Consider the following 56636-nt stretch of genomic DNA (forward strand, 5'->3'; position numbering starts at 1 on the left):
GCGCGAAGAAACAGGAAGCCACGGAATCCCCACCGGAAACCGTGCCGCATAGCGGCACAGCAACCGGTCAGGAAGGCCAGAATCCACGGGCTTCAACCCGAGGTGCAAGTCAAGCGATCCTGTACCGCGTCCGAGACGCCAAGAAGCCGGAGACCCGGGCACGCCGGATCAAGAAGTTCGTGGCGATGCTCGCGAAGGGCGAGAAACTGCATCCGTAGGTGCGCGGCGTCCCGTTGCGCCCTACTCCTCCGGTTCCCAGGCGCGGAGCAGGTCCAGCAAGCCGGCGTCTCCGTCGAGTTGGAGGGAGGCGGCCGGGATTCGGTCGTAGAGGGACAGGATCAGTTCACCGGCGGTCCCCCGGACGGAGACGCCGGGGGCGTCCGGGCCCGAACCGGTGACGTCGGCGGGCAGCCGGGTCGCCCGCGCCCCGTCTCCGTCGAGCGTGAGGCGCCAGGAGGGGCCCTCGGTGGCGTGGAAGTCGATCGCGGTGGGCTTGTGCGGCCAGGCGGCCGGCGTCGCGCAGCAGGTGGACAGGAACTCGTCGACGCCGTCGAGCGCCACCTCGTCCGGCAGCGGCCGCGGGGCCCCAAGGGTGACCTGGACGTCGTAGGTGTGCACCGCGGTCTCCTGGACTCGGTGCCGGGCGACGCCACCTGCGGTCCGCGGCGACTGCGACGCGCCCCACCACGTCCAGCAACCGCGATCCGGACCCGCCTCCCCCAGCGCGCTCAGCAGCAGCTGCGTCGACTCGGCCAGCCACGCCAGCAGCGCCTCACGTTCCCGCGGCGCGGCCACGGCGGCGCGCCGGGTGACGGCCTCGGCCGGCGGCGCGTCGGCGGGTCCCGCGCCGACGACGGCGGCCCAGAAGCGGTCCCCGCCACCGAGGTGCTGCACCAGGTCGAACACCGTCCACTCCGGGCAGGTGGGCACCTGCACGTCGAGACTGGGCGCGGAGGCGACCGCGGCCCGGAAGGCGGTGGACCGTTCGTCGATCAGGCGCCGCAGATCGGAGAACGCGAGTGTCATGGTCACATCGGGTGTCTATCACCGTCCTCCGGCGGACGGACAGCGAATTTCCTCACGGTTGGACGCCGTGCCCCCGGGCACCCGGCGCGACGTGATGTGGCTGAGCCTGCCCGCGGGGCGACAAGACCGGGCATGTCGCCATGCACGAAGCAGGAGCACTGACGAAGGTGTGGTCGGCAGGGTCACCCGGAGGGGCCTGGGCGGCGGGGCAGTGCGATGACGGACCGCGTCTACACGATCGGGCACTCGACCCGTGGCTTCGACGAGGTGGTCGCGATGCTGCGTGGCAACGGCGTGACCTGTCTGGTCGACGTCCGGTCGTTCCCCTCGTCCCGGAAGCACCCGCAGTGGAATCAGGCTGCCGTCGTCGAGTCCCTGCCGCCCGACATCGGCTATCGGTGGATCCGTGAACTGGGCGGCCGCCGGCACACCCCCGTGGGCGTGCCGAGTCCGAACGGCGCGTGGCGGGTCAAGGCCTTCCGCGACTACGCCGACCACATGAGCACGCCCGCGTTCGCCGAAGGGCTCGGCGAGTTGAGGGAGCTGGCGGCGCACGGGCGGCCCGCGATCATGTGCAGCGAGGCGGTGCCGTGGCGGTGCCATCGGCGGCTGATCACGGATGCGCTGATCGTCGCCGGTGTGGAGGTCGTGCACATCATGTCGGCCACGTCGTCCGCAGCGGCCGTGCTGAGTCCGCACGCCCAGGTCGTCGACGGCAGGCTGATCTATCCCCCGCCCCGCTGAGCGGGCCTCCGGCATCGCGAGCCGCGGGCGTGGCCCGTTTGCGGGTGACCGGGTGTGCGCGCCGTACGTCCGGGGAACCGGGGACCTGTTCGGCCGGGCCGTGCGAGAGGACTCCATGTGACAGCGTCGGCGTCAGCGGCGGGCGACCGGGACCCCGGTGGCCAGACGGACGACCATCAGCCGGACCCGCGCCGGTGGCGGGCGCTCTGGGTCACCTTGGTGGCGGGCTTCATGAGCCTGCTGGACGTCACGATCGTGGCGGTGGCCCTGCCCACCGTGCAGCGCGACCTGGGCGCCTCTCCCGCACAGGTGCAGTGGGTGGTGTCGGGCTACACCCTCACCTTCGCCCTCGCCCTCGTCACCGCCGGACGGCTCGGCGACGCCCTGGACCGGCGCCGTATCTTCCTGGCGGCGTTGTGCGGCTTCGTCCTCTTCAGCGCGGCCTGCGGTGCCGCTCCCGACATCACGCTCCTGGTCGTGGCCCGGCTCGCCCAGGGCCTGGCGGCCGGATTCATGGCGCCGCAGAACTCCGCGCTCATCCAGCAGATGTTCCGTGGCGCCGAACGGGGTCGCGCCTTCGGCTACTTCGGGGCGACCGTCGGCATCTCGTCCGCGTCGGGCCCGCTCATCGGCGGGACGATCCTCGCGCTGGCGGACGGCCCGCAGGGGTGGCGTTGGATCTTCTACGTCAACGTCCCCATCGGCATCCTCGCCGTTCTCCTCGGACGGCGTCTGCTGCCCCGCACCCGGCGCTCCGGGCGGGGGCACGTGGACGTGCCCGGTGTGCTGCTCCTCGGGCTCGGCGTCCTGGCCCTCATGTATCCGCTCGTGCAGGCGGAGGCCGGCGGGCTGAGCCGCCTGTGGTGGCTGTTCCTCGTCGGCGCCGCGATCCTGGTCGTCTTCGTAAGCCGGCAGTACCGTCTCGTCGCCCGGGGGACCAGGCCGCTGCTCGATCCACGGCTGTTCACCACGGTGCGCGGGTATGCCGTGGGCGCCGGTGTCGGCACGCTGTACTTCGTGGGGTTCAGCGGCGTCTGGCTCGTCTTCGCCCTCTTCTACCAGGACGGGCGGCACTTCTCTCCGCTGGAGTCCGGGCTCGCCGTGACCCCGTTCGCCCTCGGCTCGGCCGGAGCCGCGGTGATCGCGGGGCGGCTGGTGGACCGCTTCGGCCGGCTGCTGACCGTGTGCGGGCTCGCGGGAGTGATCTGCGGGCTCGGCGGAGCCGCCCTGCTGCTGCGGTTCGCGCCCCCCGACATCGCTCCCTGGCTCGCCGCCCCCGTGCTGTTCCTCGGTGGCATCGCAGGGGGATTCGTGGTCTCGCCGAACATCACGATGACCCTGCGGGACGTGCCCGTGCAGATGGCCGGCGCGGCCGGAGGCGCGTTGCAGACGGGACAGCGGCTCGGCGCCGCGGTGGGCACCGCCGCCCTGCCCGGCCTCTTCTACCTGGTGCTCGGCAGTGGCGGCGACTACCAGAACGCGCTCGTCATCGCCCTGGGCACCGGCATCGTCGGCATGCTGGCCTCGCTCGCCCTGGCCACGTCCGACTGGGTACGCGACCGCCGCACGCGGGCGCCGCACCACAAGTGCCCGGAGGAGGTCGCGAACAGCCCCGTGCACTCCCGGCAGAGCTGACGTCCGGCAGAGCTGACGCCCGGCTGGGCGAGCCGGCGCTCAGATCACCGCGAGGCGGTCCACCAGCAGTTCGATCCTGCGCTCCGCGTCCTCCGGCGGGAGGCGTCGCGCCCGGGTCAGGGTGGCCAGTCCGTGCAGGGACGCCCAGAACGTCTCGGTGAACAGTCCCGGGTGGACGCCGTCACCGGCGACCTCGCCCAGGGTCTCCAGCAGGGCGGCGAAGGCGTCCTTGAGCTCCCCGGGGGTGTCCTCCCGGGCGAACGCCAAGCCGCCGTCGAGGTCGAACAGGGCGTCGTAGACCGCTGGGTTGCGTTCGGCGAAGTCCAGGTAGGCGCGGGCGAGAGCGGCGACCCGCTCCCGCCGGGTGTGCGCGGTGGACACCGCGGCCCGTACCGCCACGGCCATCTCGGCCGCCCCCTCCCGGGCGACGGCGCCGATGATCTCGCGTTTGCCGCGGAAGTGGCTGTACAGGACGGGCTGGCTGTACTCGATGCGCTCGGCGAGCCGGCGGGTGGTGACCGCGTCCCACCCCTGCTCCTCGGCGAGTTCCCGGGCCGTGGCGACGATGAGGCGCTCGCGCTGTGCCCGTTCGCGCTCCTTGCGTTCCTTGACCGACATGACTCGATTCTAGCACCGCTAGACAATCGAGCATAAGAAGAGTTAGCGTTGACCTATCAGCTAGCAATGCTAGATACAGGAGGGGTCGTCATGCTCAGTGCCCTGCAGGTCGTCACCACCGTGGTCGTCGGACTGATGGTCGGGGTGGAGTTCGCCGTCGCCTTCGTCATGAACCCGATCTTCAACGCGCTTCCGGAGGACAGCGACCAGCTCGCCCGGTCCCACGGCGGCCGGATGCTCGGCGCCTTGATGCCGTTCTGGTACGGGGGCTCGCTCGCGCTCACCGCACTCTGGGCCGCGGCCACATGGCACGACGACGGCGCCGGCCTCCTCGTCGCCGCCGCCGCACTGCTCGTCCTCAGCGTCGTCATGTCGGTCCTGCTGCTCGTCCCGATCAACAACCGGGGCAAGACGTGGACGCCCGAGAACCGCCCTGAGGACTGGAAGGAGCAGATGAACCGCTGGAACCGCTATCACCACGCCCGCGTCGGCGTCATCGTGGCCGCCTTCACGCTCCTGGTCGCGGCCCTCGTCTGAGGCCGGGACAGGCAGTCCCCCGGTGCCGTAGGGCACCCGCTTCCCAGGCGGTGTCGCGGGCGGTGTGCGACACCGCCCCCGGGCTTTCCACACCTTCACGCTGGTGCCAGCCCCTCCCCCGCCCGGGGGGCGACCGTCATTCCCGGACCGGTGCACGGTTCAGATACTTGCCGTCATGACGCCTCCCACGGTTCTTCCGGCAGACCCGCCCACGCAACGAGGACAAGACGAACGGCGCGATGGAAGCGACTTCTCCGAATTGTCTCGCCGGATATCCGCGGCCGGACTTCTCCGGCGCCGTCCGCTGTATTACACGGTGCGTTTCGGTGCGGTGGGCCTCGCTCTCACCTGGTCCATCGCCGCCTTTTTCAGGCTGGGGGACAGCTGGGGGCAGCTGCTCGTCGCAGTCGCCCTGGCCGTGATCTTCGGCCAGCTCGGGCTCGCCGCCCATGACCTCGCCCACCGGCAGGTCTTCTCCCGCCGGCGCCCCAGCGAGGCGGGCGGCCTCCTCGTCGCCGACCTGCTGCTCGGCATGAGCTACGGGTGGTGGATGAACAAGCACACCCGGCACCACGCGCATCCCAATCATGAAGGCAAGGACCCCGACGTGGCGCCGGACATTCTCGTCTGGTCGCGCCGCCAGGCCCGCAGGGCGAAGGGTCTCCCGCGTTTCGTCGGAAAGCATCAGGCGGTGCTCTTCTTCCCCCTGCTGACCCTGGAAGGACTGAATCTCAGCTTCAGCAGCTTCCGGGCGCTCGGCAGTCGCCCGGTGAAACGCCCCGTGCTCGAGGGCACGCTGCTCGCGATTCATTTCGGATTGTATTTCGGCGCCTTGTTCTCCGTCCTCTCGCCGGGCAAGGCGCTGGCGTTCATCGCCGTCCACCAGGGGCTGTTCGGCATCTACCTCGGGTCGGTGTTCGCGCCGAACCACAAGGGGATGCCGATGATCGGGGAGGGCACCCGGCTGGACTTCCTGCGCCGCCAGGTCCTCACCTCACGCAACGTCCGCGGCGGCCCCCTGGTCGACGTCTTCATGGGCGGGCTGAACTACCAGATCGAGCACCACTTGTTCCCGAGCATGCCCACCCCGGCTCTCAGCCGTGCTCAGGCCATCACCGAGCAGTACTGCGCGGAACTGGGCATCCCGTACCACCAGACCGGTCTGATCGACTCGCACCGCGAGGCGCTGCGCCACCTCAGGAGCGTCGGCGAACCGCTTCGCGCCGCGCGAGGGTGACGCGAGGAGCGCTCTGGACGCCGGCCCGGTCGCCCGACCGGGCCGGCGTACGGCCGTTCGACGGAGGTCCGGCCGTACGGGCACCCAGGCCGCCCGAGCGTGCCTCGCACCATTGGGTCAACGAATGTTGGCCAACGCTTGTTGACTTGGCTGCCTCGATGGAGCACTCTGCCTACAAGCGATGGCCAACACTCGTTGGCACCCTCGATGGAGCAGGAGACCCTCATGGACCGGAGCCCACTCCCCTCCCGCACCCACGTCGCGATCATCGGCGCCGGACCCACCGGGCTGGCACTGGCGATCACCCTCGCTCAGGCCGGCATCGATTTCGTCCTGGCGGACCGCCAGGCGGAAGGTGCGAACACCTCCCGGGCCGCGGTGGTCCACGCCCGCACCCTCGAGGTTCTCGACGAGCTCGGCGCCTCCGCCGAACTGCTCCGCCGAGGCATCAAGCTCACCCGCTTCTCCGTCCGCGACGGCACTCGCGCCCTGATGACGATTCCGTTCGACCGCCTGCCCACGCCTCATCCGTACGCGCTGATGGTGCCCCAGAACGAGACCGAGGACGTCCTGCTCACTCGGTTGCGGGCGCTGGGCGCCGACGCCTTCCGGCCCCACGAGGCGGCGTCCGTCGTGCAGGACGACACGGGGGCCACGGTCACGATGACCAGCGGGGAGACCGTACGGGCCAACCACGTCGTGGGCGCGGACGGCATGCACAGCACGGTGCGCGAAGCCGCCGGCATCGGCTTCACCGGCAGCGCCTACGCGGAGTCCTTCGTCCTCGCCGACGTGGACATGCGCTGGGCTCCTGGCCCGCGCGAGGTGTCCCTGAACCTCCACAGCGCGGGCATGGTCGTCGTCGCGCCACTGCCCGGCGACCGCTACCGCGTCGTCGCCACCGTCGACGACGCTCCCCAGACCGCCGACCTGGCCTTCCTGCAAAGCATGCTGGACGAACGCGTCCCCGGACAGGCCACCGCCCACGAGGTGCACTGGTCCTCCCGGTTCCGGGTGCACCATCGCGTCGCCGACTCCTACCGGGCGGGGCGGCTCTTCCTGGCCGGCGACGCCGCGCACGTGCACAGCCCGGCCGGCGGGCAGGGGATGAACATCGGCATCCAGGACGGCTACGCGCTCGGCCGGGCCCTGGCCTCGGGATCCCTCGACACGTACGAGACCACGCGCCGGCCGGTCGCCGAACAGGTGCTCGCCCTCGCCGACCGCATGACGCGCCTGGCCACCACGCGTCGCCCCGCCGCCCGCGGAGTCCGCAACATCGCCTTGCGGGTACTCGGCCACACCCCGTTCCGCACCAAGCTCGCCACGGAGCTCGCCGAGCTGAACCACCGCTGACGCCACCTCTTGTTCCGGCCCCCGCACCGACGCGGACAGAACCCACACCGACCCACGAACCACTCCCGTCGCACAGGGTTTTCCCTATGTCCCCTGGCGTGGCGGGGAGTTCGTCAAGTAGCTTCCGGCGCACATCTGTCTCACAGGGGAGTGCGCATGCGCAAGGCGCTCAGATGGCTGCTGGCGCTCACGGTGCTCATAGGCACACTGAGTACGGCCGGGGCGGCCACCGCCGCCGGGCCGGAGGCCACCGGCACCACTGACATCAAGGAGAGACTGCTCTCGATCCCGGGCATGAGCCTGATCGAGGAGAAGCCGTACACCGGGTACCGCTTCTTCGTCCTCAACTACACCCAGCCCGTCGACCACCGCAGGCCCTCCAAGGGGACGTTCCAGCAGCGGATCACCGTGCTGCACAAGGACACCACGCGGCCGACCGTGTTCTACACCGGCGGCTACAGCGTCTCGACGACGCCGCGCCGCGCCGAGCCGACGCAGATCGTGGACGGCAACCAGGTCTCCATGGAGTACCGCTTCTTCACGCCGTCCCGGCCCGAGCCGGCCGACTGGTCGAAGCTGGACATCTGGCAGGCGGCCAGCGACCAGCACCGCATCTTCACGGCGCTGAAGAAGATCTACAGCGAGAACTGGATCTCCACGGGCGGTTCGAAGGGCGGCATGACCGCCACCTACTACGAGCGCTTCTACCCCAAGGACATGGACGGCGTCGTCGCCTACGTCGCCCCCAACGACGTGGTGAACGACGAGGACTCGGCCTACGACCGCTTCTTCCGCACCGTCGGCACCGCGGAGTGCCGCGACCGGCTGAACGGCGTGCAGCGCGAGGCACTGGTGCGCCGCACCCCGCTGGAGAAGAAGTACGCCGCGTACGCCGCCGAGAACGGCTACACCTTCGACACCATCGGCAGCCTGGACCGGGCCTACGAGGCGGTCGTCCTGGACTACGTGTGGGGCTTCTGGCAGTACAGCACCCTCGCCGACTGCAAGGACATCCCGGCGGACGCCAAGAACGCCACCGACGACGAGATCTGGAACTCCGTCGACACGATCTCCGGCTTCTCGTTCTACACGGACCAGGGTCTGAGCCCGTACACGCCGTACTACTACCAGGCGGGCACCCAGCTGGGCGCGCCGACCATCCACTTCCCGCACATCGAGAAGAAGTACGTCCACTACGGCTACCAGCCGCCGCGCAACTTCGTGCCGCGCTCCATCGCCATGAAGTTCGAGCCGTGGGCCATGCGGGACGTCGACACGTGGGTGCGTCACAACGCCCGGCACATGCTGTTCGTCTACGGCGAGAACGACCCGTGGGGCGCCGAGCGGTTCCGGGTCGGCAAGGGGGCACGTGACGCGTACGTGTTCACCGCGCCCGGCATGAACCACGGCGCGAACGTCGCCGGTCTGGTCGAGAAGGAGAAGGCGCTGGCCACGGCCCGCATCCTCGACTGGGCGGACGTCACACCGAACGCGGTGCGGGCGAACCCGGCGGCGGCGAAGCCGCTGGCGAAGTTCGACGCGAGGCTGGACAAGCGCGACGTCGAGCAGCAGCGGACCCTGCGTCCGTAGGTACGGCAGCGGTCGTTCCCGCGAGGGCCGTGGACCGGGGTGCGAAAGCCCTGGACCACGGCCCTCGTCATGTCCGGGCGGGCTGAGCCCGGGCGTCCGGCCCGAGTGCCCGGGCGCTATCCGGCGTGCGGCCGGGGGACGATGCTCACCGCCCGGTAGGCGTAGCCGTCCTGGGCGAAGCCGAGGGCCTCCCAGACGAGGCCGACCTGTTGCCCCGGTACGAGGGTGCGGAAGCCGGGTGCCTGGATGTCGAAGTAGTGGCCGAAGCATCCTCCGGGGGTCTCGGGCGAGTCGAGGACGCCCCAGCCCTCCTCGTCCCGCCACTCGCGCACCGTCGCGGTCACGACGCGAGCCGTCTTACGGCCCTCCTTGCGGCGACTCATGTACGTCTCCTCACCCCCGCCCGGCCAGGACGATCAGCGTACGTGCCGGACGGCGCCGTGCGGACCCGTGGTCGGAGCCGTTCGGCCCATGCGGCCCGGGCCGGACGCGGCGGACAGTGGAAGCGAGGAGGGGGCGACACGAGGAGGCGGGAGTCATGTGGCACCGGACCGTGAGCGACCTCATGACCACGTCGGTCGTCAAAGTGCACCGGGACACCGGGTTCAAGGACATCGCCAAGCTGCTGGCCGAGTACGACGTCACCGCCGTACCGGTCGTGGACGACGAGGACCACGTCGTCGGCGTCGTGTCCGAGGCCGACCTGCTACGCAAGGAGGCCGCCCTGCTGGAGCCCGCGGGCCTGCTGCGTCCCGGGCCCGCCCACCGCGCGAAAGCCGAAGCGACCACGGCGCAGGCGCTGATGAGCGGCCCGCCGGTGACCGCCCGCCCTCAGTGGACGGCCGTGGAGGCCGCCCAGGTGTTGGAGCGCCACCACGTCAAGCGGCTGCCCGTGGTGGACGGGACCGGCCGACTCCTCGGCCTGATCAGCAGGGCCGATCTGCTCCGGGTCTTCCTGCGCGGCGACGCCGCCATCCGGGAGGAGATCTCCGGTGAGGTGCTGCTGCGCACGCTGGGGATCGCTCCGGGCGCGGTGGCCGTACGGGTCGTCGACGGGCGGGTGTCCCTGAAGGGCGTCGTGGAGCGCGCCTCGCTCGTCCCGCTCGTCGTCCGCCTGTGCCAGGGCGTGGACGGGGTGGTCGACGTCTCCGCCGAGCTGCGTCACCGGGTGGACGACACCGCCTCCCTGCCGGGACGGGACGGGCCGCGTCGTGCCGGGCTGGCGCTGTGAACTCCGTGACGCACACGAGACGAGGTGATCGGAGATGGCCGGGAACGGGACCGCGTACACCGTGAGCGATGTGATGACGCAGACGGTCGTGGCCGTCGGGCGCGGCGCGCCGTTCAAGGAGATCGTGCGGACCATGGAGCAGTGGAAGGTCAGCGCCATGCCGGTGCTGGAGGGCGAAGGGCGGGTCATCGGCGTCGTCTCCGAGGCCGACCTGCTGCCCAAGGAGGAGTTCCGGGAGGGCGAGCAGAGCCTCGCCGAGTCGCGCAGGCGCCTCGACGACCTCGTGAAGGCCGGTGCGACCACGGCCGGGGACCTCATGAGCACGCCCGCCGTCACCGTCCATCCGGACGCCACGCTCGCCCAGGCCGCCCGGATCATGGCGGTCCGGCACGTCAAACGGCTGCCCGTGGTCGACCGCGTCGGCACGCTGCAGGGGATCGTCAGCCGGGCCGACCTGCTGAAGGTCTTCCTGCGGCCCGACGACCAGATCGCGGACGAGGTGCGCCGCACGGTGGTCTCCCGTCTGCGTCCGGTCGCCGGCCGCTCGATCGACGTCAGCGTGCGCGAAGGGGTCGTCACCCTGCGCGGGCCGGTCCGCGACACCGCGCTGGTCCCGATCGCCGTACGCCTGGCGCGAGCCGTCGAGGGCGTCGTGGACGTCGAGCCGCGGCTCACCGGCGGTGCCGTGGACGCTCAGGAGGCCGCCCGCCCACCTGCCTGACGGTTCGTCCGGCGGGCGCGGGCGCCGCCGCTCGCGTGCCCGGGGATGCGGCGAACTGGTCGGTCGCGTGGGCGAGGGCCCTGGCCTTGTCGGGTGCGGCGACCACCGTGCCCGGACACGACCGCTCGTCGAGGCCCGGCCCGGCCGTCGCTCCGGGGGTCAGCCGCGTACGTGCAGCCCGAACCCGGAGCGGCCCGCGGACTCCAGCCCGTCCCGCAGATGCAGTGACGGCATCTCGTAGTCGCCGGAGTTCTGCGGCCGGAACGGGATCGGCTCGGTCGACTCCAGGGTGAGCAGGCGCTGCCGCCACGCCTTGGCGACGTCCGGGTAGTCCGCGTCGGTCAGCCGGTCGGCGCCGTACAGCACGAACGGGGGCAGCACCTCGATGCCCGGGTAGTACAGGATGCCGTGGTGGATCGGGAACAGCAGGTCGTCGATGGGGCCGTTGATCCCGCGCGCGGCGTAGTGCGACTCGTGGCCGCCCACGGTCACCGACAGCAGCGCCCTGCGGCCCGCGAGGGTGCCCTCGCCGAACCGCTCCCCGTAGCGGGTGTCGCTGTGCTCGCCGACGCCGTAGGCGAAGTTCCGGGTGAACACCCGGTCCACCCAGCCCTTGAGGATCGCGGGCATCGAGTACCACCACAGCGGGAACTGGAAGACGATCGTGTCGGCCCACAGCAGCTTCTCCTGCTCGGCCCGGACGTCCGGGGTGAGCGTCCCGGTGTCGAAGGCCCGCCCCGAGTCCCGCACGACCTCCAGCCGGGCCGAGCCGTCGGCTCCGTAGTCCGCGGCGTCCACGACCGCCTTCCAGTTCATCCCGTACAGGTCGCTCACCCGTACCTCGTGCCCGGCGCCTTCCAGCGTGGACACCGCGAGGTCCTTCAGTGAGCCGTTGAGCGACTTCGGCTCCGGGTGGGCGTGGACGATCAGTGTCTTCACGGCAACTCCTCTTCGGATCGGTCGTGTTCGATCCTGGGCGCCACAACGCCTTCTGTTCAGGGACGCCTTGACCACCGGACGCGACTTCCTGGTAATGGCAGGACCACCTTCACCACCGCCCAGACGCCGGGGCCCGAGCCATACTGAGGACATGGAGGATCTTGCGAGCTTCCTGCGCATACGGCGTTCCCGGGTCGACCCGGCGACCGTCGGCATCCCCGTCGACAGCCGCCGCCGGGTGGCGGGGCTGCGCCGTGAAGAGGTCGCGCACCTGTCCGGCGTGAGCGTCGACTACTACGTCCGGCTGGAGCAGGGCCGCGCCACCCAGCCGTCCGAGCAGGTACGCGACGCGCTCGCCCGTGTCCTCGGACTCGACGAGATCGAACGGGGACACCTCGACCGGCTCGCCTGCCAGCGCCGCCGGCACACGAAGGCGCCGGGCGGCCGGCTGCGCCCGGAACTGCTGCGCGTCCTCGACCTGGTGGACGGCGCACCGGCGCTGATCATGAACCACCGTATGGACGTGCTCGCCGGGAACCGCCTCGCCGGACTCCTGTTCGGCCGTCCGATGCCGGGGTTGAACACCGCCCGGCACATCTTCCTCGAGGAGGCCGGACACGGCCTGTACGCGGACTGGGAGAAGTGCACGGTCGACGTGGTCGGGCATCTGCGGCTGGCCGCCGGTGAATATCCCGGCGACCCCCGGCTCGCCTCGCTCATCGGCGAACTGGCCATGGGCAGCGAGCGGTTCCGCCGGCTGTGGGCCCGCGCGGACGTACGGGCCCGCACACACGGACGCAAGGCGTACCGGCATCCGCTGGTCGGGCTGCTGGAACTGCACCAGGAGAACTTCGCCCTGCCGTCGGAGGCGGGCTCGGAGCTGGTGGTGCTGTCGGCGGCTCCCGGCAGCGCCGCCGAGGACGGACTGCGGCTGCTGGCAGGGCTCGGCGCGGACACGCCGCCCGCGGAGTCCTGCGAGCGGCGCGACCGCGGCGGCGCTGCGGAGCGGACCGCGCGCCGCCGGAGCTGACCACCCACTGCGGCCCCCAGGAGGACACACTGGGACGCCCCGTGCGGGTCTGTCAGGCCGCGTCCGCCGCCGCGGCCAGAATCCGGGCCAGCTCGGCCGGTTCGGTGATCATGGGCCAGTGGCCGGAGTCGATGTCGGTGAACTCGACCTCCTTGGCCCGGGCGAGCTCCGGCACGTCTCCCGCGTCGATCCACTCCCGGGCCTGCGCGGGCGCGAACTCCGGGCACACCACCACGACGGGGACGTCCCACCGCCGTTCGTCCGCCAGTCGCACCACACCCCTGGCCACTCCTTCGGGCACCGGGATCGCGGCGGCCGCGAACGCGCTCCTGGCCTCCTCGTCGAGGTCGGCGGCGTCCGCTCCTTCGAAGGGCTTCCAGCCGGGGAAGGGCATGACGCCGTCCGTCACCTCGAAGAAGTCGGCGTACGCCCGGCCGTCCGAGGCCGGGAAGCCACCGACCAGGACGGCCTTGGCCAGCTTGCCCGGCCGCCGGTCGGCCGTCAGCCAGGCCAGCGAGCAGGCGGCGGAGTGGCCCACCACCACGACCTCGCCGGGTGCCGCGTCCACGGCCGCGAGCACGGTCTCCAACTGGTCGTCGAGCGTGGCGGACACGGCGCCGTCCCCCTGCCCCGGCAGTGTGAGCGGCACGGGGCGATGGCCGAGCTTCTCCAGGGCGGAGGCGACACCGCCCCAGACGGATCCGCGCAGCCACAGGCCGCCGATGAGCAGGATGTCCATGATGCTCTCCTCTTCTGCCGGTTGACGGATGTCACGGTAGGAGGAGATCCGGACGATCGGCTGCCGGATCGTGCCGCGATCCTCGGGGTGGACGGACTAGCCTGCCTGGGTGCCGAACGACCTCAGCCCCACCGCCCGGGCCCTGCGCGTCCTGGAGATCCTCCAGGTCCGCCCCGGTACGACGGCGACCGGACTCGCCGAGCGGCTGGGTGTGACGGAGCGCGCCGCCCGCCGTTACGTGGAGATCCTCCGCGAGGCCGGCATCCCGGTGACGTCCACCCGGGGGCCGCACGGCGGTTACCGGCTCGGGCGCGGGACGCGCCTGCCTCCCGTGCACTTCACGCAGGCGGAGGCGCTCGGCCTGGTGATGGCCGTGCTCAGCGGCCAGCCGACCGCCGCCGACCCCGAGGACCTGGTCAGCGCCGCCCTCGGCAAGGTCGTCAAGGCACTGCCGGAGAGCGTCGGCCGGGAGGCGACGCTGCTGCACACGTACGCGTCGGCCGCGCCCGACCCGTACGCCACCCGTCCGGACCCGGCCATCACCGGCGAACTCGTCGGCGCCGTCGCGGCACGCCACCGGGTGCGGATCACCTACCGCAGCGAAGCCGGTGCCCAGTGGGAGGCGGAGGTCGACCCCTGGTCCCTCGTCGTCCGCTACGGCCGCTGGTACCTGCTGTGCCACAGCCATCGCGCGGACGCAGTCCGCACCTACCGGGTGGACCGCGTCCGTACGGTCCAGGCGACCACGCAGCGGTTCGAACCGCCCCCGGGGCTCGACCCGGTGGCGGTGCTGGAGGAGAACCTGGGCGTCGGCTGGGCGTACCCCACGCGCGTGGTGTTCGACCTGCCGCCGGCCGAGGTGGCCCGCTGGATCCGGCCGCCGATGGGACGCCTCGAACCGCTGGGGGACGGCTGTGTGCTGGTGGGCAGCACCCGCAACCCGGCCATGTACGCGCAGGAGTGGCTGGCGGTGCTGCCCGTCGCCTTCCGCGTCGAGGGCGGGGAGGAACTGCGTGCGGCCGTCGCCGCCCTCGCCGCGCGCTTCACGGACGCGGTGGCGGACCCACCCGGCGGCCGGGCCTCCTGAGCGCACTGACCGTGGTGGCGGGCAGGACGGCGGCATGGGAATCTTCGAGGACCGTTCAGCCGCACGGGGACCGTTGCAGGCGCGCGACTGGGCACTGCGGCTCGCCCCGGGCTCCCCCTCCGCCGTACAGGCCGCCCTCGCCGGCGATGACACCAGCACGGCGCCGAGCGCCGGGCGAACCCCCGTGTCCCTCCCTGACATCTGTCAGGGACCGTGCGCCGGTTCCCTCGCCTAGGGTCTGTCGTGGACGCTTCGCGCAGGTCGGCGTCCGCGCTTCTCAGACCATGGCCTCAACAGGGGGAACCTATGAGCCGCTTCATGGATCGAAGGACGTTGCTGAGATCGGCCGGGTCCGCCGCGGTGGCGGGGTCGCTCGGGGCGCTGGGTGTCACGGCGCTCGCCACGCCCGCGCACGCGGCACCACCCGGAACGATCAACACCGACCAGGTGTTCGAGACGACGAACCGTCTGACCCACGCCCCGAACCAGCGGGGAACCATCACCATCGAGATCCGCTCGGGCTACTACGGCGGCTACCAGTACGGCTGGGGGCGCATCCAGGGGTCCGGCTGGGACCCGCGCGGCTGGGTCTGGCTGGACATCAGCACGGACGGCGGGCGGTCCTGGTCGTTCGCCGACGCCACCTACCTCTCGGACGGCACCGGTTACACGCACACGTCCGGCTGGCTCACCCAGGCCGACCCGAACTACGTGTTCAGGGCCAGCTACGACAGCAACCTCAGGGCGGTCAACCCGTACGTCCGCAGCGGGGTCTGGTGACGGTCCCCGACCGGTCGTGAGCACACCCTGGCCCGGGAGCCTCCGCCCCCGGGCCAGGGTCACGTCCGGTTCCGGCCGCGACCTCAGGGCATCATCTCGTACGCCCCCGACAGCGCCTCGACGCGCCGCCAGACGCGCTCCGAGCGGTCACCGTCGACGACCGGCCGGCGGACGGCGCCGAGGGCCCACCGCTGCTGGTCCTCGGTCGCGGAGTCCTTGCCGTGCAGTTCGACGGCGTGCGCGGAGAAGTCCCGCACGAGGACGGCGAACAGCTCGTCGAGCACGTCCTCGTCGAGGCCCGACAGGGCGGCCTGCTCCAGGACCAGCTGCCCGTGGACGACGAGCGCGAAGAGCTGCCCGACGGCGAGGAGCAGGTCGAGGTCCCGGCTCTGCTCCTCGTCGGGAGCCGCCGTGCGCACGAACTCGCAGAGCGCGTCGGCCTGTTCGCGGAAGCGGGCGACGTTGGGCAGGTGGGCGTACCCGTCGAAGGCCGGCCGCCAGTCGTGGAAGCGCACCGAGCCGAGGCCGCGGGCCGGGCCCTGGCGGAAGAGGAAGTCGTCGTCGGCCGCGTCGAGGCGGGTCGGGACGGGCTCGTACGCGACCGGGTCGAGCAGGTGGTTGCGCATGAACTTCAGGATGAGGGCCAGGTTGACGTGGACGGTGCCCTCCAGCTTGGGCAGGCCGCGGATCTCGACGGCCGCCTGGGCGAAGTAGTTGTCCTTCTCGAAGCCCTTGGCCGCGATGACGTCCCACATCAGGTCGATGACCTTCTCGCCCTCGGTGGTCACCTTCATCTTCGTCATCGGGTTGAAGAGGAGGTAGCGGCGGTCGTCGGGGCCCGCGGTGCGGAAGTAGTCGACGGCCCGGTCGCTGAACAGCTTCATACCGACGAGCCGGACGTACGCGTCGGTCAGCTCGCGGCGCACGTGCGGGAAGGCGGTGACGGGACGGCCGTACAGGATGCGGTTCTGCGCGTGCGTGACGGCCTCGTACATGGCGTGCTCGCAGATGCCGATCGAGGCGGTGCACAGGTTGAACTTGCCGACGTTGACCGTGTTCAGGGCGGCGTCGAAGGCGGCCCGGCCGGTGTGCAGGACGTCCTGCGCCGCGACGGGGTAGTCCTCGAGGCGGAACTCGCTGACGTACTTGGAGGAGTCGACGACGTTCTTCACGAGGTGGTACGCCGGGTGACGGCTGTCGGCGGCGAAGAAGACGTACCCGTCGGGACCCTCGACGTCGGTGCGGCGGCCGAAGACGGAGACGAGTCCGGCGGCGTTGCCGTTTCCTATGTAGTACTTGGAGCCGCGTGCCCGGAAGCCGCCCCGGCCGTCGGGCTCCAGGAGCATGTCGGTCGAGTAGATGTCGGCGCCGTGGCTCTTCTCGGACAGCCCGAAGGCGAACACCTCGCCCTGGGAGAGCAGTTCGGCGGCCCGGGCGCGGGCGGCGGCGTTGCCGCTCTGCCAGACGGGGCCGAGGCCGAGGATGGTGACCTGCCAGGCGTACCAGTAGTCGAGGCCGTAGAAGCCGAGGATCTCGTTGAGCGCGGCGATGCGGGCGGTGTCCCAGCGCTTGTCGCCCTCACCCTCGCCCGCCGCCGACGCGGGGGTGAGGAAGGTGGCGAACAGGCCCTCCTTGGCGGCGAAGGCGAGGAAGTCGCCGAGCCAGGCGCGGGTGCGGTAGTCCTCGATGATCCGGCGCTTGCCGCGCTCCTCGAACCAGTCGACGGTGGCGCGCAGCAGCCTGCGGGTCTCCGGGTCGAAGTGCGCGGGGTCGTAGGTCCGCGGGTTGAAGAGCAGCGCGTCGGCCATGGAAGCCGCCTTTCGGCTGGGAGGAGTGAGGGTGGGTCCGGGCCGGGGCCCGGAGGGGCGTGCCGCGCCGGTCAGTGGCCGGTGCGGAAGCGGGCGAGTGTGGTGAGGACGTCGTCGAGCCAGGCGATCATCATCTGCTCGTAGGCGATGCCGCCGCGCAGCACGACGTGCTGGAGTTCCCGTTCGGCGTCGAGCTCGTCCCCCGCCGGGGGCGTGCCGAAGTCGCGGGTCTCCCCCGCGCGGTAGTGGGCCAGGCGGGCCGCGTGGGCCTGGCGGTGCCGCTCGACCTCGTCGATGAGGGCCGCGGGGTCGGAGAAGGCGGCGCCGCGCACCTTGACGGCGAGGTCGTGGCGGACGCTCTCGGGCTCCGTCGGTTCGCCGAGCCATGCGGAGAGCGCCTGACGGCCTGCCGCGGCGACCGAGTACTCCTTCTTGTCCGGACGCCCGTACTGCGGGACATCCCGGACGTCCACCCAGCCGTCGCTCTCCATGCGCTTGAGCACGCGGTAGATCTGCTGGTGGGTGGCGGTCCAGAAGTAGCCGATGGACCGTTCGAACCGCCGGGCCAGTTCGTAGCCGGAGCCCGGCTTCTCCAGCAGGGAGACGAGGATCGCGTGCTCGAGCGCCATGCCCCGATCCTCCTATGCACCTCGTTGCATAGCAACGCGAGCGCGGTGAGACACCGGTCACGCGATGTGTGCCGTCCAGCTCATGCCCGACGCCATGGTTCTGCGGGGGCAGGATGGTCCCCGATCGGCCGCTTCCGGCGTCCCGGCGAGGTGGTTACGGTGCGGCCATGGACGAGCTGACGCAGATCCTCCGCCACGCCGCCGAGCAGGCCGCCGGCTACCGCCGCTCACTTGCCGAGCAGCCGGTGGCGCGGCCCGTGGACCACGCGGCGCTGCGGGCCGCCTTCTCCGCGCCCCTCGACCGCGCGGGCACCGACCCGCGCACGGTGATCGACGAGCTGGTGGCCGCCGCCGGTCCGGGGCTCGTCGCCTCGGCGGGACCGCGCTTCTTCGGGTTCGTCGTCGGCGGGGCACTGCCCGCCGCCACCGCCGCGGACATCCTCACCGCGGGCTGGGACCAGAACGCCTTCAACGCCGTGCTCTCCCCCGCCGCGATCGCCGCGGAGGAAGCGGCGGGCGGGCGGCTGAAGGAGCTGCTCGGCCTTCCCGCGACGGCCTCCGCCGGGTTCGTCACGGGTGGACAGGCGGCCAACACCGCCGGTCTCGCGGCGGCCCGGCAGCACCTGCTCGCCGAGGCCGGCTGGGACGTCGGACGCCAGGGGCTGGCCGGTGCCCCGCGCCTGCGGGTGGTCGCGGGTACGGAGCGGCACGCCACCGTCGACCGCTCCCTGCGGCTGCTCGGCCTCGGCACCGACTGCGTCCAGCCGGTGCGCACCGACGACCGCGGGGCGCTCGACATCGACGACCTGCGCCGCGTGCTGGCCTCCGACCCCGATGCGCTCACGATCGTGTGCGCGCAGGCCGGCAACGTGAACACCGGCGCCTGTGACGACCTCCGGGCGACCTGCGACCTCACCCACGCGGCCGGCGGCTGGGTGCACGTGGACGGGGCCTTCGGCCTGTGGGCGGCCGCGAGCCCGGCGACCCGCCACCTCGTCGACGGTGTCGAGCTGGCCGACAGCTGGGCGTGCGACGGGCACAAGTGGCTCAACGTGCCCTACGACTGCGGTTACGCCCTCTGCTCCCGCCCCGCCGTCCACGCCGGCGCCCTGTCGTACACCGCGTCCTATCTCACCCGGGCCGAGGCGACACCGGCCGGTGGCGCCGACTACACCGCCGAGTCGTCCCGCCGGGCACGGGGTTTCGCCACCTGGGCGGCGCTCCGCGAGCTCGGCCGTGACGGCGTCGCCGCACTCGTGGACCGCTGCTGCGCGCTCGCCCGGCGCTTCGCCGACGGCCTGTCGGCGGCGGGCTTCGACGTCGTCAACGAGGTGACGCTCAATCAAGTCCTCGTCGGGTTCGGGTCGGACGCCCGCACGGACGCCGTCGTCCGGGCGGTTCAGGAGGACGGCACCTGCTGGGTCGGGGCCACGACTTGGCGCGGGCGCCGGCTGATGCGTATCTCGGTGTCCGGCCACGCCACGACCGAGGCGGACGTGGACCGCTCGGTCGCGGCGATGGTGCGGCAAGCGAGAAGCCGCTCACATCAGGGGTAGTTGCCTGAAGTTCGTCTTGGCCAGTTCCACGATCTCGTCCCCCCGCCCCGTGAGGATCGTGCGGGTGGCGAAGAGGGTGAAGCCCTTCATCTGCTCGAACGTGATGCTCGGCGGCAGGGAGAGCTCCTGGCGGGCGGTCCGCGCGTCCACGACCGCGGGACCTTGGTGCGCGAACGCCTTCCGCAGTGTCTCCTCGAGCTGGTCGGCGCGGTCGACGCGCGCCCCGAAGAGGCCGATTGCGCGGGCGACCGCGCCGAAGTCCAGGTCCGGCAGGTCGGTGCCGTAGTTGACGATGCCTCCGGCCTTCATCTCGAGTTCCACGAACGACAGGGCCTGGTTGTTGAAGACGATGACCTTCACGGGCAGGTCGAGGTGCCGCAGGGTGATCAGCTCGCCCAGGAGCATGCTGAGCCCGCCGTCCCCGCACAGGGCCACGGCCTGGCGTCCCGGCCCCGAGGCGCACAGGGCGCCGATGGCCTGGGGCAGGGCGTTCGCCATGCTGCCGTGGTTGAAGGAGCCGATGAGCCGGCGCTGGCCGTTCATCGTGAGGTAGCGGGCCGCCCACACGGTGGGTGTGCCGACGTCCGCGGTGAAGACGGCGTCGGCGGAGGCGTGCCGGTCGACGGCGGCCGCGACCTGCTGCGGGTGCATCACCGACGCGGACGGCTTGCCCTCGGTGAGGTCGTCGAGGCGGGAGCGCACCGTGCGGTAGTGCCCGGTGAGCTTGTCCAGGAACTTCGTGTCGCCCTTGGGCCGGATCAGCGGCAGCAGGGCGGCGGCGGTGTCCTTGACCGTGCCGACCAGGGGCACCTTGACGCCGACCCGGCGTCCGATGTGCTCCCCGCGGATGTCGACCTGGACCACCGGGACGCCGGGGGCGGGGTAGAACGGCCGGTAGGGGAAGTCCGTGCCGAGCATGAGCAGGGCGTCGCAGTGCTCCATCGCCCGGTACCCGGAGCTGTATCCGATCAGACCGGTCAGCCCCACGTCGTACGGGTTGTCGTACTCCAGGAAGTCCTTGCCGCGCAGCGCGTGCACGATCGGGGCCTTCAGCGCTCCGGCCAGCGCCATGACCTCGTCGTGGGCGCCCTGGCATCCGGCCCCGCCCAGGATGGTCACCCGCTCGGCACGGTTGAGGACGTCCGCGGCCGCCGCCAGGGCGGCGCTGTCGGGGGTGACGTGCGAGGTCGTGGCCCGGACGGGATGGGAGAACGCCGCGGCGTCACCACGGGCGAGGAGCATGTTGCCGGGGACGACGAGGACGGACACACCCCTGCGCTCCAGGGCCGTGCGCATCGCGATCCGCAGCAGTCGCGGCACCTGCTCGGCCGTCGCGGCCAGTTCGGCGTAGACGCTGCACTCGCGGAACAGCTCCTGCGGATGCGTCTCCTGGAAGTACTCGCCGCCGATCTCCTCGGCCGGGATGTGAGCGGCGAGCGCCAGGACCGGGACCCGACTGCGCTGGGCGTCGTACAGGCCGTTGATGAAGTGCAGATTGCCCGGACCGCAACTGCCCGCCACCACCGCGAGTTCACCCGTGAGCGCGGCCTCCCCGGCGGCGGCGAAGGCGGCGCTCTCCTCATGGCGCACGTGCGCCCACCGTATGGTGCCGTTGCGGCGCAGAGCATCCGTGAACCCGTTGAGGGAGTCGCCGGGGAGACCGTAGACGCGGCGAACTCCGGAGGCCGCGAGGGCCTCCACCATGCAGTCGGCAACTGTCGTGCTCATCTGTGGGCACCTTACTGTTCTGGATGAAGTCGAGGCCGGCTCGCGGCCGGAACAACGGCTGTATGCCGTCGGGAATTCAGCGGGGACAACGGACACCCGCGTCAGGTCAGCGGAAACACCTGCGTTACGTTGTACGACATCGATCCCCGGAATCCCATGCCCGCCCGCACCGGGCGGAGATCGGCGAGTTCCTCGCGCGGCGCCTGGAAGAGCTCGATCTCGCCGCTGCCGATCCACACGTCGGCCAGTTGCTGGTCGCCGTAGTCCATGCGCACCAGTTCGTGCACCGCCGGCTTCTCGTACTTGCCCACTTCGAGCGTCGGGAAGTGCCGCAGATTGATGGTGTCCCGGCTCAGCAGAGGCGACGGGTCCTCCAGGGGCTTCTCCAGGGTGACCCTGGCCTGGGCGAGCGTCCGTTCGTCGCAGGAGACGCCGGCGCCGAAACACGCGCCGGGCGACAGCGTGGGCGACGCCTTCCCCGGTGAGGCGAAGACCCGGGTCTGGTGGACCCGCCCGATCTTCTTCGGGAATCCCTGGACGAGCCCGCGTGCCAAGGCGTGGTGATTGTCGACGTAGATGTACGGGCACCAGGAGACAGGCCGGCCGTCGTAGTGGGCGTCGACGAGGACGAAGAACTCGCGGTACTGGCTGTAGACCGGGTCGAGGTATTCGTCGTTCTCCCGTTGAACTGCCAGTCGAAGAAATAGGCGACAACTCGGCCGGACGATTCCGGATCGGCGGTCAGCCCCTCGGGGAGCGTGGCTTCCGCGGCCGCGGGATCGGTCCAGAATTCGACCCCGAGGACGTCTCCGGCGTAATGCCAGGGGGGTTCCGGGGCCTCGTTCGCCTCACCTTTCGGGGAAAGTGGGACAGTGTATCCCTTGAGCATGATTACCTCCAGCTGGGAACGGAGGGAAACAGGCATATCGCGGCAGCCGCCCTTTTCCCCATGAGAGGCGTACCGATACAAAGTAACGTGGATACTCGGCCGTTGCCTGGGGAGCGGCGGGGTGCGGAGACCGCCATTGCCGCCGGGCGACGATGACGGCCGACTTGTCGTCGCTCTCCTCAAATGGGCCCGCCCCTCCGTTTGTTGCCGTCGCGCCGGTGGGGGTCCGGCCGGGCTCGTCAGCCGGTGCGCGGGGTCAGTGCGGCGCGGTCGAACGGACCGGCGTGCGTGACGGCGTCGTCGACGGCGTCGCGGGGGAACGACCGCCCGCGTTCGGGGGCGAGGTCCGGCGCGCCGGAGGTGAGAAGCCGGACGATTCCGGCGTTGGCGGTGCGCGAGGCCCTCCACTGCCCCCGCACGGTGATCGAGTTGCGCGGGATCCAGGGGCAGGCCAGCGCGAGGACGTCGCCCCCACCGCGAGCGGGGCCCAGGGGGCCGGTGCACCCCCCGCCTCCGAGGGCAGCGGGAAGGCGTTCTCGGTCGGCACACGCAGGGGGTCGGGGGACCATCGGTCGGACGCGCACGGGACCCACCGTCCGCGCTGCGCCGCGTCCACGTCGGCATGTCACCGCGACGCCCCCGCGAGCACCGTTGGCGATTCCTGCGATCGGCTGTGCGGAGACGGCTGGGTAGGAGATCCTTGATCTCCGTGACCCATACGACGACCGACATCCCGTGGCCCGGAAAGATCAGCGCCCTCACCCTCCCCCCGCGCGTCGCCGGCCCGGACGCCGGCTCCCGCCTTCAGCTCACCCTTCCCGTGGACGACGTGGACGCGATGTGCGGGGAACTGACCGCCCGCGGCGTGACGCCGCCGAACGGCCCCGTGGACCGGCCCTGGGGCATCCGCACCGCCGGCTTCGGGGATCCGGGCGGCCGCATCCGGGAGATCGCACAGTGACCGCGCCCGCGAAGACCGAACTCCAGGCCCTGCTGTCCTTCCTGGACGCCCAGCGCCGCCATGTCCTGGGCATCCTCGACGGATTGGACCCGGAGGCACTGCGGCGGCCGGTGCTGCCGTCGGGGTGGAACTGCCTCGGGCTCGTCCAGCACCTCGCGCTGGACGTCGAGCGGTTCTGGTTCCGGGCCGTAGTCACCGGCGACCCGGGCGTCATCGAGGCCCTGGACGCCGTGGAGGACGCCTGGCAGGTGGCCCCCGACGTACCGCACACCGAGGTGCTCGACCGCTACCGCACGGAGGCGGGCCTCGCCGACGCCGCCGTCGCCGCCATGGACGCGGACGCCCCTCTGGCCTGGTGGCCCCACCACCTCTTCGGCGCACCACACCTGCACACCGTCCGGGACGTCCTGCTGCACGTCATCACCGAGACGGCGTGCCACGCCGGGCATCTGGACGCCGCATGCGAACTGCTCGACGGACGGCGATGGCTGGTGCTGCCCTGAGCGGCTGCGGCTCGGACGCGCCGTTCAGCCGCCGGTTCAGCCGATTTCGTAGTCGAACCAGATGCGGTGCGTGCCGTCGCCGTCGACGGCCATCCCTCCGGCACCGGTGATCCCCGCGAGCTCGCCGGTGCCGCTCGACGGCACGATGGTGAAGAACTCTGCCGTGCGGTCGCCGCCGGACGTGGTCGCGGAGTGCGCGAAGTTGAAGGCCCCCTCCCGTCCGTGCAGTGAGCCTTCGAACGACTCCATGGCCACATAGGTGCCGACGCCGGTCACCTGGTCGAACGCGGCGGTGAACAAGGTCGCCGAGCGCCCGGCGGCCTCTCCCTCGAAGGTCTTCTCCATCCTCGCGACCCCCACGGGCAGCGCGGTGGACACCTCCAGCTCGGGCTTCAGCTCGGTCGGGACGAACGCCTTGACGGTGAAAGTTGCCGTGGCTCTCATGCCCCGACCGTACTGAGGAGGTCTGACAATCGCGGCTGGATCACACGTCCCCCGCACCCGGAGACGAGTCGCCGCTGCTCAGGTCGCCGTGGGCCAGCCGCGGAGCAGGGTCGCGATCCGCCCGGCCGTGCACGTCGGGTCGAGGAGCAGGTCCTTGAGGGCCATGGCGTGCTCGCGGGCCGGCTTGACGGTGATCCCGGCCGCCTCCAGGTACATGACGCCGGTCGCGGCGGCCACCGCCATGTTCGAGCGCTCCAGCCAGCGGCACCGGCCGAGCGTGTGCACCAGGGCCGCCGCCTTGGCGTACGGGCTGTCGTAGACGGACTGCTCGAACAGCTCGGCGCGGTGGCGCGCGACCGCCGAGACGGGGACGCCGTAGTCGTCGGGCGCCGGGTCGTTCGCCCCGGCGATCTCGGTGACCTGCAGGATCCAGGGGACGTCGATGTGCAGGTCCATCAGGCGGCGCGCGCTCCCCCGGCTGCCCGCGCCTGCTCGGTGTCCTCGGCCTCGTCGAAGATCGCCTGGTGTTCCGCGAGGAACCGTCCGGCGGCCTCCACCGCGCGGGCGCGCAGCCCGCTGGCGTCGTCGTGCACCAGCCGGGCGAGGTAGTCCCCGACGCTCAGCCCCAGGTCGGCGGCGCGTTTCTTCGCGAGGTCCGCGATGTCCTCGTCCACGCGCGCGCCCAGCTGTGTCTTCGCCATGCCGGAATGGTAACAGCTGTTACCTGTTCCGTGGAAGCCACGGACCCCTCTCCCCGCGGCGGGCCGCGCCCGTCCGCTTCCCGCGTGATCGCCGCGAGGCGCGCAACCACTCCGGCCGCCCAGGGGGCCCGCGGCTTCATGGCCCCCGGACGCAGAGTCCCTCCACATCAACACCCCCACCAGACCCCCCTCTTCACACGAGACCGTCAACCTGCGAAGACAAAAGGGATTTCAACTCCCGGCTGCGTTCAACGCATTGACACGCTCATTACGCAGGATTTACGTTCCGGCCATCTGAGAGCGCTCTCAAACTCTCGGACTCCCCTCCTGTGAAGACTTGAGGTGCCCCCATGCCATCCCCACGCACCAGACCGGCGGCAGTCCTGCTGCTGGCCTCAGCCCTCGCCGCCTTCGGGCTCGGCCCGGCCGCCACTCCGGCGGCCGCGGCCACCGTGCCCGTAGGCTCCGGCAGTTACTCCGACACCCGGCCCCCCGGCGCATCGGGCCCCACCACCAACACAGGAACACCCGTCACCCCCAAGGTGACGGCCGCCGCCCGGAACCGGCCCGTCCCCACCAACGACTGGTGGTCCTCCCTGGCCTTCCAGCGGTACGGCGACAACCCCTGGTCGACCCCCATGTACGGCCACCCGCTCACCTACCAGGCGACGGCCGGCGGCCTCGACGTCGGCTACCCGACCTCCCCGGCGATCGTCGGCGACGGGCGCCAGTACGAGTTCGCGCACAAGCGTGACCTCACCATCGGACTGACCGGCCTCAACTCCCCCGACACCAAGGCCGACGACTGGTCCGACTGGACGGTCACCCCGCTGTGGTCCGACGGCACCCGCACCCTGCGGACCACCATCGGCCACGGCTCCCCGTTCGTATACGCCAAGGGCACCGGCGGCAACGCCCAGATCACCACGGCCGGCGCGCCCACCGTCTTCGCCGACCAGGGCAACGTCCTCGGCATCACCGTCGCCGGCCACCACTACGCCCTGTTCGCACCCAGCGGCAGCGACTGGAACATCTCCGGCTCCACCGTCACCGCGGGTCTCGGCGGCAAGGACTACTTCTCCGTCGCCGTGCTGCCGTCCACCGGCGCCCTGTCGACCTTCACGAAGTACGCCTTCAGCTTCGTCACCGACTCCAAGGCGACCTGGAGCTACAGCGGCGGCACCGTGCGGGCCACGTACACCCTCACCACGGAGGCGAAGGAGGGCAGCGAGCGCGGCACGCTCCAGGCCCTCTACCGCCACCAGTGGCTCAACACCTCGGACGCGCTGACCTCGTACACCTACGTCTCGCCTCGCGGCACCATGAAGGTCCGCGAGGGGGCCTCGTTCACCACGAGCCAGAAGGCGTCGGCGGTGCTTCCCGCCCTGCCCAAGTCGGACGGGGTGGACGCCGCACGGCTGCGCGGCTACCTCAACGACGTCGTGAACGCCTCCGACCCGTTCTCCGGCGCGTCCGACACGTACTGGACCGGCAAGGCGCTCGGCCGCCTCGCGCAACTGGTGCCCGTCGCCGAGCAGATCGGTGAGACCGGTATCCGCGACCGGATGCTGAACCTGATGAAGGGCAAGCTGCAGGACTGGTTCACGGCGGGCGGCGCCAACGAGTTCAGCTACGACAAGGACTGGAAGACGCTCACCGGTTACCCCGCCTCCTACGGCAGCGACACCGAGTTGAACGACCACCACTTCCACTACGGCTACTACGTGTACGCCGCGGCGATCGTCGCGCAGTACGACCCGGGCTGGGCCGCCGACTCCGCGTGGGGCGGCATGGTCAAGACGCTCGTCCGGGACACCGCCAACCCGAGCCGAACCGACTCCGCGTTCCCGTTCCTGCGCGGATTCGACGTCTACGCCGGGCACAGTTGGGCCTCCGGCCACCAGGGCTTCGCCGCCGGCAACAACCAGGAGTCCTCCTCCGAGTCCACCAACCTCAGCGCGGCCCTCGTCCTGTGGGGCTCGGCCACCGGTGACACCTCGCTGCGCGACCTCGGCACCTTCCTGCTGACCACCGAGTCGGAGGCGATCGCGCAGTACTGGTTCGACGCCGACGAGCAGGTCTTCCCGTCGTCCTTCGGCCACGACACCGCCGGCATGGTGTGGGGCAGCGGCGCCGCCTACGCCACCTGGTGGACGGCCAACCCCGAGGAGATCCACGGCATCAACGTCCTGCCCGTCACCGGTGGTTCCCTCCACCTCGGCGGGGAGAAGGCCGCGATCCGGCGCAACATCACGGAGATGGAACGGGAGAACGGCGGCCCGGCCGTCGAATGGCGCGACATCCTCTGGGAGTTCCAGTCCTTCGCCGACCCGGCCTCGGCCAAGTCCAAGTGGGACGCGGGGAACGCCGGTTACACCCCGGAGGAGGGCGAGTCGAAGGCGCACACGTACCACTGGATCAGCACCCTCGACAGGCTCGGCGCCCCGGACGCCTCCGTCACCGGTGACATCCCCACCTCCGCCGTCTTCACCAAGGGCTCGACCCGCACCTACGTGGCCCACAACCACGGCTCCTCGGCCCGGACCGTCACCTTCTCGGACGGCAAGACCCTGTCGGTGCCGGCCCGTTCCACGGCCAGCGGCACGGGGTCCGGATCGTCGGACCCCGACCCCGATCCCGACCCGGACCCGCCGACGGGCAACACCTTCCAGCTGCGCGGCGGTGGCGTCCTCACGACCGCGACCGGCGGCACGGCGGGCAGCGACACGATCGCGTCGGCGGGCGGCACCAACCACGACGGCACGCCGTACCAGCCCCTCGTCTACGAGGCGCGGGGAGTGAACGGCACGCTCACCTCGGGCGCCGCCACCACCTTCCGGCTCCAGGTCGACGCCGGCACCGCGGTCGGCCTCGGCCAGCAGGCCCGGATCAGCTACGACCTGACCGGTGACGGCACCTTCGACCGGACCGAGACGTACCAGTACTTCGCCACCGACCCGGTCACCGGGTGGGAGGAGTACACCCAGGCCCGCGGTCTGAAGTCCGCCACCGGCACCCTGGGCAACCTCAAGGGCGGCACCGTGCGCCTGGAGGTGTGGAGCGCCATCGGCAACGCCTCCTCGAAGCTGCAGACCGGCACCGACAAGTCGGTGGTGGTGATCCCCTTCAGCTGACCCGAGGACGCCGCGCGGCGGACGAGGGCCCCCATCCCTCGTCCGCCGCGCGGACGTGTGCCACCCGCAAGGACGAGGGTGACTGCTGTGCGGCCCACTCCGGGCGGCGCCCCGCGGGAATTGACCTGACCATGGGAAAACCAGGCGCGCGTCGCCTCTAGTCTGGCGGCCAGCCGATCTTCAGTCACCCCCCTCAGGAGTTTCCGTGACGTCACCGAGCAGACAGCCCGCCCGGCGCATACCCGCCCTGCTCCGCCGCAAGGCGCTCCTCGCCGCCGTTCCCGTGACCGTGACGGCGCTCCTCGCCGGCGCGGGGCCGGCGGTGGCCCACGGCACCGGTTCGGCGGGCGTCGGTGACCCGTACTTCCCGCTGGCCGGCAACGGCGGCTACCACGTGGGCCACTACGACCTGACGCTGCGCTACGACACCGGCAGCCGGCGTCTGGAGGGCCGGGCAGTCCTCACCGCCCGCGCCACCCAGCGCCTCACCCGCTTCGACCTCGACCTGAAGGGCCTGAAGGTCACCTCGGTCACCGTCGACCGGGCGCCGGCCGACTTCCGCCGCTCCGGGCAGGAGCTCGTCGTCACCCCGCGCCACGCGCTGCCCGCGGGCCGGGCGTTCCGCGTCACCGTCGACTACCACGGCACCCCGAAGCCGGTCACCGACCCGGACGGCTCCCCCGACGGCTGGATCCCCACCGACGACGGCGCCTTCGTGGCGGGCGAGCCGCAGGGCGCGATGACATGGTTCCCGGCGAACAACCACCCCACCGACAAATCGACATACGACTTCACGGTCACCGTGCCCGAGGGACGTACGGCGGTGGCGAACGGCGTGCTGCTCGGACAGCGCACCGCGCACGGCCGCACCACGTTCCGCTGGCACGCGGCCCAGCCCATGGCGGCCTACCTGACCACCGTCACCGTCGGCACGTTCAAGGTCGAGCAGTACACCACCCGCGACGGCGTCAAGGTCTACAACGCCGTCGACCCGCGGGAGGCCCAGGCGGCCGCTCCGGTGCTGAAGAAGCTGCCCGAGGTGCTCTCCTGGGAGAGCAAGCTGTTCGGGCCGTACCCGTTCCACGCGGCCGGCTCGATCATCGACCACGCCCCGGACGTCGGCTACGCGCTGGAGACCCAGACCCGGCCGGTGTACGACTCCGCGCCCGACCTCGCCACGCTGGTGCACGAGAACGCCCACCAGTGGTTCGGCGACTCGGTGTCCCTGACCACGTGGAAGGACATCTGGCTCAACGAGGGCTTCGCCACCTACGCCGAGTGGCTGTACGCCGAGCAGCATGGCGGCGACAGCGCCCAGAAGACCTTCGACGCCCTGTACGCCCGTCCCGCGGGCGACGAACTCTGGGCGTACCCGCCCGCCGACCCGGGCAGCGGCGAGAACATCTTCGGGACCCCCGTGTACGCGCGCGGCGCGATGGCCCTGCACGAACTGCGGCGCGCCGTCGGCGACAAGACGTTCCTGCGCATCCTGCGGGCCTGGGCGACCGGGCACCGCGGCGGGCACGGCACCACCGCCCAGTTCGTGAAGCTCGCCGAGGCCACGTCGGGGAAGCGGCTGGACGGCCTGTTCCAGACCTGGCTGTTCACGCAGGGCAAGCCGCGGCGCGCGTGAGCGGGCAGGCGGGGTCTATCGCGGCCGCATGAGATCCAGGTCCTCGCCCCAGGCGTCCAGGACCGCGCCGTGTCCGGCCCGCCGCGCGGCCGCCTCGACACGGACGAACAGGTGGCGCTGCGCCGTCACGTCACCTGTCGCCGTGACGCGGTCGACGGCGTGGAGCAGGGCGCCGGTGTCCCAGCCCGGAAGCGGGTGCCGGTCCAGCTCCCACACCAGGTACTTGTTGTAGGGGCGAGGACGCCGGTCGAGAGCGAAGAGCAGTTCGAGCAGGTGGCGGACGCTGTCGGCCGCGTCGAGGCGCGCGGCGAGGGCCTGGCCGTCCCGGTGGTTCTTGAGCGACCGGTAGAGCGAGTTGGCGTAGGCGTCGAGCCGGGTCGCGGCGTCCCGTGCCGCCTCCTCGGCGGTGAGGCGCGCCTTGTCGGCGAGGATCCTGGCGATCTCCCCGCCGAGCCGGTCGAGGACCACCCGGGCGCGGGCGAGGGCGTAGCGTTCGAAGCCGGGCATCCCCGCCGCCCGGAACTGCGGCAGGGTGACGACGACGAGGTCCAGCTCGGCGGAGCGGTGCCCCGCGAACCGGGTGAGGCCGCTGGCGGCGCCGTCGGCGAGGACCACGTAGAGGTCGTGGTCGGAGTGCCGGGTGGCCATGCCCTCGTGGGCCCGGGACCCCTTGAGGACGAGGCCGGCCACGGCGGGGTCGGCGGCTGCGAGGGCGACGAACGCGTCGTAGGTGAGCGGCCGTTGAGCGGTCATGGTGGGATCTCCACGAGGTGACGACGGGGGGCCTGCCGGGGCGGCCTCCCGATCGAGGGCGCCCCGTACCGTCCGCGGCTGCACGGGGCCGCCGCCCGGAAGATCAACGCACGCCGGGAGCCTACCGCGGACCCGTCGCCCGAATTAAGGAGTGGAGGCGGTCGCCGCGCCGCTGCTACGTTCGCGGTGGACCGTCGAGCCGTCGTAGGAGGTGAGCCCCGTGAACACAGTCACCCATGGGTGCTCCCTCATTCCGTCACGGTCCGGCGGCTGACCTTCGGTGTCGCCAGGAGCGCCTGAGATCGAGGCTCTCCTGAAAGGGGACTCCGATGGATTCAAGGACTTGCGCGACAGGTCCGGCCGAACACGCCACGCTGGTCACGCGCGTCGCGTACGGGCAGTGGCACGCGCTGGAGGACGACCTCGTGGTCGGCCGGGGGCACCTGCGGCACCGACCGGACGGGCGCCTGTTCGTCAGTGTCGACGCCTGGCACGACACCGCCTTCGCGCGGCTCGCCGAGGCGATGACCGAGGCGCTTCCGGCGCCGCTGCACACCGTGGTCGACGAGGCCGACACCGAGCTGACCGCCTGCTGGCGGCGAGCCGGTTTCACGGTCGTGCGCCGGGAGGTGGAGTACGCCGTGCCCACCGATCCGGAGGTCACGGGGCTGGGTGCGGTCGTACCGCCGCCGGGCGTGGCCATCGTGCCCGCCGTACAGGCGGACGAGGGGCTGCTGCGGGAAGTGGACCGCGTCATCCGAACCGAGGTCGGGACGACCGTGGGCCGGCAGTCGGCGCCCGCGGAGGTGGTGGCCCGTGCCGAGCGGGACGCCATCGTCGACCCGTCGCTGTACGCGGTGGCCGCGACGTCCGACCGCTGCCTGGGGCTGATCCGGGTGGTGCGGGTGAAGCGGCCGCGGATCGAACTGCTCGCCGTGCGGGCCGGTGAGCGGCGTCGCGGCGTCGGCCGGGCCCTGCTCGCCCACGCGCTGGACGCGCTCCGGCGTTCCGGGACCGCCGAGGCGTGGACGGAGGTCGACGCCTCGAACGCGGCGGCGTCGGCGCTGTTCCGAGGCGTCGGGGCGCGGCCGGTGGGCAGCGCGCTGGAGCTGGTCCGATGACGGGGAGCAAGAACGTCATCGAGGTCGAGGGCACGGTCGTCGAGTGTCTGCGCAGCGCCATGTTCACCGTGGAGCTGGAGAACGGGCACCAGGTGCTCGCGCACATCAGCGGGAAGATCCGCAAGCACTACATCCGGATCATGCTGGGCGACCGGGTCCTGGTGGAGCTTCCGCCGTACGACCTGGCACGGGGGCGGATCGTGTTCCGGTACCGGAATTAGGGCCTTTCGTCTGGATCAACCCGGCGTCACGGGGTCTGGCACGTCACCATGTCCCGTCGGCCACAGCCGGGCTGATCCAAACGAAAGGCCCTGAGGCGCCCGGCCGGTGACGGAGGTGGGGCCCGGTCCTGGACCGACCGGGACCGGGCCCCACCTGCGGTGCGGGTCGTCAGGCCGGTTCGGGGTGCGGGCTCGGCTGCCGGGCCGGGACCGCCTCCGTCCCGGCGTCCCAGAGCCTGGTTGTGCGGATGTAGACGTACACGACCGAGACCATCGCCAGGACAAGCAGCGGTCCCCAGACACGCGGGTGCAGGGCCATCTCCACCGGCAGGAACCGGTAGCTCAGCAGGAGCCCGGTGAAGACGGCCGTGCCGTAGGAGACGAGCGCGACCGCCGGTCTGTCCCAGCCTCGTTCCTGTGCGCGCAGCGCCGCCTCGATCGTCAGCGCGAACACCACGCCGGCGAGCAGGTCCACGCCGTAGTGGTAGCCGAAGCCGAGGGTCGCGGTGAGGGTGGCAACCAGCCAGAACGTGCCGGCGTAGCGCAGCAGGCGCGGGGCCCTGCGGGTGTGGACGAAGATCGCGACGCTCCACGCCGTGTGCAGGCTCGGCATGCAGTTGCGGGGGGTGATGCCGTCGTACGGGATCGGGTGCGGGGTACTGAAGGGCGGCGGGGTGTGGGGCCACAGGTTGACCAGTGCCCACTCCACGCCGCCGGTTCCGGACGCGCCGGGGCCGTAGGCGAAGACGGGACCGACCACCGGGAAGATCATGTAGAAGGCCGGGCCGAGCAGGCCGATGACCAGGAAGGTGCGCACCAGGTGGTGGCGCGGGAAGCGGCGTTCGGCGGCCACGTTGCGCAGCTGGTACAGGGCGACGACGACGGCGGCCACGGCGAGCTGGGCGTAGACGAGCTGGACGATGTTGTCGCCGATCGGGCCGGTGGCGTCGAGCATCCGCCCGGCCAGCCACGACGGGTCGCCGAGGGCGCGGTCGGCGGTGGCCAGATAGGGATCGAGCACCATCGTGCGGGTCTTGGCGGTGATGATCAGCCAGGTGTCACCGGTCTTGCGGCCCGCGATGAGCAGGAAGGCCAGTCCGACGCCCTTGAGCAGGAGGGTGCGTTCGGCGCCGGCGCGGCGGGTGACGGCGATGACCGCGAACGCCAGGATGACCCAGAGCGCTCCGCTGCCGAGGAAGTACTCGCTGGGGGCCTCGACGCCGAACGCCTGGCGCACCAGGGCGAAGACGACGTCGATGCCGATCGCGACGCCCGCCGCGAGGAGGCGCTCCCGCCAGGTGAGGACCACCATCAGCAGGGCCAGACCGGCGTAGAGCGGTCCCGGTTTGGGGGCGTACACGAGGTCCTTGACCTGACTGGTCATCGGTCCCTCGACGCCGATGCGACGCGCGGCGATCTCCAGCGCGAGCAGGAAGCCCAGGACCGCCAGCCCGGCCGCGGTCCAGAACATCGCCCGTGGCCGGCGCCACAGGGCGGGATGTTCGGCTGTGTCCGTCCCGCTCGGGGAGATCGGCGGCGATATGGACCTCACCTTTGTGCCCGGAGTGTCATGGGCGAACAAGCCACCTTTCGCGTCGACCGGCGTGCCCCTCCTGGGTGGGACCGTCGTCGGTGCGCACATGGTATCCGGGCGCCGGACGGGGTTTTCCGCTGGTCACCGGCAGCGCACCGGGCATCGGCCGCGCCTCGTGACGGCGCCGCCGCCCAGGCCCCGAGGGGCACGGACGGCGGCGCGCGGTGACCTGGGCCTGCGGGTCACGGCCTCACGTCAGGGGGGCACGGGGTCAGGGGGTCAGGGGGTCAGGGTCCAGCGGGCGATGTAGCCGACGTCGATGGACGCCCGGTCCTGCACACGCAGCGACCAGGTGCCGTTGAGCGGCTGCGCCGAGGCGTCGACGGTGAAGGTCTGGTCGACGTTGTCGGCGGAGCCGCCGCTGCGGTTGAGCAGCGGGTAGACGGTGCCGTCGGGGCCGACGAGGTCGACGACCAGGTCACCGCGGTAGGTGTGGACGATGTTGACGTAGACCGAGGTGGTCGCGGAGGCGTTGCCCTCGCGGCCGGTGATGGTCACCGGGGACTGGACGGCCGCCCCGTTGTCCGGGATGTCCACGCGGGTGGTGTTCGTGTAGACGTAGGCGATCTGCCAGGTGAAGGTGTCCGAGGCGGTCGCGCCCGTGCTGTCGGTGACCGTGACGGTGACGTCACTGGTGCCGAGCGCGGCCGGGGTGCCGCTGATCAGTCCGGTCGGGCTGATGCTCAGGCCCTCGGGCAGGCCCTCGGCCGTGTAGGTGAGGCTCGCCCCGGAGTTGGTGGTGTAGGCGTCCAGCTGGAGGCTGACTTCCTGGTTGACGCCGCTGATCTGGTCGGCGACCGGGGCGAGGTTCACGCCGAGCGCGATGCGGTTGCCGACGTTGATGCCGGCCCAGGCGTCGGCGACGGCGAGGTAGGTGGGGCTGTAGGCGCCGAACAGGTCCGCGGTGGCGGACAGGGTGGCGGTGCGGGCTCCGGCGTAGTTGGTCGTCGAGGTCATGTACGTCGTGAGCGCTCGGTACCAGATGGCGGCGGCGTTCTGGATGCCGATGCCGGTGACGGGCTGCCCGTCGTAGGTCGGGCTGTCGTAGGAGACGCCGTTGACGGTCTTCGGGCCGCTGCCCTCGGACAGCAGGTAGAAGAAGTGGTTGGCGGGGCCGGAGGAGTAGTGGACGTCGATGCCGCCCAGCGTGGGGCTCCAGTTGTCCTTCGAGGCGCCGTCCTTGGAGGGCTTGTCCATGTAGCGCAGCGGGGTGCCGTCACCGTTGATGTCGATCTTCTCGCCGACGAAGTAGTCCCCGGGGTCGGCGGGGAGGTTCTCGTGGAACTCGACGGCCGCGGCGAAGATGTCGGAGGTGGCCTCGTTGAGACCGCCGGACTCGCCGGAGTACACCAGGCCGGCGGTGGCGGCCGTGACGCCGTGGCTCATCTCGTGGGCGGCCACGTCGAGCGCGGTCAGCGGGTGGTTGTTGCCCGAGCCGTCGCCGTACGTCATGCAGAAGCAGGAGTCCTGCCAGAAGGCGTTGACGTAGTTGTTGCCGTAGTGGGCGCGGCTGTAGGCGGCGACGCCGTCGTTGCGGATGCCGTTGCGGCCGTAGGTCTCCTTGTAGTAGTCCCAGGTCGCCGCGGCTCCGAAGGCCACGTCCACACCCGCGGTCTGGCGGTCGGAGGGCTGTCCGTTGCCCCAGACATCGTTGTCGTCCGTGAAGAGGGTGCCGGTGCCCGAGGTGCCCTGGTTGAGGTCGTAGGTCTTCTGGTCGGCGCGGTCCGGGTCGATGAGCTGGTACGTCGATCCGGACCGGGTGGTGCCGATCTCGACCTCGCCGACGAACTGGCCGGTGCCGGAGCCGGTGTGCACCTTCTCGGCGGCCAGGAGCTGCTTGCCGGTGGCGGCGTCGGTGACGACCTGGAGCTCGCTGGGGGTGCCGTCCTCCTGCACGCCCTCGACGACGGTCTCCCAGGCGAGCACGGGCTTGCCGCTGCCGGCCCAGACGACGAGGCGGGGCGCCCGCTCGGTCGCGGGGCTCGTGACGTCGGCCTTCTTGGAGGCGCCGAGCGCCTTGGCCGCCGCACCGGACGACGTGATCTTCGGGGTGAGCGAGGACAGCGCGAGCGCGGCCTCGCCGGCCCTGGTGACGGTCGTACGACCGCTCCTGTCGTGGACGACCAGGTCGCCGCCGAGGACGGGGAGTCCGGCGTAGGTGCGTTCGTAGCGGGTGTGCGTGGTGCCGTCGGCGTCCTTGACGACGTCCTTGACGAGGAGCTTCTCCTTGCCGCCGAGGCCGATCCGCTGTGCCGTGCCGGCCGCCGCGGCCTGGGCGCTCTTGATGAGGGCCGTGCGGCGGGCGGGGGTCAGGGTGGCCGGGGCGGCGCCCGCCCGGGGTGTGGCGGTGATCTTCGCGGGGCCCGGGTCGGCCGGTGCCGCGGCGGCCAGGCCGGGGGCGGCCAGGGCCAGCAGGGCCCCGACCGCGGTGAGGGCTATGCCGGTTGCGCGTCTGCGCCGGACGAGGGCGCGGTGTCGCAGGGACAAGGTGACTCCTTCGGACGACGGTCGGCCCGTGTGGGGACCGTGGACGAGAGGGACCGGCGGGGTGGGCCGGTCCTTAGCGCTGCACGGCATGCGGGTGGAAGGAGGTGGGGGGTGGGAACGCCCGCCGCGTGGTGATCACGTGGACGAACGGTGAACTCGAGCAGAAGGGTGACACCGGACCCTTGCCTTTGTCATGAGACCGCCAAGGTGACGGCTTGAATTGACCATGCAAGTCGGGCAAATAGGCGTGGTGAGAGCGGGATTTCGGCCTCGGGGGCGGCGCGCCGCGGTGGGCGCGGCTTGGGCCTTTCGTTTGGATCATCCCGGCGTCGCGGGGCCTGGCACGCGCATCTGCGGCGTTGTCGTCACTCGCCGACTCCCTCCTCCGCCTTGCAGCCGCACGCACCAGACCCCGCTCGGGCACGTCACCATGTCCCGTCGGCCACAGCCAGGCTGATCCAAACGAACGGCCCTAGGTGCCGGTGACTCCGTCGATCCGTTCGCGGATCAGGTCGGCGTGGCCGTTGTGACGGGCGTACTCCTCGATCAGGTGCACCAGGATCCAGCGCAGGGAAACGCTCGCGTCACCGACGTGCCCGGCCTCCTGCCGGGACAGGCGACCGGAGTCCTCGAGCGACGCGTCGGCGGTCAGCTCACGGCCCCGGGCGATCTGTGCCCGCCAGGCGGCCGTCGCCTCCTCCAGCCCGCGGTCCGGGTCGAGCGCGAAGCCGTCGGCGTTGCCGTCCCCGAAGACGGGCGGGACGTCCAGGGACGCGAAGACCCGCTGGAACCAATTGCGTTCCACTTCGGCCATGTGCTGCACGAGGCCGAGCAGCGTCATCGAGGAGGGGGGCACGGCCGCCTGCCGCAGCCGGGCGTCGTCGAGGCCCGCGCACTTCAGGGCGAGGGTGGCGCGGTGGAAGTCCAGCCACGCCTCCAGCATGGCGCGCTCGTCGGCGTGCGGGGGCGGAACGGGCCGTCCGTCCGGTGTCGTGGTCGTCGTCATCGCCCCACCGTGGCAGCAACAGAGCCCCGGCGCAGACGACTTCGCCCGCGACGAACGCACAGCACGGGCCGGCGCGACGGCTGTACCCGTCGTCGATCGGGGTTGCCCGCGCCGGGGCACGGAAAGGCTCTTGCCGCTCGTGACACCCGTCCCACGGGAAGGACAGGAACCGATGAGCCCTCTTCTCCCCCGCGTCCCCGACCGCACCCGGCGTCTCAGGCGTCGCGGGCGTCTCCGGGCGGGCCGCCTCGCCGCGGCCCTCGCGTTCGCCCTGACGACGTCGGTCATGGCCGCCTCCGCCCCCTCCGCCGCCGGGGCGCAGCGACCGTCGGCCGCGAAAGGCTGGTTCACCTCATGGGCCGGCTCTCAACAGCGGCTCGCTTCGGAGCAGTTGAGCGACCAGTCGGTGCGCATGATCAGCCATCTCAGCCAGGGCGGCGACGCGCTGCGGGTCCGTCTGCAGAACACCTTCGGCCGGACGCCGCTGACGGTGACGGCGGCGACCGTCGCCCATAGCGACGGTGAGGGCGCGGCGACGGACGGTGCCCCGGTCCCGGTCACCTTCGCCGGGCGCCGCACGGTCGTCGTACCGGCCGGCGGCGAGGTGTGGAGCGATCCGGCCCGGCTCGGCACGGCCGCCCAGGACGACGTCGCGGTGTCCGTCTCCGTGTCCGGCACCGTGGCCGCCGGCATCCACAACAGCGCCTTCCGCACCAACTACCTGACCCCGCCCGGCTCCGGCGACCACACCGCCGACGCCTCGGGCGCCGCGTACACGCGGACGACCGGCGCCACCTACCTGGTCAGCGCCGTCGACGTGCACAACCCGCGGCTGCGCGGCACGCTCGTCGCCTACGGCAGTTCGGTGGTCGACGGCACCGGGTCGACCGACTGCGGACCGGGCTGCCAACGTCCCGGCGAGAACCTCCGGTGGACGGACGGGGTCGCCCGGCGCATCACCGAAGAACTGCCCGCGGACCGGCGGTTCACCGTCGCCAACGCCGGCATCGGCGGCACCACCAGCGCCGCCACCTGCCCCCGGACGGATCCGTCGCTGCGCGGCCTGGACGCGGCGGCCCGTCTGGAACGCGACGTCCTCGCCCTGCACGGGGTCACCGGCGTCCTCTACTACTACGGCACCAACGACCTCGCAGCCGGGTGCGAAGCGGACCAGATCCTGCACAGCTACCGGGACGTCTTCCGGCGGCTGCGGGCGGTGGGCATCAAGGTGTACGTCACGCCCATCACCCCGCGCCCCGGCTACACGGACCGGAACAACCGGGACCGGCACACCGTCGGCACGTTCGTCTCGACGTGGAACACCTGCGCCGGCACCTGTGACGGCGTGCTGCCCTTCGACCAGGTGCTCAGAGACCCGGTGAAGCCGAACGGCATCAACCCGCTGTACGACACCGGGGACGGCGTGCACGCCAACATCGCCGGTCAGAAGGCCCTCGCCGACATCGTGTCGCTCCCCATGCTGGCGGCGTCGGCGTCCCGCTGAACCAGCCCGCCCCGGCGGTCGCCCCGGTGTCGCGGTTGCGACATGTCCCACCTGTGCCAGCGAAAACGAGTGACACGGTGATCACCACCGCCGGATTCTGTCCAGCGCGCGCACATCCCCACGCGCTGGACGGAAGGCACAGCACACATGAGACGGATCCGCCTGGTGGCGGCGACAGCGACAGGACTCGTCCTGGTCTCCGGCGCGGTGGCGCCGGCCGCCGCCCCCTCCGACACGGCGTCCCCCACCCGACAACCGGCCCACAAGGCACCGTCGCACCGCCTCGGCACCGTTCGCCTCGTCACCGGCGACCGGGTGACCGTGAGCGCCGACGGCGAAGGCCGGCGCACCGCCTCGGTGACGCCCGGACCAGGACGGCGGCAGGTCGTCTTCCGGACGTACGAGGAGAACGGGCGTCTGACCGTCCTGCCGTCCGACGCCGGTACCCTCGTCGCGGCCGGGCGGCTGGACCGGAACCTGTTCGACGTGGGCGCGCTCCTCGCGCAGGGCTACGACGAGGAGCACGCCGACGCGCTGCCCCTCATCGTCTCCGGGGCCGACGGTGCGGCGGCCTCCGCCGTGAAGCGTCTGACGGGCCTCGCCGCGGACGGCTCCGAGGTCCGCCGCCTGGACAGCATCGGTGCCCGGGCCGTACGGGTCGCGGACGACGACCTCGGCCGGTTCTGGAAGCAACTGGCGCCCGACGCGGACAAGTTGAACGCCGCACGGACGGCTGCCACCCCCCGCGTGTGGCTGGACGGCCGGGTGCGGACCACCCTCGACCGCAGTGTGCCGCAGATCGGGGCGCCCGAGGTGTGGAAGGCCGGACAGCAGGGCCAGTCGGTCAAGGTGGCGGTGCTGGACACCGGCGTGGACCAGACCCATCCGGACCTGGCCGGACGGATCTCCGAGGCCCGGGACTTCTCCGACAGCTCCGGGACCGGGGACGTCTTCGGCCACGGTACGCACGTCGCCTCGATCGTCGGCGGCAGCGGCGCGGCGGCGGCCGGGGGGAAGGGCGGCAAGGGGGTGGCGCCGCTGGCCGACCTGATCGTCGGCAAGGTGCTCGGCGACGAAGGCTTCGGGACCGAGTCCCAGGTGATCGCCGGCATGGAGTGGGCGGCGGGCAGCGGAGCCAAGGTCGTCAACATGAGCCTCGGTTCCGACGTCCCGACCGACGGCACGGACCCGATGAGTCTGGCGCTGAACGAACTCAGCGAGCGCACCGGCGCCTTGTTCGTCGTCGCGGCCGGCAACGCGGGCGAGCAGGGCAGGAGCACCATCGGCTCCCCCGGGGCCGCGGACGCGGCACTCACGGTCGGCGCGGTCGACCGTGACGGCGCCCTCGCGCCGTTCTCCAGCCGTGGTCCCCGGGCCGGTGACGACGCCGTCAAGCCCGACCTGACGGCGCCCGGTGTGGGCATCGTGGCGGCGCGCGCCGCCGGGACGACCATGGGCGAGGCGGTCGACGCCCGGCACGTGGCGGCCTCCGGCACGTCGATGGCGACCCCGCATGTGGCGGGCGCCGCGGCACTGCTCGCCCAGCGGCACCCGGACTGGAGCGCGGCCCAGTTGAAGGACGCGCTCGTCAGCACGGCCCGTACGGCGGCCGGTCAGGAGGTCACCGAGCAGGGCGGCGGACTCGTCGACGTGGCCGCCGCCGCGCTCGGCCCGGTCACCGCGACCGGCACCATCACGCTGGGCCCGCTGCAGACGGGCGGCGGCGAGCCGCGTACGGCGCGGCTGCGGTACACGAACACCTCGGGCGCCGCGCTCACCCTGGCGCTCACGGCCCGGCTGGCCACGGCCGGGGGACGCACCCCCGGCGAGGGAGCGGTACGGCTCGGCTCCCCCACGGTCACGGTGCCCGCCGGCGCCACCGCCGAGGTGCCGCTGACGGTCGACCCGGCCCGGGTGCAGCAGGGCGACTACTACGGCTATGTGACCGCGGCGTCCGAGGACGGCGAGGTCACCGTGCACACCACGGTCGGCCTGACCGTGCAGGGCCCCACGCACCGGCTCACCGTCCGCACCGTGGACCTGTCCGGGCACCGCGTGGAGGCGCTGCCGACCATCTGGGGCCCGGACGGCTTCGTCGGCTACACCGGCACCGACCCGGCCGTCGCCGAGGTCGAGGAAGGCACCTACCAGCTCGACTACTCCACCCTCGAGACCGTCGCCGGCGGGCAGGAACTGCGGCACGTGGTCCTGCCCGAGGTCAAGGTCACCAAGGACATGACCGCCACGCTCGACGTGCGCAGGACCACCCTGGTCGACATCCGCACGCCCCGGCCGGCCGAGCAGCGCGGCATCCTCAGCTACCAGACGTACCGGAAGATCGACGGGCGCGGTCTGATCGAGGGCACGATGTACTTCGACGTCGGCAAGCGCCTGTACGTGAGCCCCACGCAGGCCGTCACCGACGGCACGTTCGAGTTCGCCTCGCGCTGGCAGTTCGTCGCGCCGCTGCTGCGGATGAAGGTGTCCGGCGGCAAGGGTGACGACGCGGCGCCGGACGCGTACTACATGCCGTCCTCGCCGCTCTTCGACCAGAAGGGCGCCCAGGTGACCGCGGTCGACGCGGGGGACGCCGCCGCGCCCGCCCTCTCCCGGGTCCGCGGCAAGCTGGCGGTCCTGACCAACGAACAGAACGTCGACGAGCAGGCCCTGACCGAGCGGGCGGCCGCGGCCGGGGCGCGCGGCGTCGTGCTCGTCCACTTCGACGACATCGCGTGGACCCGGTGGCACCCGGACGGCGACCGCTGGGGCGTGCCGACCGTGCGGATCGGCGCGACGGCGGGAGCGGCCCTGCTGAGGCGGATCGGCCGGGGGACCACCGTGGTCCGTTTCACGGGGACCGCCCGCAGCCCGTACCTGTACGACATCATGCAGGTGTCGTCGCAGCGCATCCCGGAGAAGGTCGTGCACACGGTCTCGGAGCGCAACAGCGCCGTCGTGCGGAGCAGGTACGCCGACAACGGCGGCATTCCCTGGGCGCGCGAGCAGCGCTTCGCCCGCCGCCCGTACCAGGACATCGCCTGGCTGCAGTACACCCGCTATGTGCCGACCGGGTTCGACCGGACCGAGTACGTGAGCTCCGGTGACACCGAGTGGCAGCACCTGGTGCACCACGAGACGACCCGCGACGTGGACATGCCGCTGACTTCCGGCATGGCGGACGCCCCGCGCACGTACCGGGCGGGCGAGCACACGAGCGACACCTGGCAGGGGTCCGTGGTGCGGCCGTCCGTCCCGCGGGGCGGCACGACGCCGTCCGTGCGCAAGGGTGACGTACTGAGCGTGCGGATACCGGAGTTCACCGACTCGCAGGCCGGTCACCGGTCACGGCTGGTCGCGGGCGGCGGCGGCATCGGCACGAGGGCGGCCCAGGGTGACGCGGCGGAGGCCGTGCTCTACCGCGACGGGCGCGAAGTGGGCCGGGCCGACGGCGGTTTCACGGACTTCGAGGTTCCCTCGGGCACGGCCGGGTACCGGCTGGACCTGACCACGTCGCGCACCTCGCCGGAGTGGGTCTACGGGACGGGCACCGAGACGTCCTGGTCGTTCCGCTCGGGCACGGCGAAGGACGCGACCACGCTGCCGCTGCTCCAGCTCGACTACGACGTGCCGGTCGACGCGGACAACGCCGTCCGCCCGGGCCGTACCCACACCGTCGGCGTGTCGGTCCGCGCCCAGGACGGACTCGCCGCACCGCGGGGCGTGCGCGTCCAGGTCGAGGTCTCCTACGACGACGGCCGGACCTGGAGCCGAGCCGGGGTGAAGGACCGGGGGCGCAACGCCTTCTCGGCCACCGTCACCAAGCCGGCCCGGACACACGGAGACGCCTTCGTGACACTGAGAGTGACGGCGCGTGACGCGGCCGGGACCTCGGTCCGGCAGACCGTCGAGCGCGCCTACCTGCACCGGGGATAGGCGCTCCGCACGGGTGCGCGGGGTGGGCGAGCGGGAGGACCGCCCGCTCACCCTCACCGCCTGTAACGTTCGTGGAGTACGGTGTCCGCCGTTTGGGTTGGCCGGAAGTCGCGGGGAGGACACCATGACACTGGAGCCCGCAGGTGTGTCGGAGGCCGAGGAGGCCGTCTACCGGTTTCTGGTGACGGTCAGCCAGGCGTCGGCGGCGGACGTCGCCGCGCGCACCGGGCTGAGCCCGGCCGAGACGGACGCGGTGCTCGACGCGCTGACCGTCAAGGGCCTGGTGAGCCACACCGACCTGCTGCCCCGCCACTTCCGGGCCACTCCCCCGGACGTGGCGCTGATGCCGGGACTGAAGCGGCACGCCGACGCCCTCGACCTGGCCCGCGTCGAGGCCACCAACCTGCTGGAGGTGTACCGCGACACGATGCGCCGGCGGGACGCCAGCGAGCTGATCGAGGTCATCACCGGCGCCGAGGCCCTGCGCCAGCATCTGCGGCAGATGCAGGGCAGCGCGCAGGACGAGATGCTCTGGTTCTGCAAGGCCCAGTACGTGGCCATGCCGTCGGGCAGCAACGACTCCGAGTTCGAGGCCCTGGGGCGCGGGGTGCGCTACCGGGTGCTGTACGAGAAGGCGTTCTTCGACGACGAGGGAGCCGTTGACAACGTTGTTGCCGGCGTACGGGCCGGGGAGATCGCCCGTGCGGTGCCGCATCTGCCGCTGCGGCTGGCGGTCGCCGACCGGGCCGTCGCGATCTGTCCGCTCGTCCCCGGCGGCCCGCGCGGGAACCCGGACGAACCGACCGCGGCGCTCGTGCGGGACAGCAATCTGCTCGCGGCCCTCGTCGCCCTGTTCGAGCGGTACTGGGAGGCCGCGGTCCCGCTGGACGTCGACGACTCGGGGTCGGTCGCCGGGACGGACGGTGTCGGCGGCCCGGACCCGCTGTCCGCGACGGACCGGCGTCTGCTCGCCCTGCTGGTGGCCGGGGTCGCCGACAAGGCGGTGGCCACGCAGCTGGGCCTGAGCCGGCGCACGGTCCAGCGGCACATCCAGCGCATGATGGAACTCGCCGGCGCGGCGACCCGGATGCAGCTCGCGTGGCAGGCCGCACGGCGGGGCTGGCTGTAGTCGAGCCGTCGCGGGCCGCCCCGCGCACGCGCGGTCACCCGGCGGGCGTGGGCGGAACCCTCTGGCCGAGCCACTGTTCGGCGCCCCAGGCCCGGAACACCTCCACCTCGGTGAAGCCGAGTTTCGCCGCGAGGCGCAGGGAGCGGGCGTTGGCGGTCTGCGTGGCGAGCACCACCGGCTCACCGGGCAGGTAGGCGTCGATCCAGCCGAGCGCCGCCGCGCACGCCTCGGCGGCGTACCCGCGTCCCCACACCCGCGGCAGGAACAGGTAGCCGAGGTCGACCTTGCCCACGGCCGCCGTCGTACGGTGCTCGGTGACCCTCCGGACCAGGACCTGCCCGATCATCCGCCCGTCGAGCTCGACGACGAAGCTCCCGGGCCACGGCTCGGGCACGGCGGGCACCTCCCGTTCCAGTTCGTCGCGCTGCCGGGGGCCTCCGAGATAGGTGTGCACCTCCGGTGATGCCAGCAGTTCGACGAAGGTCGCACGGTCCCGTGCCTCGGCCGCGCGCAGCACGAGCCGTTCGGTCCTGATCGGTGCGGGCGGCCAGGCGACGGGTCCGAGGGCGGTCATACCGGCAGGTTAGGGCCTTTCGTTCGGATCAGCCCGGCTGTGGCCGACGGGACATGGTGACGTGCCCGAGCGGGGTCCGGTGCGTGCAGCCGCAAGGCGGAGGAGGGAGTCGACGCGGAGCGTCGGCGAGGGCCTCACGTCAGGCCGCGTGGTGTCCCGTCTTCGCGCTCTGCGGACGGCCCCCCGTCACGTTCCTCCGGTTCGCCGCCGGAGCGGTCCCGTGCGCATGGCGGGTGTCGCGGAGGAGGCCCTCGCGTCCGGCGCGCCGGGCCGTGATCGTCGGCGTGGCGGTGGAGGGTCCACCGCTACTCGTCGTCAACTTGCCTCGTGCAGCCAGGAGTTGGTTGAACGCCGTAAGATCGTCTGGCGAACGCGGTCCGTTCTCCCCCACCCGCGCGATGGAGCCGACATGACGACCAATTCCCAGGCGCCCGTCCAGATCGACACCAGCAGGGCCCATCCGGCCCGCGTGTACGACTGGTTGCTCGGCGGCAAGGACAACTACCCCGTGGACGAGGCGGTGGGCGAGCGGCTGCCTCCGGAGGCGCGCGACGGCGCCCGGCAGAACCGGCAGTTCATGCACCGCGCCGCCGCCTGGCTCGCCTCCCGGGGCACCGACCAGTTCCTGGACATAGGCACCGGCATCCCCACCGAGCCGAACCTCCACCAGGTCGTGCAGAACGTCGTGCCGTCCGCCAGGGTCGTGTACGCCGACAACGACCCGATCGTCCTGCGGCACGCCGAGGCACTGCTGATCAGCACGCCCGAGGGGGCGACCGACTACATCCAGGCGGACGTGCGCGATCCGGAGGCGATCGTCGGGCACGCCCGGCGCGTCCTGGACTTCGACCGGCCCGTCGCGCTGTCACTCATCGCCCTGATGCACTTCATCAGCGACGAGCAGGACGCCCACGGCATCGTCCGCGCGCTGGTCGGCACCCTGCCGCCGGGCAGTCACCTGATCCTGTCGCACGCCTCGTCCGACCTGTTCCCGGAGCTCTCGGACCAGGTGGTCGCCGAGTACGCGAAGGGCGGCATCCGGCTCGCGTTCCGGCCCCGCCCGGAGGTGGAGCGGTTCTTCGACGGGCTGGACCTCGTGGCGCCGGGTCTGGTGACGGCGACCGAGTGGGCGCCGTCCTCCCCCGCCGCCGAGGCGGAGCCGAGCGGCATCTACGCGGGCGTGGCGCGCGTGCGCTGAGCCGCCTTCCCCATGGAGGCGGGGGACGGGTGCCGGACCCGCGGCTCGGCAGCGCGACTTTGTCTCCGCCATGAGAAAAGTACCGAGATCTTGTGCGGAAGGGGTTACGAGCGCGGACGAAGCCCGCTAACTTCCGGGAACTGAAGCGTTCATGAGGCCCTTCGGAACCCTTGGGGCCTGTGCTCGATGGCGCGACGGCGCGCGCCCGCAACCCCCCACCGGCGGTCGTCCGGCGTTCCTCCGGCGACCGCCGCCACCCCGTCTCCCATGGAGTACTCCATGCGTACGAGATCGCCCTCCCTGAAACGTGTCCGCACGGCGCTGCCGGCCATGGTGTGCGCCCTCGCCCTGGCCCTGCCGCTGGGCCCCGCCGCGGCGGCCCCCGGCGACGCACCCGCTTCCGCCCCCGCGGCGGCCGAGGACTTCCAGCAGGTCACCCTGGCCAAGGGAGTCGCCGAGACCGGCGAACCCATGACGATGACGGTGCTGCCGGACCGCTCGGTCCTGCACACCGCGCGGGACGGCACGCTGCACCGCACCGACGCGGCAGGCACCACCAGCGTGGCCGGCAGACTCGATGTCTACAGCCACGACGAAGAAGGGCTGCAGGGCGTCGCCGCCGACCCCGGCTTCGCGTCGAACCGGTTCGTCTACCTGTACTACGCCCCGAAGCTCAACACACCGACCGGGGACGCCCCTTCGGACGGAACCGCCTCCGACTTCACGCCGTTCGACGGGGTGAACCGGCTGTCCCGGTTCGTGCTGAAGAGCGACAACACGCTCGACCTCGCCAGCGAGAAGAAGATCCTGGACGTGCCCGCCTCCCGTGGCCTGTGCTGTCACGTCGGCGGCGACATCGACTTCGACGCGGCGGGCAACCTGTACCTCTCGACCGGCGACGACTCCAATCCCTTCGCCTCCGACGGGTTCACGCCGATCGACGAGCGCGCCTCCCGCAACCCGGCGTACGACGCCCAGCGTTCCGCGGGCAACACCAACGATCTGCGCGGCAAGATCCTGCGGATCAAGGTCAACGCCGACGGCTCCTACGCGATCCCGTCCGGGAACCTCTTCCCGCCCGGCACCGCGAAGACCCGGCCCGAGATCTACGCGATGGGCTTCCGCAACCCGTTCCGCATGAGTGTCGACCGGGCCACCGGCATCGTCTACGTCGGGGACTACGGCCCGGACTCCGGCACCGCCAGCCCCTCCCGCGGCCCGGCCGGACAGGTCGAGTTCAATCGCGTCACCAAGGCGGGCAACTTCGGCTGGCCGTACTGCACCGGCAAGAACGACGCCTACGTGGACTTCGACTTCGCGACCGGCTCGTCCGGGTCCCGGTTCGACTGCGCGGCACCGAGGAACACCTCGCCGCGCAACACCGGCCTCACCGACCTGCCGCCCGCGCAGCCCGCCTGGATCCCCTACGACGGCAACTCCGTCCCGGAGTTCGGCAATGGCTCGGAGTCCCCCATGGGCGGCCCCGTCTACCGCTACGACGCCGCCTCCAGCTCGGACGTGAAGTTCCCGCAGGAGTACGACGGCGACTTCTTCGCCGGTGAGTTCGGCCGCCGCTGGATCAAGCGCATCGAGACCGGCGGAGACGGCACCGTGCAGTCCATCAACGCCTTCCCCTGGGCAGGAACCCAGGTGATGGACATGGCCTTCGGCCCGGACGGCGCCCTGTACGTCCTGGACTACGGCACCGGGTACTTCAACGGTGACCAGAACTCCGCGCTGTATCGCATCGAGCACGTGACGGGCGGGCGCGCCCCGTTGGCGCAGGCCAAGGCGAGCGTCACCTCCGGCAAGGCCCCCCTGTCCGTGTCGTTCTCGTCCGCGGGCAGCAGCGACCCCGACGGGGACACGCTCGCCTACGCGTGGACGTTCGGCGACGGCGCCACCTCCACCGCCGCCAACCCGGCCCACACCTACACCACCGAGGGCCAGTACACGGCCACGCTGAAGGTCACCGATCCGAGCGGCAAGTCCGCCACGGCCTCGGTGCAGATCACCGTCGGCAACACCGCCCCGACCGTGCGGATCGACACGCCCGCCGACGGGCAGATCTACGACTTCGGCGCCGCCATCCCGTTCAAGGTGACGGTCACCGACCCGGAGGACGGGACGATCGACTGCTCGCGGGTGAAGGTCAACTTCATCGTCGGGCACGACAGTCACGGGCATCCGCAGACCTCGGCCACCGGCTGCACGGGCACCCTCCAGACCCTGGCGGACGGAGAGCACGACCCCAACGCCAACATCTTCGGGGTCATCGACGCCGAGTACACCGACAAGGGCGCGGCGGGTCAGCCCGCGCTGACGACGCACGACCAGCGGGTCACCCAGCCCAGCCACCGGCAGGCCGAGCACTACGGCGGCTCCGCGGGCGTGCAGATCATCGAGAAGGCACCGGCGCACGGCGGCCGTACCGTCGGTGAGATCCACAACGGCGACTGGATCTCCTTCACGCCGTACCACCTGGCCGACGTCCGGACATTCACTGCCCGGGTCTCCTCGGCGGGCGCCGGCGGCACCATCGAGGTGCGGACCGGCTCCGCGACCGGCACCCTGCTCGGCACGGTCACCGTGCCGGTCACCGGCGGCTGGGAGACCTTCCAGGAGGTCACGACGTCCCTGAGCAACCAGCCGGCCGCGTCGACCGCGCTCTTCCTCGTCTTCAAGGGCGGCAGCGGCGCCCTGTTCGACGTGGACGACTTCTCCTTCAGCACCGCCACGGGCGGCGGCAGTCGCGCGGGTGAGGTGCGCGGCGTGAACGGCAAGTGCCTGGACATCGACAACGCGGGCACCGCCGACGGCACCAAGGTGCAGATCTGGACGTGCAACACCACCGCCGCCCAGCGCTGGACCATCGGCACCGACAACACCTTCCGCGCCCTCGGCAAATGCCTCGACATCGCCAACGCCGGCACCGCCGACGGCACGAAGATCCAGCTGTGGACCTGCAACGGCTCCGCGGCCCAACTGTGGACCCCGCAGGCCGACGGCACCGTCCGCAACCCCCACTCGGGCAAGTGCCTCGACGCCTCGGGCGGCACCTGGAACGACGGCACCCCCGTCCACCTGTGGACCTGCCACACCGGCCCCAACCAGAAATGGACCCTGCCGTAGAAGGGAGGCACCTCGTGATGCGCACTCTGCTCAAAGCGGCCACCGCGTTGTTCGCCGGCGCCGCGCTCTGCATGTCTCCCCAGGCCTCGGCGCGTCCGGGCGGCACTTCGGAGACGCCCGTCGCGGCGCCCGCGGCCGACCCCGCCTACCGGGTCCTGGTCTTCTCCAAGACGGCGGGTTTCCGTCACTCCTCGATCGACGAGGGCGTCGCCGCACTGCGTGAGCTGGGCGCGGCGAACAACTTCACCGTCGTCGCCACCGAGGACGCGGGCGCGTTCACCGCGGCCAACCTGAGCCAGTACCGTGCCGTCGTCTTCCTCTCCACCACGGGGGACGTGCTGGACGGCGCCCAGCAGACGGCGTTCGAGCAGTACCTCGGCGCGGGTGGCGGATACGTCGGTGTCCACGCCGCCGCCGACACCGAGTACGACTGGCCCTTCTACGAGGGCCTGGCCGGTGCGCTCTTCCAGTCCCACCCGGCGATCCAGCCGGCGACCGTCAAGGTCGAGGACCGGGCGCACGATGCCACCGCCCAGCTGGGCCGCACCTGGCAGCGCACCGACGAGTGGTACAACTACCGCACCAATCCGCGCAGTTCGGCCCATGTACTGGCCTCGCTTGACGAGTCCAGCTACTCCGGCGGCAGCATGTCCGGCGACCATCCGATCGCCTGGTGCAAGGACTACGCCGGTGGCCGCGCCTTCTACACCGGCGGCGGCCACACGGAGGAGTCGTACGCGGACCCGGCCTTCCGCCGGCATCTGCTCGGAGGGGTCCGCTGGGCCGCCGGGCTCACCCAGGCCGACTGCCGTCCGGAGACCGGTTACACCTCCCTGTTCGACGGCGGCGGCACGGCCGGCTGGCGGCAGGCGGGCCCCGGCGGCTTCACGCTCGCCGACGGCACGCTCACCTCGCACGGCGGGCTGGGTCTGCTCTGGTACGACGCGAAGGAGTTCACCGGCGACTACTCGCTCAAGCTGGACTGGCGGATGAGCGGCGACGACAACTCCGGTGTGTTCGTGGGCTTCCCGGCCTCCGACGACCCGTGGTCGGCCGTGGACAACGGCTACGAGATCCAGATCGACGCCACCGACAGCGCCGACCGGACCACGGGGGCCGTGTACGGGTTCAAGTCGGCCGACCTCGCCGCCCGGGACGCCGCGCTGAACCCGCCGGGCAGCTGGAACACGTACGAGATCCGGGTCACCGGGGAGCGGCTGGAGCTGTTCCTGAACGGGCGGAAGATCAACGACTTCACCAACACGGATCCGGCGCGCAGTCTGCGGCAGGGGCACATCGGGCTGCAGAACCACGGCGACGGTGACGAGGTGGCGTTCCGCAACATCCGGATCAAGCAGGCCGGGAGCCCGTCCGGCCCGCGCACGGGTGAGGTGCGGGGCGTGAACGGCAAGTGCCTGGACATCGACAACGCGGGCACCGCCGACGGCACCAAGGTGCAGATCTGGACGTGCAACACCACCGCCGCCCAGCGCTGGACCATCGGCACCGACAACACCTTCCGCGCCCTCGGCAAATGCCTCGACACCGCCAACGCCGGCACCGCCGACGGCACGAAGATCCAGCTGTGGACCTGCAACGGCACCGGAGCCCAGCAGTGGGTGCCGCAGGCCGACGGCACCGTCCGCAACCCCCACTCGGGCAAGTGCCTCGACGCCTCGGGCGGCACCTGGAACGACGGCACCCCCGTCCACCTGTGGACCTGCCACACCGGCCCCAACCAGAAATGGACCCTGCCCTGAGGTAGGGCCCGGCATGCGGCCGCCGGCCCCCGCTCGCCCGGTGCGAGCGGGGGCCGGCGGCCTTCAGGCGCCGTTGCTCGCGCAGCCCGATCCCCCGCACCGGGCTGCGCGCGGCACCTCGATCAGGGTGTCGGCCGCGGGGAGGACATGGGCGACGTCCCGGCCGCTGCCTCGGCGAGGGCGGACTGACGCTTCGGCAGTCCCAGGCGGCCGCGGGTGACGGCGAGCGCGATGACCGCTCCGGCCAGGGAGGCGAGGAAGAAGGCGTGGGTCACGTCGGCGTGGGACATCCCGGGGAACAGGTCCTCGCCGGCCACGGAGAAGTAGTTGTTGACGCCGCAGTGCAGCAGCATGACGAGCGGCATGCTCTCGCCGGACCGGTTGAACACCCAGGTCATCACGAAGCTGAACAGGGTGGCCGTCGCGACGAACTCGACGGGCTCCGTCCAGGCCACGTCCGGGCCGCCGCCCCAGTCGGTGAGGAACAGCGGCAGGTGCCAGCCGCCCCACAGGACACCGACGATCAGGGTGGCGGCGAGGGGCCCGTTGCGGCGCTGCATGCGCGGCATGGCGAACTCGCGCCAGCCCGGCTCCTCCGCGAGCCCGGTGGTGATCATCTGGGCGGCCAGGCCCGGCAGGAACGCGATCAGGACCGTGGCGGAGGGCTGCGCGGGGCCGTCGCCGGACAGCGCCACCGAGGCCAGGGTGAGCGCGAGCGGCACCGACACCAGGACGGCCAGGTACCAGCGCCAACCGACGTTGAACCGCGTCATGCGGCCCCGCCAGGTACGCAGTCCGGCGCGCCCCTCGGTGAGGGCGATGATGAGCAGCGCCGAGCCGATGGGGCCGAGGTAGGCGCCGGGCAGGACGCCGGTGATCTGGGAGGCGGCGGCCCCACCGGGGAAGGTGAAGTCCCAGACGCCCAGGCCGTTCCCGGACAGGACGTACGGCAGCCAGGCCACCCAGCTCAGTCCGTAGGCCAGGGTGAAGAACCAGGTCAGCGGATGGCGGCGGAGGCTGCCGCGCAGGGTGCCTTCCGTGCGGCCGGCCGGTGCCGTGCTGGTCGGTGCGGGGGTCTCGGTCCTCACTGCGGGTCCTCTCGGCGGTCGCTGATGACGTGTCCTCAGCACACCATCGGGAGCCCGGCGGATCATTGCCGCGCACACCCCGAGTGGGGGTACAGCAGGCTGTACCCCGGACCGGTTCCCTCAGCGCCGGCGGGCGTCCTCCAGGTAGTGCAGGACGGCCGCGACCCGCCGGTCCAGCTGGTCCGTCGGGGACAGGTCGAGCTTGGCGAAGATGCTGCGGATGTGTTTGTGCACGGCCCCCTCGGTGACGACGAGCCGTTCGGCGATGGCGCTGTTGCCCAGGCCCTCCGCCATCAGGCCGAGCACGTCCTTCTCGCGGGGGCTGAGGCGTTCCAGGCGGGTGTCGCGGCGGGAGCGGGTGAAGAGCTGCGCGACGACCTCGGGGTCGATGGCGGTGCCACCGCCGGCGACCCGGCGCAGGGCGTCGAGGAACTCCTCGACCCGGCCGACGCGTTCCTTCAGCAGATAGCCGAGCCCGCCGACGCCGCCCGTGAGGAGTTCGGTGGCGAAGCTCTGCTCGACGTAGGCGGACAGGACGAGCACGGCGAGTGCGGGACGGCGGCGGCGTGCCTCGACGGCCGCGCGGATGCCCTCGTCGGTGTGGGTGGGCGGCATCCGGACGTCGAGGATGGCCACGTCCGGCTCGTGACGGTCGACGGCGTCCAAGGCGTCGTCGGGGGTGCCGGCCGTGGCGACCACGTCCAGGGACTCGGCGCGCAGCAGCAGGGCCAGCCCTTCGCGCAGGAGGGGGTCGTCCTCGGCGATCACGATCCGCATGGCAGGTCCACTTCCAGGGTTGTCGGGCCGCCCGGCGGGCTCGTCAGGCGGAACGTGCCGTCGTGGGCGGCGACGCGCCGCCGGATCCCGGCGAGACCGGAGCCGGTGCCGGGCCCGCCGTCGCCGGGCGCCGCTGCGGGGGCCGTGGCGCCGCCGTGCCCGTCGTCGACGACGGTCAGCAGGAGCCGTCCGCCGGCCAGCCGGGCGGTGACGGTGGCGCGGGTCGCGCCGCTGTGCTTGGCGATGTTGGTGAGGGCCTCGGCGACGACGAAGTAGGCGGTCGCCTCCACCGAGGCCGCGCAGCGCCTGGGCATGTCCACATCGACGCGGCACGGCACGGGGCACTCGGCGGCGAGCCCGGTGAGCGCCCCGGCCAGACCGCGGTCGGACAGGACGGGCGGCAGGATGCCGCGGGAGACCGCCCGCAGGTCGGCCAGCGCCTGCTCGGCGGCGGACTGGGCGCGTTCCAGGAGGTCCTGCGCGCCGTCCGGGTCACGGGCCACCATCCGTCGGGCGGCGCCGAGCAGCACGGTCACGGACACGATCCGGTTCTGCGTGCCGTCGTGCAGGGCGCGTTCGATACGGCGCAGTTCGGCGGCGTGGGCGTCGAGCGCGGCGGCGCGGGTGGCGGTCAACTCCGCGATGCGCAGGGAGAGGTCGGTCTCCGGTCCGGCCGTCAGCAGGCGCCGCCCGGGGCCGGCCTGGGCGCGCGCCATGGCGGGGCCGAGGCCCAGGACGACGGCGATCCAGCCGACGCCGAGGAGGGCGACGGCGACCGCGTCCGCCCAGGAGCTGGACGAGCCGATGCCGATGGAGGTGGCCGTCACGTCCGCGGGGACGAACCGCCAGTACAGCGGGAACAGAAGGTCCCGTACGGCGAGGACGGGCAGCCAGAGGCCGAGCAGTCCCAGCGGCAGGCCCACGACGACGTGCCGGGCCAGCCACCGCAGTTCACGCCGGGTGGTGGAGTCGCGGAGGGCGGCGCGCGGGGCGGTCGGGGGTGGTGCCGGCGCCAGGACCTCGGGGCCGGAGCGGGCCAGCCGGGCGCGCTCGAGCCCGGCCAGGCCGTGCAGGGCCCGCAGGGCGGCCGGCGCCGCGAGCAGCCCCACACCGAGCGGGACGGTGAGGGCGCACCCGGCGAGCAGGATCAGCACGGGCAGCGCGAGTAAGGCCGTACGGAGGCCGGAGACCAGTTGTCCCGTCGCGCCCAGCGCGTCCCGCACGACTCCCACGACGTGGTCCCGGCGGCCTGGGCCCGGGTGGTCGTCACCGTTCGGCATGCCCACTCCTTCCGTCGAGCACAGCGAACGACCCTATAAGAACTCCTAACGAAATGATCTTCGAGGTGGTTGGATCACCCCGGGAGCGTTGATCCGGGGGTGCGGAGTGGCTCGGCCGAAGCCGTGGGAAGTCGATGACGAGTTGTGGGCGGTGATCGAGCCGCTGTTGCCGAAGATTGAGCGTCGGCTCCGGCATCCGGGTCGCAAGCGGCATCCGGACCGGTTGGTGTTCCAGGGCATTCTGTTCGTCCTGCACACGGGGATTGCCTGGGAGCACCTGCCGCAGGAACTCGGCTTCGGTTCGGGCATGACGTGCTGGCATCGCCTGGCCGAGTGGACCGAGGTCGGAGTGTGGCCCCGATTGCACGAGGTCCTCCTCGCCGAACTCCGCAGCGCGAACGCCCTGGACTTCTCCCTGGCGGCGGTCGACGGCTCCCACATCCGAGCGTTAAAGGGGGAGCCAAGACAGGACGAAGCCCCGTCGACCGGGGCAGGACGGGCAGCAAGCATCACCTGATCACCGACGCCACCGGCATCCCGCTCGCCGTCACCCTGACCGGCGGCAACCGCAACGACGTCACCCAGCTGATCCCCCTCCTCCAGGCCGTGCCGCCCGTGCGGGGCAAGCGCGGCCGGCCCCGGCGCCGCCCTGAGGCGGTGCTGGCCGACCGCGGATACGACCATGACAAGTACCGCCGCCTGGTCTGGGACCTCGGCGTGAAACCGCAGATCGCCCGCCGCGGCACCGAACACGGCTCCGGCCTGGGCACCCAACGCTGGGTCGTCGAGCGAGCGTTCGCCCACCTGCACTGGTTCCGCCGCCTACGCATCCGCTGGGAGATACGCGATGACATCCACGAAGCCTTCCTCAGCCTCGCTTGCAGCATCATCTGCTGGCGACGGCTGAAGAAGCTCCGGCCGCGTTAACGTTCGTTGTTCTGGGCAGCCTCGAAGCCGCGGTCTTGGATCACTGGAAAAACTTGCTGTGTGGTGGTGATCCAGGCGTCGATGTCGGCATGGGACGACCTGATGGCGCTGATCAGCGCCTCGATCACGTCCAGCTTCGGCTTACCGACGTTCAGGCTGAGCTGGTCCATCGACACCTCTTGATACGACATGACCAGCTGCCACCAGAACCGCATGAGGAAGCGGCATTCCTGCGGGTCACGGTCGTCTGCGAGGCGATCGTGAACGACCCTCTGGACGCGCCGCCGCTGCTCATCGTCACGAAAGCCGTTGTTGAGGTCGGTCAGGGTCACGTCCGGAGAGTAGCAACCGCGTTCGTTCACGGCCTCCGAGTTAGCTCTCAAGTCCCCGCAGAGCATTCTGTTAGAGGTTCTTAGCGTCGGTCTTGGCCTCGCCGGGGTAGAGGTCGGCGATCCTGCGCATGGCGAGTCCTGGCAGGTAGGCGACCTGACAGCCGGCGTCCCTGGCGACGGTCAGTGGGAGGGCGCCGATGGAAGCGGGCTGGTCCACGATCACCAAGACCGTGCCGTACTTGGTCTTGAGCTTGTCGAAGACAGCTCGGAGCTTTGGTTCGGTGAACCGCTCCGGGATCGGTGGAGGCTCTATGCGCTGACTCCAGCCGCCGGTTGGGGCTGGTGTTGAGCGTAGTGGGTGGTCTCGTGCTCGTGGGGCGGGATGTCTCCGATCGCGGTGTGGAGGCGCTGGTTGTTGAACCAGTCGACCCACTCCGCGGTGCCGAGTTCGACGTCGGCGAGGCTATGCCATGGCCTGCGGGGCTTGATCAGCTCGGTCTTGTAGAGGCCGATCCGGGACTCCATGAGCGCGTTGTCGTTCCTTCCCGCGGTCCCAGGTCAGTGTCTTGCGGAGCTGCTCGGGAAGCTTCGTCATCGACACCGTCAGGGCAGTGTTCATCGCGACGGCGCCGTAACCGCCCAACGCCGGGCCGTTCTTCACGGTCGGCACCTCGCCCCAGCCCTCCATCCTCGGCAGATGCACCAGGAGGATGGAGGGCTGCTGCGCTCGACAAGCGTGCCGATCGCGGACCGGCCCGTCCCGATGATCAGATCGCCTTCCCAATGCCCCGGGACCGCGCGGTCTGCGGCCTCCGCAGGACGTTCACTGAGGACGACATCCGCGGTGACATGCCCTTGCGGCCTGTTACATGACCTCGACCGAGGCTCTCGAAGCGCCCGCCCGGTGCGCAGGCAGGCGACCAGCTCACGCTTGAGCGCACCACGGCCCTCAATGAACAGCGACTGATAGATCGCCTCGTGGCTGATGCGCATGGACTCATCCTCGGGGAAGTCGGCCTTCAACCGGTGCGAGATCTGTTCCGGGCTCCATGCTGTCGCCCACCGCCTGTCTTGCCGGTGCGGCTTGTTCAGCCCTTTCCACGGAGGCGTCTGCGGTCCTGCGGCGACCGTCCCGTCAGGCAGGAGAACGTTCCCCGACAACCTCTCCTGAACGTACTCCCGCAACCGGTCGTTGCCCAGAAGCTTCGCGCTCTTCGGGCGCTTGGCCGCCTGCTGAGCCTTCCACTGGGCGACCGTCGCGCGGTACTCCTGCTTGCCGCTGCGCGTGGCGGCGTTGCGGCGCAGTTCGCGCGAGATCGTCCCGGGGTCACGCCCCAGGGCACGGGCGATCTCGCGCACACCCTTGCTCATCGCCCTGAGAATCGCGATCTCCTCGCGCTCCTCGAACGTGAGATACCGGCCCGAGGGCTCGGCCAACGAGATCGGAGGCATGCCGCCAGCGTGACGAAACCACCTCGCACCCACCGGCCACGACACGCCGACCGCCAGCGACGCCTCGGCCGTCGTGACCCCCGTGGCGATCAGTCGCCAGAACTGGCGCTGCACGACCCGAGACGGACCGGGCCGCCCCGGCGAGCGCATCGCCGGCCGCAATGCACGGTCAGCGCGCCACTGCCGACGTCGCCCCTCCGGAACATCGCTGGTCTTCAAACTCCAGTCCGCCGTGGCCACGTCGCACACCTCCGAGATCAGGGTGTTGCGACGACCAGTTGAATCCGCCTTGGCTGCCGGCGTCCGAATGGTGAACGAGCCCCGGTTCAGCGGGAGTTCCGGCGCGGTCGCGGCGCCACAAGGCCATGTCGAGGGCGTCGAGGACGAGCTTGGTCCGCTTGCTGGTGGCGGCGGACCAGCCCACGATCGCCCGGGAGAACACGTCCACGACGAACGCGACGTAGACGATCCCGGACCAGGTGGCGACATAGGTGAAGTCCGCGACCCATCTTTCGTTCGGCCGGGATGCGGTGAAGTCGCGTTGCAGCAGGTCGGCAGCCCGTTCATGGCCGTTGTCCCGGACGGTGGTGCGGATCTTCTTCCCTCGCCGGGCGCCCTCCAGGCCCAGGTCGCGCATCAGTCGGGCGACGGTGCAGCGGGCCACCGGTATGCCCTCGCGATGCAGTTGCCGCCAGACTTTCCTGACCCCGTAGACGCTGAAGTTGTCCGTGTGGACGCGGCTGATCTGCGCCTTCAGTTCGGTGTCGCGGACTGTTCGGGTGCTGGGGGTGCGGTTCTTCGCCGCGTAGTAGGTGCTCGTCGCGATCTTCAGTCCGTGGCTGGTCAGGACTCGGCAGATCGGCTCGACTCCGAACACCTGGCGGTGCGCATCGATGAACGCTACGAGCGCTTCGACGGCCGGTCGAGCTCGGCCGCGAAGAAAGCCGACGCCGCCTTCAAGATCTCGTTCGCCCGCCGCAGCTCGGCGTTCTCCGCCTTCAGGCGCTTGATCTCTGCAGCCTCGTCCGAAGTCACGCCTGGACGCTGGCCGGCATCGACTTCGGCTTTGCGGACCCAGGTCCGCACCGTCTCAGCGGCACCGATCCCGAGCT

General features: G+C 71.6%; 50 protein-coding genes and 3 pseudogenes (1 of these 53 running past the window's edge). 26 read left to right on the forward strand and 27 right to left on the reverse strand.

Features of this window, described 5'->3' with window-relative positions; all coding sequences use genetic code 11:
* Positions 1-218 (forward strand): YdeI/OmpD-associated family protein (locus ABZ899_RS32950; protein ID WP_361353475.1); only part of this gene is annotated, 218 nt, incomplete at its 5' end.
* A 22-nt stretch (positions 219-240) separates the two neighbouring features.
* On the opposite strand, the gene ABZ899_RS32955 is transcribed toward ABZ899_RS32950, so the two are convergent.
* Positions 241-1026 (reverse strand): maleylpyruvate isomerase family mycothiol-dependent enzyme, encoded by a 786-nt coding sequence (locus ABZ899_RS32955; protein ID WP_361353642.1) that lies wholly within the window; start codon positions 1024-1026, stop codon positions 241-243.
* A 216-nt stretch (positions 1027-1242) separates the two neighbouring features.
* Between ABZ899_RS32955 and ABZ899_RS32960 the strand changes: the two genes are divergently transcribed.
* Both ABZ899_RS32960 and ABZ899_RS32965 read left to right on the forward strand, forming a co-directional pair.
* Positions 1243-1770: a DUF488 domain-containing protein gene (locus ABZ899_RS32960; RefSeq protein WP_361353478.1), complete on the forward strand. Its 528-nt coding sequence runs from the start codon at positions 1243-1245 to the stop codon at positions 1768-1770.
* 117 nt (positions 1771-1887) lie between these two features.
* Positions 1888-3405 (forward strand): MFS transporter, encoded by a 1518-nt coding sequence (locus ABZ899_RS32965; protein WP_361353481.1) that lies wholly within the window; start codon positions 1888-1890, stop codon positions 3403-3405.
* Positions 3406-3444: 39 nt separating this feature from the next.
* Here the strand turns inward: ABZ899_RS32965 and ABZ899_RS32970 are convergent, their stop codons facing one another.
* A complete protein-coding gene (locus ABZ899_RS32970) occupies positions 3445-4023 on the reverse strand; it encodes a TetR/AcrR family transcriptional regulator (protein WP_361353484.1) in 579 nt (192 codons plus the stop codon).
* Between the two features lie 90 nt (positions 4024-4113).
* Between ABZ899_RS32970 and ABZ899_RS32975 the strand changes: the two genes are divergently transcribed.
* The 4 genes from ABZ899_RS32975 (at position 4114) to ABZ899_RS32990 (ending at position 8743) form a co-directional block, all read left to right on the forward strand.
* Entirely contained in the window at positions 4114-4560 is a 447-nt protein-coding gene (locus ABZ899_RS32975; protein WP_361353487.1) for a DUF1772 domain-containing protein, read from the forward strand.
* Positions 4561-4735: 175 nt separating this feature from the next.
* On the forward strand, positions 4736-5797 hold the full coding sequence (locus tag ABZ899_RS32980; protein WP_361353490.1) for an acyl-CoA desaturase: 1062 nt from the start codon (positions 4736-4738) through the stop codon (positions 5795-5797).
* Between the two features lie 225 nt (positions 5798-6022).
* The gene (locus tag ABZ899_RS32985) at positions 6023-7153 is read left to right on the forward strand and encodes an FAD-dependent monooxygenase (protein ID WP_361353493.1); all 1131 of its coding nucleotides are present in this window, start codon (positions 6023-6025) and stop codon (positions 7151-7153) included.
* Between the two features lie 156 nt (positions 7154-7309).
* The gene (locus ABZ899_RS32990; RefSeq protein ID WP_361353496.1) at positions 7310-8743 is read left to right on the forward strand and encodes a S28 family serine protease; all 1434 of its coding nucleotides are present in this window, start codon (positions 7310-7312) and stop codon (positions 8741-8743) included.
* 116 nt (positions 8744-8859) lie between these two features.
* Here ABZ899_RS32990 and ABZ899_RS32995 read toward each other — a convergent pair whose 3' ends face one another.
* Positions 8860-9126 (reverse strand): cold shock domain-containing protein, encoded by a 267-nt coding sequence (locus ABZ899_RS32995; RefSeq protein ID WP_361353499.1) that lies wholly within the window; start codon positions 9124-9126, stop codon positions 8860-8862.
* A gap of 155 nt (positions 9127-9281) precedes the next feature.
* On the opposite strand from ABZ899_RS32995, the gene ABZ899_RS33000 reads away from it, so the two are divergent.
* Entirely contained in the window at positions 9282-9974 is a 693-nt protein-coding gene (locus ABZ899_RS33000; RefSeq protein ID WP_361353501.1) for a CBS domain-containing protein, read from the forward strand.
* Between the two features lie 34 nt (positions 9975-10008).
* Positions 10009-10695: a CBS domain-containing protein gene (locus ABZ899_RS33005; protein WP_361353504.1), complete on the forward strand. Its 687-nt coding sequence runs from the start codon at positions 10009-10011 to the stop codon at positions 10693-10695.
* A 159-nt stretch (positions 10696-10854) separates the two neighbouring features.
* Here the strand turns inward: ABZ899_RS33005 and ABZ899_RS33010 are convergent, their stop codons facing one another.
* Positions 10855-11634, reverse strand: a complete 780-nt coding sequence (locus ABZ899_RS33010; protein WP_361353507.1) for an NAD(P)H-dependent oxidoreductase — start codon at positions 11632-11634, stop codon at positions 10855-10857.
* Positions 11635-11785: 151 nt separating this feature from the next.
* Between ABZ899_RS33010 and ABZ899_RS33015 the strand changes: the two genes are divergently transcribed.
* Positions 11786-12664: a helix-turn-helix transcriptional regulator gene (locus ABZ899_RS33015; RefSeq protein WP_361353510.1), complete on the forward strand. Its 879-nt coding sequence runs from the start codon at positions 11786-11788 to the stop codon at positions 12662-12664.
* 52 nt (positions 12665-12716) lie between these two features.
* Here ABZ899_RS33015 and ABZ899_RS33020 read toward each other — a convergent pair whose 3' ends face one another.
* A complete protein-coding gene (locus ABZ899_RS33020) occupies positions 12717-13403 on the reverse strand; it encodes an alpha/beta hydrolase (RefSeq protein ID WP_361353513.1) in 687 nt (228 codons plus the stop codon).
* 109 nt (positions 13404-13512) lie between these two features.
* On the opposite strand from ABZ899_RS33020, the gene ABZ899_RS33025 reads away from it, so the two are divergent.
* On the forward strand, positions 13513-14490 hold the full coding sequence (locus ABZ899_RS33025; protein ID WP_361353515.1) for a WYL domain-containing protein: 978 nt from the start codon (positions 13513-13515) through the stop codon (positions 14488-14490).
* Positions 14491-14808: 318 nt separating this feature from the next.
* Positions 14809-15270 (forward strand): hypothetical protein, encoded by a 462-nt coding sequence (locus ABZ899_RS33030; protein ID WP_361353517.1) that lies wholly within the window; start codon positions 14809-14811, stop codon positions 15268-15270.
* Positions 15271-15353: 83 nt separating this feature from the next.
* Here the strand turns inward: ABZ899_RS33030 and ABZ899_RS33035 are convergent, their stop codons facing one another.
* Both ABZ899_RS33035 and ABZ899_RS33040 read right to left on the reverse strand, forming a co-directional pair.
* The gene (locus tag ABZ899_RS33035) at positions 15354-17078 is read right to left on the reverse strand and encodes an acyl-CoA dehydrogenase family protein (protein ID WP_361353520.1); all 1725 of its coding nucleotides are present in this window, start codon (positions 17076-17078) and stop codon (positions 15354-15356) included.
* A gap of 71 nt (positions 17079-17149) precedes the next feature.
* Positions 17150-17707 carry a PadR family transcriptional regulator gene (locus ABZ899_RS33040; protein WP_361353523.1) on the reverse strand — a complete coding sequence of 186 codons (558 nt, stop codon included), beginning with the start codon at positions 17705-17707 and terminating at the stop codon, positions 17150-17152.
* A 167-nt stretch (positions 17708-17874) separates the two neighbouring features.
* Between ABZ899_RS33040 and ABZ899_RS33045 the strand changes: the two genes are divergently transcribed.
* Positions 17875-19263 carry a pyridoxal-dependent decarboxylase gene (locus tag ABZ899_RS33045; protein ID WP_361353526.1) on the forward strand — a complete coding sequence of 463 codons (1389 nt, stop codon included), beginning with the start codon at positions 17875-17877 and terminating at the stop codon, positions 19261-19263.
* Here ABZ899_RS33045 and poxB read toward each other — a convergent pair.
* The 3 genes from poxB to ABZ899_RS33060 form a co-directional block, all read right to left on the reverse strand.
* On the reverse strand, positions 19249-20991 hold the full coding sequence (gene poxB, locus ABZ899_RS33050; RefSeq protein ID WP_361353529.1) for a ubiquinone-dependent pyruvate dehydrogenase: 1743 nt from the start codon (positions 20989-20991) through the stop codon (positions 19249-19251). The genes ABZ899_RS33045 and poxB overlap by 15 nt on opposite strands.
* A gap of 101 nt (positions 20992-21092) precedes the next feature.
* The gene (locus ABZ899_RS33055; RefSeq protein WP_361353645.1) at positions 21093-21815 is read right to left on the reverse strand and encodes an acetoacetate decarboxylase family protein; all 723 of its coding nucleotides are present in this window, start codon (positions 21813-21815) and stop codon (positions 21093-21095) included.
* Positions 21816-22119: 304 nt separating this feature from the next.
* Entirely contained in the window at positions 22120-22299 is a 180-nt protein-coding gene (locus tag ABZ899_RS33060) for a hypothetical protein (RefSeq protein WP_361353532.1), read from the reverse strand.
* Positions 22300-22589: 290 nt separating this feature from the next.
* Here ABZ899_RS33060 and ABZ899_RS33065 point away from each other — a divergent pair, with 290 nt between their 5' ends.
* Positions 22590-22841 carry a VOC family protein gene (locus ABZ899_RS33065; RefSeq protein WP_361353535.1) on the forward strand — a complete coding sequence of 84 codons (252 nt, stop codon included), beginning with the start codon at positions 22590-22592 and terminating at the stop codon, positions 22839-22841.
* Positions 22838-23344, forward strand: coding sequence for a DUF664 domain-containing protein (locus tag ABZ899_RS33070; protein WP_361353538.1), 507 nt, complete (start codon positions 22838-22840; stop codon positions 23342-23344). The genes ABZ899_RS33065 and ABZ899_RS33070 overlap by 4 nt, the downstream gene beginning before the upstream one ends.
* A 36-nt stretch (positions 23345-23380) precedes the next feature.
* Here the strand turns inward: ABZ899_RS33070 and ABZ899_RS33075 are convergent, their stop codons facing one another.
* The 3 genes from ABZ899_RS33075 to ABZ899_RS33085 form a co-directional block, all read right to left on the reverse strand.
* Positions 23381-23788: a DUF3224 domain-containing protein gene (locus ABZ899_RS33075; RefSeq protein WP_361353541.1), complete on the reverse strand. Its 408-nt coding sequence runs from the start codon at positions 23786-23788 to the stop codon at positions 23381-23383.
* 78 nt (positions 23789-23866) lie between these two features.
* On the reverse strand, positions 23867-24244 hold the full coding sequence (locus ABZ899_RS33080) for a fic family toxin-antitoxin system, toxin component (protein WP_361353544.1): 378 nt from the start codon (positions 24242-24244) through the stop codon (positions 23867-23869).
* Positions 24244-24489 carry a hypothetical protein gene (locus ABZ899_RS33085; protein WP_361353547.1) on the reverse strand — a complete coding sequence of 82 codons (246 nt, stop codon included), beginning with the start codon at positions 24487-24489 and terminating at the stop codon, positions 24244-24246. Before ABZ899_RS33085 ends, ABZ899_RS33080 begins: the two co-directional genes overlap by 1 nt.
* 350 nt (positions 24490-24839) lie before the next feature.
* On the opposite strand from ABZ899_RS33085, the gene ABZ899_RS33090 reads away from it, so the two are divergent.
* Both ABZ899_RS33090 and ABZ899_RS33095 read left to right on the forward strand, forming a co-directional pair.
* Positions 24840-27623 carry a glycosyl hydrolase gene (locus tag ABZ899_RS33090; RefSeq protein ID WP_361353550.1) on the forward strand — a complete coding sequence of 928 codons (2784 nt, stop codon included), beginning with the start codon at positions 24840-24842 and terminating at the stop codon, positions 27621-27623.
* A gap of 205 nt (positions 27624-27828) precedes the next feature.
* Complete coding sequence (locus ABZ899_RS33095) at positions 27829-29256, forward strand: M1 family metallopeptidase (protein ID WP_361353553.1); 1428 nt, start codon at positions 27829-27831, stop codon at positions 29254-29256.
* 15 nt (positions 29257-29271) lie between these two features.
* Here the strand turns inward: ABZ899_RS33095 and ABZ899_RS33100 are convergent, their stop codons facing one another.
* Positions 29272-30009 carry a hypothetical protein gene (locus ABZ899_RS33100; protein ID WP_361353556.1) on the reverse strand — a complete coding sequence of 246 codons (738 nt, stop codon included), beginning with the start codon at positions 30007-30009 and terminating at the stop codon, positions 29272-29274.
* A gap of 329 nt (positions 30010-30338) precedes the next feature.
* Between ABZ899_RS33100 and ABZ899_RS33105 the strand changes: the two genes are divergently transcribed.
* Positions 30339-31130 (forward strand): GNAT family N-acetyltransferase, encoded by a 792-nt coding sequence (locus ABZ899_RS33105; RefSeq protein WP_361353559.1) that lies wholly within the window; start codon positions 30339-30341, stop codon positions 31128-31130.
* The gene (gene infA / locus ABZ899_RS33110) at positions 31127-31351 is read left to right on the forward strand and encodes a translation initiation factor IF-1 (RefSeq protein WP_361353562.1); all 225 of its coding nucleotides are present in this window, start codon (positions 31127-31129) and stop codon (positions 31349-31351) included. Before ABZ899_RS33105 ends, infA begins: the two co-directional genes overlap by 4 nt.
* Before the next feature lie 169 nt (positions 31352-31520).
* Here infA and ABZ899_RS33115 read toward each other — a convergent pair whose 3' ends face one another.
* From ABZ899_RS33115 to ABZ899_RS33125, 3 genes are all read right to left on the reverse strand, one after another.
* Positions 31521-32822 carry a phosphatase PAP2 family protein gene (locus ABZ899_RS33115; protein WP_361353565.1) on the reverse strand — a complete coding sequence of 434 codons (1302 nt, stop codon included), beginning with the start codon at positions 32820-32822 and terminating at the stop codon, positions 31521-31523.
* A 342-nt stretch (positions 32823-33164) separates the two neighbouring features.
* On the reverse strand, positions 33165-35432 hold the full coding sequence (locus tag ABZ899_RS33120) for a M4 family metallopeptidase (protein ID WP_361353568.1): 2268 nt from the start codon (positions 35430-35432) through the stop codon (positions 33165-33167).
* Between the two features lie 472 nt (positions 35433-35904).
* Positions 35905-36438, reverse strand: a complete 534-nt coding sequence (locus ABZ899_RS33125; RefSeq protein ID WP_361353571.1) for a DinB family protein — start codon at positions 36436-36438, stop codon at positions 35905-35907.
* Between the two features lie 172 nt (positions 36439-36610).
* Here ABZ899_RS33125 and ABZ899_RS33130 point away from each other — a divergent pair, with 172 nt between their 5' ends.
* The 3 genes from ABZ899_RS33130 (at position 36611) to ABZ899_RS33140 (ending at position 43004) form a co-directional block, all read left to right on the forward strand.
* The gene (locus ABZ899_RS33130) at positions 36611-37942 is read left to right on the forward strand and encodes a GDSL-type esterase/lipase family protein (RefSeq protein WP_361353574.1); all 1332 of its coding nucleotides are present in this window, start codon (positions 36611-36613) and stop codon (positions 37940-37942) included.
* Between the two features lie 147 nt (positions 37943-38089).
* Complete coding sequence (locus tag ABZ899_RS33135) at positions 38090-41875, forward strand: S8 family serine peptidase (RefSeq protein ID WP_361353577.1); 3786 nt, start codon at positions 38090-38092, stop codon at positions 41873-41875.
* A gap of 124 nt (positions 41876-41999) precedes the next feature.
* Positions 42000-43004, forward strand: a complete 1005-nt coding sequence (locus ABZ899_RS33140) for a helix-turn-helix domain-containing protein (protein ID WP_361353580.1) — start codon at positions 42000-42002, stop codon at positions 43002-43004.
* Between the two features lie 34 nt (positions 43005-43038).
* Here the strand turns inward: ABZ899_RS33140 and ABZ899_RS33145 are convergent, their stop codons facing one another.
* On the reverse strand, positions 43039-43578 hold the full coding sequence (locus ABZ899_RS33145) for a GNAT family N-acetyltransferase (protein WP_361353583.1): 540 nt from the start codon (positions 43576-43578) through the stop codon (positions 43039-43041).
* 409 nt (positions 43579-43987) lie between these two features.
* On the opposite strand from ABZ899_RS33145, the gene ABZ899_RS33150 reads away from it, so the two are divergent.
* The 3 genes from ABZ899_RS33150 (at position 43988) to ABZ899_RS33160 (ending at position 49668) form a co-directional block, all read left to right on the forward strand.
* The gene (locus ABZ899_RS33150; RefSeq protein WP_361353586.1) at positions 43988-44776 is read left to right on the forward strand and encodes an SAM-dependent methyltransferase; all 789 of its coding nucleotides are present in this window, start codon (positions 43988-43990) and stop codon (positions 44774-44776) included.
* Positions 44777-45055: 279 nt separating this feature from the next.
* Positions 45056-47908 (forward strand): lectin, encoded by a 2853-nt coding sequence (locus tag ABZ899_RS33155; protein WP_361353588.1) that lies wholly within the window; start codon positions 45056-45058, stop codon positions 47906-47908.
* 17 nt (positions 47909-47925) lie between these two features.
* Positions 47926-49668: a ThuA domain-containing protein gene (locus tag ABZ899_RS33160; RefSeq protein ID WP_361353591.1), complete on the forward strand. Its 1743-nt coding sequence runs from the start codon at positions 47926-47928 to the stop codon at positions 49666-49668.
* Positions 49669-49790: 122 nt separating this feature from the next.
* Here the strand turns inward: ABZ899_RS33160 and ABZ899_RS33165 are convergent, their stop codons facing one another.
* From ABZ899_RS33165 to ABZ899_RS33175, 3 genes are all read right to left on the reverse strand, one after another.
* Positions 49791-50756 (reverse strand): type II CAAX endopeptidase family protein, encoded by a 966-nt coding sequence (locus tag ABZ899_RS33165; protein ID WP_361353594.1) that lies wholly within the window; start codon positions 50754-50756, stop codon positions 49791-49793.
* Positions 50757-50876: 120 nt separating this feature from the next.
* Positions 50877-51533 (reverse strand): response regulator transcription factor, encoded by a 657-nt coding sequence (locus ABZ899_RS33170; RefSeq protein WP_361353597.1) that lies wholly within the window; start codon positions 51531-51533, stop codon positions 50877-50879.
* Complete coding sequence (locus tag ABZ899_RS33175) at positions 51521-52813, reverse strand: sensor domain-containing protein (RefSeq protein ID WP_361353600.1); 1293 nt, start codon at positions 52811-52813, stop codon at positions 51521-51523. The genes ABZ899_RS33170 and ABZ899_RS33175 overlap by 13 nt, the downstream gene beginning before the upstream one ends.
* 106 nt (positions 52814-52919) lie before the next feature.
* Here ABZ899_RS33175 and ABZ899_RS33180 point away from each other — a divergent pair.
* Positions 52920-53740 (forward strand): IS5 family transposase gene (locus ABZ899_RS33180; RefSeq protein WP_361353603.1). Its coding sequence is split into 2 segments (ribosomal slippage): positions 52920-53265 and positions 53265-53740, totalling 822 coding nucleotides; the frame shifts between segments, so codons are not numbered across the junction.
* Here the strand turns inward: ABZ899_RS33180 and ABZ899_RS33185 are convergent.
* From ABZ899_RS33185 to ABZ899_RS33210, 6 genes and pseudogenes are all read right to left on the reverse strand, one after another.
* Positions 53737-54072 carry a hypothetical protein gene (locus ABZ899_RS33185; protein WP_361353606.1) on the reverse strand — a complete coding sequence of 112 codons (336 nt, stop codon included), beginning with the start codon at positions 54070-54072 and terminating at the stop codon, positions 53737-53739. The genes ABZ899_RS33180 and ABZ899_RS33185 overlap by 4 nt on opposite strands.
* A gap of 76 nt (positions 54073-54148) precedes the next feature.
* Positions 54149-54385, reverse strand: a pseudogene (locus ABZ899_RS33190) (transposase); the annotation flags it as partial.
* Positions 54382-54618, reverse strand: a pseudogene (locus ABZ899_RS33195) (integrase core domain-containing protein); the annotation flags it as partial. The pseudogenes ABZ899_RS33195 and ABZ899_RS33190, both read right to left, overlap by 4 nt.
* A pseudogene (locus ABZ899_RS33200) lies at positions 54611-55524 on the reverse strand (IS30 family transposase); the annotation flags it as partial. The pseudogenes ABZ899_RS33200 and ABZ899_RS33195, both read right to left, overlap by 8 nt.
* Positions 55525-55693: 169 nt before the next feature.
* Positions 55694-56401, reverse strand: a complete 708-nt coding sequence (locus ABZ899_RS33205) for an IS3 family transposase (protein WP_361353609.1) — start codon at positions 56399-56401, stop codon at positions 55694-55696.
* Between the two features lie 23 nt (positions 56402-56424).
* A protein-coding gene (locus tag ABZ899_RS33210) for an IS3 family transposase (RefSeq protein ID WP_037664766.1) crosses the window boundary here: on the reverse strand, positions 56425-56636 show its 3' portion. Its footprint extends 115 nt past the window's final position; the window shows 212 of its 327 coding nt (coding positions 116-327); the start codon falls outside the window, past its right edge; its stop codon occupies positions 56425-56427.

This window comes from Streptomyces sp. NPDC046859 (assembly GCF_040645135.1).
GTDB lineage: Bacteria > Actinomycetota > Actinomycetes > Streptomycetales > Streptomycetaceae > Streptomyces.

Bases quoted from the DNA above. Each gene is read 5' to 3' on its own strand.
- ABZ899_RS33115 (WP_361353565.1), bottom strand. From the start codon at position 32,822: ATGTTCTGGACCGCGGCCGGGCTGGCGGTCCTGGGCTTCCTGCTCGCG.
- ABZ899_RS32985 (WP_361353493.1), top strand. From the start codon at position 6,023: ATGGACCGGAGCCCACTCCCCTCCCGCACCCACGTCGCGATCATCGGC.
- ABZ899_RS33000 (WP_361353501.1), top strand. From the start codon at position 9,282: ATGTGGCACCGGACCGTGAGCGACCTCATGACCACGTCGGTCGTCAAA.
- ABZ899_RS33150 (WP_361353586.1), top strand. From the start codon at position 43,988: ATGACGACCAATTCCCAGGCGCCCGTCCAGATCGACACCAGCAGGGCC.
- ABZ899_RS33100 (WP_361353556.1), bottom strand. From the start codon at position 30,009: ATGACCGCTCAACGGCCGCTCACCTACGACGCGTTCGTCGCCCTCGCA.
- ABZ899_RS32995 (WP_361353499.1), bottom strand. From the start codon at position 9,126: ATGAGTCGCCGCAAGGAGGGCCGTAAGACGGCTCGCGTCGTGACCGCG.
- ABZ899_RS33175 (WP_361353600.1), bottom strand. From the start codon at position 52,813: ATGCCGAACGGTGACGACCACCCGGGCCCAGGCCGCCGGGACCACGTC.
- ABZ899_RS33125 (WP_361353571.1), bottom strand. From the start codon at position 36,438: ATGACGACGACCACGACACCGGACGGACGGCCCGTTCCGCCCCCGCAC.
- ABZ899_RS33075 (WP_361353541.1), bottom strand. From the start codon at position 23,788: ATGAGAGCCACGGCAACTTTCACCGTCAAGGCGTTCGTCCCGACCGAG.
- ABZ899_RS33015 (WP_361353510.1), top strand. From the start codon at position 11,786: ATGGAGGATCTTGCGAGCTTCCTGCGCATACGGCGTTCCCGGGTCGAC.
- ABZ899_RS32960 (WP_361353478.1), top strand. From the start codon at position 1,243: ATGACGGACCGCGTCTACACGATCGGGCACTCGACCCGTGGCTTCGAC.
- ABZ899_RS33170 (WP_361353597.1), bottom strand. From the start codon at position 51,533: ATGCGGATCGTGATCGCCGAGGACGACCCCCTCCTGCGCGAAGGGCTG.
- ABZ899_RS32970 (WP_361353484.1), bottom strand. From the start codon at position 4,023: ATGTCGGTCAAGGAACGCAAGGAGCGCGAACGGGCACAGCGCGAGCGC.
- ABZ899_RS33030 (WP_361353517.1), top strand. From the start codon at position 14,809: ATGGATCGAAGGACGTTGCTGAGATCGGCCGGGTCCGCCGCGGTGGCG.
- poxB (WP_361353529.1), bottom strand. From the start codon at position 20,991: ATGAGCACGACAGTTGCCGACTGCATGGTGGAGGCCCTCGCGGCCTCC.
- ABZ899_RS33105 (WP_361353559.1), top strand. From the start codon at position 30,339: ATGGATTCAAGGACTTGCGCGACAGGTCCGGCCGAACACGCCACGCTG.
- ABZ899_RS33005 (WP_361353504.1), top strand. From the start codon at position 10,009: ATGGCCGGGAACGGGACCGCGTACACCGTGAGCGATGTGATGACGCAG.
- ABZ899_RS32975 (WP_361353487.1), top strand. From the start codon at position 4,114: ATGCTCAGTGCCCTGCAGGTCGTCACCACCGTGGTCGTCGGACTGATG.
- ABZ899_RS32980 (WP_361353490.1), top strand. From the start codon at position 4,736: ATGACGCCTCCCACGGTTCTTCCGGCAGACCCGCCCACGCAACGAGGA.
- ABZ899_RS32990 (WP_361353496.1), top strand. From the start codon at position 7,310: ATGCGCAAGGCGCTCAGATGGCTGCTGGCGCTCACGGTGCTCATAGGC.
- ABZ899_RS33160 (WP_361353591.1), top strand. From the start codon at position 47,926: ATGCGCACTCTGCTCAAAGCGGCCACCGCGTTGTTCGCCGGCGCCGCG.
- ABZ899_RS32955 (WP_361353642.1), bottom strand. From the start codon at position 1,026: ATGACACTCGCGTTCTCCGATCTGCGGCGCCTGATCGACGAACGGTCC.
- ABZ899_RS33155 (WP_361353588.1), top strand. From the start codon at position 45,056: ATGCGTACGAGATCGCCCTCCCTGAAACGTGTCCGCACGGCGCTGCCG.
- ABZ899_RS33085 (WP_361353547.1), bottom strand. From the start codon at position 24,489: ATGGCGAAGACACAGCTGGGCGCGCGCGTGGACGAGGACATCGCGGAC.
- ABZ899_RS33080 (WP_361353544.1), bottom strand. From the start codon at position 24,244: ATGGACCTGCACATCGACGTCCCCTGGATCCTGCAGGTCACCGAGATC.
- ABZ899_RS33090 (WP_361353550.1), top strand. From the start codon at position 24,840: ATGCCATCCCCACGCACCAGACCGGCGGCAGTCCTGCTGCTGGCCTCA.
- ABZ899_RS33020 (WP_361353513.1), bottom strand. From the start codon at position 13,403: ATGGACATCCTGCTCATCGGCGGCCTGTGGCTGCGCGGATCCGTCTGG.
- ABZ899_RS33045 (WP_361353526.1), top strand. From the start codon at position 17,875: ATGGACGAGCTGACGCAGATCCTCCGCCACGCCGCCGAGCAGGCCGCC.
- ABZ899_RS33130 (WP_361353574.1), top strand. From the start codon at position 36,611: ATGAGCCCTCTTCTCCCCCGCGTCCCCGACCGCACCCGGCGTCTCAGG.
- ABZ899_RS33145 (WP_361353583.1), bottom strand. From the start codon at position 43,578: ATGACCGCCCTCGGACCCGTCGCCTGGCCGCCCGCACCGATCAGGACC.
- ABZ899_RS33140 (WP_361353580.1), top strand. From the start codon at position 42,000: ATGACACTGGAGCCCGCAGGTGTGTCGGAGGCCGAGGAGGCCGTCTAC.
- ABZ899_RS33040 (WP_361353523.1), bottom strand. From the start codon at position 17,707: ATGGCGCTCGAGCACGCGATCCTCGTCTCCCTGCTGGAGAAGCCGGGC.
- ABZ899_RS33035 (WP_361353520.1), bottom strand. From the start codon at position 17,078: ATGGCCGACGCGCTGCTCTTCAACCCGCGGACCTACGACCCCGCGCAC.
- ABZ899_RS33135 (WP_361353577.1), top strand. From the start codon at position 38,090: ATGAGACGGATCCGCCTGGTGGCGGCGACAGCGACAGGACTCGTCCTG.
- infA (WP_361353562.1), top strand. From the start codon at position 31,127: ATGACGGGGAGCAAGAACGTCATCGAGGTCGAGGGCACGGTCGTCGAG.